General features: G+C 68.7%; 51 protein-coding genes (1 of these 51 running past the window's edge). 22 read left to right on the forward strand and 29 right to left on the reverse strand.

The features are described from left to right. The first annotated feature begins 135 nt into the window (after positions 1–135). Positions 136–501 carry an MmcQ/YjbR family DNA-binding protein gene (locus tag ENSA7_RS22685; protein ID WP_106091420.1) on the forward strand — a complete coding sequence of 122 codons (366 nt, stop codon included), beginning with the start codon at positions 136–138 and terminating at the stop codon, positions 499–501. A 31-nt stretch (positions 502–532) separates the two neighbouring features. Here the strand turns inward: ENSA7_RS22685 and ENSA7_RS22690 are convergent, their stop codons facing one another. Both ENSA7_RS22690 and ENSA7_RS22695 read right to left on the reverse strand, forming a co-directional pair. Continuing rightward, positions 533–1,837: a nucleotide sugar dehydrogenase gene (locus ENSA7_RS22690; protein ID WP_106091479.1), complete on the reverse strand. Its 1,305-nt coding sequence runs from the start codon at positions 1,835–1,837 to the stop codon at positions 533–535. Between the two features lie 5 nt (positions 1,838–1,842). Beyond that, a complete protein-coding gene (locus ENSA7_RS22695; RefSeq protein WP_106091421.1) occupies positions 1,843–3,276 on the reverse strand; it encodes a glycosyltransferase family 2 protein in 1,434 nt (477 codons plus the stop codon). A 225-nt stretch (positions 3,277–3,501) separates the two neighbouring features. On the opposite strand from ENSA7_RS22695, the gene ENSA7_RS22700 reads away from it, so the two are divergent. Genes ENSA7_RS22700 through ENSA7_RS22710 form a run of 3 tightly spaced genes read left to right on the forward strand, consistent with a single transcriptional unit; the run spans position 3,502 to position 6,967 of the window. Continuing rightward, on the forward strand, positions 3,502–4,905 hold the full coding sequence (locus tag ENSA7_RS22700; protein ID WP_146158019.1) for a sigma-54-dependent transcriptional regulator: 1,404 nt from the start codon (positions 3,502–3,504) through the stop codon (positions 4,903–4,905). Then, positions 4,902–6,341 carry a HAMP domain-containing sensor histidine kinase gene (locus ENSA7_RS22705; protein WP_106091423.1) on the forward strand — a complete coding sequence of 480 codons (1,440 nt, stop codon included), beginning with the start codon at positions 4,902–4,904 and terminating at the stop codon, positions 6,339–6,341. The genes ENSA7_RS22700 and ENSA7_RS22705 overlap by 4 nt, the downstream gene beginning before the upstream one ends. Then, complete coding sequence (locus ENSA7_RS22710) at positions 6,338–6,967, forward strand: hypothetical protein (RefSeq protein ID WP_146158020.1); 630 nt, start codon at positions 6,338–6,340, stop codon at positions 6,965–6,967. The genes ENSA7_RS22705 and ENSA7_RS22710 overlap by 4 nt, the downstream gene beginning before the upstream one ends. 135 nt (positions 6,968–7,102) lie before the next feature. Here the strand turns inward: ENSA7_RS22710 and ENSA7_RS22715 are convergent, their stop codons facing one another. Then, entirely contained in the window at positions 7,103–8,410 is a 1,308-nt protein-coding gene (locus ENSA7_RS22715; protein WP_106091425.1) for a DUF4215 domain-containing protein, read from the reverse strand. Positions 8,411–8,619: 209 nt separating this feature from the next. Further along, on the reverse strand, positions 8,620–8,880 hold the full coding sequence (locus ENSA7_RS22720; RefSeq protein ID WP_106091426.1) for a hypothetical protein: 261 nt from the start codon (positions 8,878–8,880) through the stop codon (positions 8,620–8,622). 43 nt (positions 8,881–8,923) lie between these two features. On the opposite strand from ENSA7_RS22720, the gene ENSA7_RS44045 reads away from it, so the two are divergent. The 4 genes from ENSA7_RS44045 (at position 8,924) to ENSA7_RS22735 (ending at position 11,423) form a co-directional block, all read left to right on the forward strand. Beyond that, complete coding sequence (locus ENSA7_RS44045) at positions 8,924–9,067, forward strand: hypothetical protein (protein ID WP_181234012.1); 144 nt, start codon at positions 8,924–8,926, stop codon at positions 9,065–9,067. Positions 9,068–9,124: 57 nt separating this feature from the next. Then, positions 9,125–9,670, forward strand: a complete 546-nt coding sequence (locus tag ENSA7_RS22725) for a hypothetical protein (protein ID WP_146158021.1) — start codon at positions 9,125–9,127, stop codon at positions 9,668–9,670. A 29-nt stretch (positions 9,671–9,699) separates the two neighbouring features. Then, the gene (locus ENSA7_RS22730; RefSeq protein WP_146158022.1) at positions 9,700–10,212 is read left to right on the forward strand and encodes a hypothetical protein; all 513 of its coding nucleotides are present in this window, start codon (positions 9,700–9,702) and stop codon (positions 10,210–10,212) included. 434 nt (positions 10,213–10,646) lie between these two features. Further along, positions 10,647–11,423 (forward strand): hypothetical protein, encoded by a 777-nt coding sequence (locus tag ENSA7_RS22735; RefSeq protein ID WP_146158023.1) that lies wholly within the window; start codon positions 10,647–10,649, stop codon positions 11,421–11,423. Between the two features lie 29 nt (positions 11,424–11,452). On the opposite strand, the gene ENSA7_RS22740 is transcribed toward ENSA7_RS22735, so the two are convergent. From ENSA7_RS22740 to ENSA7_RS22795, 12 genes are all read right to left on the reverse strand, one after another. Next, positions 11,453–12,880, reverse strand: coding sequence for a DUF6986 family protein (locus ENSA7_RS22740; RefSeq protein WP_106091430.1), 1,428 nt, complete (start codon positions 12,878–12,880; stop codon positions 11,453–11,455). 12 nt (positions 12,881–12,892) lie between these two features. Further along, a complete protein-coding gene (gene uraH, locus ENSA7_RS22745) occupies positions 12,893–13,267 on the reverse strand; it encodes a hydroxyisourate hydrolase (protein ID WP_106091431.1) in 375 nt (124 codons plus the stop codon). After that, positions 13,264–13,788 (reverse strand): 2-oxo-4-hydroxy-4-carboxy-5-ureidoimidazoline decarboxylase, encoded by a 525-nt coding sequence (gene uraD, locus ENSA7_RS22750; protein WP_244923874.1) that lies wholly within the window; start codon positions 13,786–13,788, stop codon positions 13,264–13,266. Before uraD ends, uraH begins: the two co-directional genes overlap by 4 nt. Next, on the reverse strand, positions 13,785–14,912 hold the full coding sequence (alc, locus tag ENSA7_RS22755; RefSeq protein ID WP_106091432.1) for an allantoicase: 1,128 nt from the start codon (positions 14,910–14,912) through the stop codon (positions 13,785–13,787). The genes uraD and alc overlap by 4 nt, the downstream gene beginning before the upstream one ends. Beyond that, the gene (gene allB / locus ENSA7_RS22760; RefSeq protein ID WP_106091433.1) at positions 14,909–16,267 is read right to left on the reverse strand and encodes an allantoinase AllB; all 1,359 of its coding nucleotides are present in this window, start codon (positions 16,265–16,267) and stop codon (positions 14,909–14,911) included. Before allB ends, alc begins: the two co-directional genes overlap by 4 nt. Position 16,268: 1 nt before the next feature. Beyond that, a complete protein-coding gene (locus ENSA7_RS22765; RefSeq protein WP_106091434.1) occupies positions 16,269–17,477 on the reverse strand; it encodes a urate hydroxylase PuuD in 1,209 nt (402 codons plus the stop codon). A 137-nt stretch (positions 17,478–17,614) separates the two neighbouring features. Then, the gene (locus ENSA7_RS22770; protein ID WP_106091435.1) at positions 17,615–18,055 is read right to left on the reverse strand and encodes a CoA-binding protein; all 441 of its coding nucleotides are present in this window, start codon (positions 18,053–18,055) and stop codon (positions 17,615–17,617) included. Next, positions 18,052–18,801 carry a hypothetical protein gene (locus ENSA7_RS22775; protein ID WP_106091436.1) on the reverse strand — a complete coding sequence of 250 codons (750 nt, stop codon included), beginning with the start codon at positions 18,799–18,801 and terminating at the stop codon, positions 18,052–18,054. Before ENSA7_RS22775 ends, ENSA7_RS22770 begins: the two co-directional genes overlap by 4 nt. Before the next feature lie 111 nt (positions 18,802–18,912). Next, positions 18,913–19,560: a hypothetical protein gene (locus tag ENSA7_RS22780; RefSeq protein ID WP_146158024.1), complete on the reverse strand. Its 648-nt coding sequence runs from the start codon at positions 19,558–19,560 to the stop codon at positions 18,913–18,915. Positions 19,561–19,659: 99 nt separating this feature from the next. Next, positions 19,660–21,600: a putative glycosyltransferase family protein gene (locus ENSA7_RS22785; RefSeq protein ID WP_106091438.1), complete on the reverse strand. Its 1,941-nt coding sequence runs from the start codon at positions 21,598–21,600 to the stop codon at positions 19,660–19,662. Beyond that, entirely contained in the window at positions 21,597–22,406 is an 810-nt protein-coding gene (locus ENSA7_RS22790; protein WP_106091439.1) for a UbiA family prenyltransferase, read from the reverse strand. The genes ENSA7_RS22785 and ENSA7_RS22790 overlap by 4 nt, the downstream gene beginning before the upstream one ends. Before the next feature lie 74 nt (positions 22,407–22,480). Further along, complete coding sequence (locus ENSA7_RS22795) at positions 22,481–23,635, reverse strand: NAD(P)/FAD-dependent oxidoreductase (RefSeq protein WP_106091440.1); 1,155 nt, start codon at positions 23,633–23,635, stop codon at positions 22,481–22,483. Between the two features lie 79 nt (positions 23,636–23,714). On the opposite strand from ENSA7_RS22795, the gene ENSA7_RS42450 reads away from it, so the two are divergent. Next, a complete protein-coding gene (locus ENSA7_RS42450) occupies positions 23,715–24,575 on the forward strand; it encodes a peroxiredoxin family protein (RefSeq protein ID WP_146158025.1) in 861 nt (286 codons plus the stop codon). Positions 24,576–24,593: 18 nt separating this feature from the next. On the opposite strand, the gene ENSA7_RS22810 is transcribed toward ENSA7_RS42450, so the two are convergent. Beyond that, complete coding sequence (locus ENSA7_RS22810; RefSeq protein ID WP_106091442.1) at positions 24,594–25,928, reverse strand: outer membrane beta-barrel protein; 1,335 nt, start codon at positions 25,926–25,928, stop codon at positions 24,594–24,596. 137 nt (positions 25,929–26,065) lie between these two features. Between ENSA7_RS22810 and ENSA7_RS22815 the strand changes: the two genes are divergently transcribed. From ENSA7_RS22815 to ENSA7_RS22840, 6 genes are all read left to right on the forward strand, one after another. Then, positions 26,066–27,709 (forward strand): glutamate synthase-related protein, encoded by a 1,644-nt coding sequence (locus ENSA7_RS22815; RefSeq protein WP_106091443.1) that lies wholly within the window; start codon positions 26,066–26,068, stop codon positions 27,707–27,709. 25 nt (positions 27,710–27,734) lie between these two features. Further along, on the forward strand, positions 27,735–28,619 hold the full coding sequence (locus ENSA7_RS22820; protein ID WP_106091444.1) for a hypothetical protein: 885 nt from the start codon (positions 27,735–27,737) through the stop codon (positions 28,617–28,619). Positions 28,620–28,813: 194 nt separating this feature from the next. Continuing rightward, positions 28,814–29,794 carry an NAD-dependent epimerase/dehydratase family protein gene (locus ENSA7_RS22825; protein ID WP_106091445.1) on the forward strand — a complete coding sequence of 327 codons (981 nt, stop codon included), beginning with the start codon at positions 28,814–28,816 and terminating at the stop codon, positions 29,792–29,794. 26 nt (positions 29,795–29,820) lie between these two features. Continuing rightward, positions 29,821–30,582, forward strand: a complete 762-nt coding sequence (locus tag ENSA7_RS22830) for a DUF1295 domain-containing protein (protein WP_106091481.1) — start codon at positions 29,821–29,823, stop codon at positions 30,580–30,582. A 60-nt stretch (positions 30,583–30,642) separates the two neighbouring features. After that, on the forward strand, positions 30,643–31,512 hold the full coding sequence (locus ENSA7_RS22835) for a spermidine synthase (RefSeq protein WP_106091446.1): 870 nt from the start codon (positions 30,643–30,645) through the stop codon (positions 31,510–31,512). 203 nt (positions 31,513–31,715) lie between these two features. After that, the gene (locus tag ENSA7_RS22840; RefSeq protein WP_181234013.1) at positions 31,716–33,461 is read left to right on the forward strand and encodes a DEAD/DEAH box helicase; all 1,746 of its coding nucleotides are present in this window, start codon (positions 31,716–31,718) and stop codon (positions 33,459–33,461) included. A 272-nt stretch (positions 33,462–33,733) separates the two neighbouring features. On the opposite strand, the gene ENSA7_RS22845 is transcribed toward ENSA7_RS22840, so the two are convergent. Beyond that, positions 33,734–34,552, reverse strand: a complete 819-nt coding sequence (locus ENSA7_RS22845; RefSeq protein ID WP_106091448.1) for an SDR family NAD(P)-dependent oxidoreductase — start codon at positions 34,550–34,552, stop codon at positions 33,734–33,736. Between the two features lie 566 nt (positions 34,553–35,118). On the opposite strand from ENSA7_RS22845, the gene ENSA7_RS22850 reads away from it, so the two are divergent. After that, positions 35,119–36,492: a metallophosphoesterase gene (locus ENSA7_RS22850; protein ID WP_181234014.1), complete on the forward strand. Its 1,374-nt coding sequence runs from the start codon at positions 35,119–35,121 to the stop codon at positions 36,490–36,492. A gap of 13 nt (positions 36,493–36,505) precedes the next feature. On the opposite strand, the gene ENSA7_RS22855 is transcribed toward ENSA7_RS22850, so the two are convergent. The 4 genes from ENSA7_RS22855 to argF all read right to left on the reverse strand — a co-directional run bounded on the left by ENSA7_RS22855 (position 36,506) and on the right by argF (position 39,594). Then, positions 36,506–37,510 (reverse strand): glycerophosphodiester phosphodiesterase, encoded by a 1,005-nt coding sequence (locus ENSA7_RS22855; RefSeq protein WP_106091450.1) that lies wholly within the window; start codon positions 37,508–37,510, stop codon positions 36,506–36,508. 13 nt (positions 37,511–37,523) lie between these two features. Beyond that, on the reverse strand, positions 37,524–37,940 hold the full coding sequence (locus ENSA7_RS22860) for a helix-turn-helix domain-containing protein (protein WP_244923875.1): 417 nt from the start codon (positions 37,938–37,940) through the stop codon (positions 37,524–37,526). 89 nt (positions 37,941–38,029) lie between these two features. Further along, on the reverse strand, positions 38,030–38,665 hold the full coding sequence (locus tag ENSA7_RS22865; RefSeq protein ID WP_106091452.1) for a hypothetical protein: 636 nt from the start codon (positions 38,663–38,665) through the stop codon (positions 38,030–38,032). After that, complete coding sequence (argF, locus tag ENSA7_RS22870; RefSeq protein ID WP_106091453.1) at positions 38,656–39,594, reverse strand: ornithine carbamoyltransferase; 939 nt, start codon at positions 39,592–39,594, stop codon at positions 38,656–38,658. Before argF ends, ENSA7_RS22865 begins: the two co-directional genes overlap by 10 nt. 59 nt (positions 39,595–39,653) lie before the next feature. Here argF and ENSA7_RS22875 point away from each other — a divergent pair, with 59 nt between their 5' ends. Both ENSA7_RS22875 and ENSA7_RS22880 read left to right on the forward strand, forming a co-directional pair. Continuing rightward, positions 39,654–40,973: an arginine deiminase family protein gene (locus tag ENSA7_RS22875; protein ID WP_106091454.1), complete on the forward strand. Its 1,320-nt coding sequence runs from the start codon at positions 39,654–39,656 to the stop codon at positions 40,971–40,973. Positions 40,974–40,983: 10 nt separating this feature from the next. Then, positions 40,984–41,973, forward strand: coding sequence for a carbamate kinase (locus ENSA7_RS22880; protein WP_244923876.1), 990 nt, complete (start codon positions 40,984–40,986; stop codon positions 41,971–41,973). A 38-nt stretch (positions 41,974–42,011) separates the two neighbouring features. On the opposite strand, the gene ENSA7_RS22885 is transcribed toward ENSA7_RS22880, so the two are convergent. Next, a complete protein-coding gene (locus ENSA7_RS22885; protein ID WP_106091455.1) occupies positions 42,012–43,421 on the reverse strand; it encodes a DsbA family protein in 1,410 nt (469 codons plus the stop codon). Positions 43,422–43,988: 567 nt separating this feature from the next. On the opposite strand from ENSA7_RS22885, the gene ENSA7_RS22890 reads away from it, so the two are divergent. Further along, positions 43,989–44,957, forward strand: coding sequence for a M23 family metallopeptidase (locus ENSA7_RS22890; protein ID WP_181234015.1), 969 nt, complete (start codon positions 43,989–43,991; stop codon positions 44,955–44,957). Between the two features lie 75 nt (positions 44,958–45,032). Here the strand turns inward: ENSA7_RS22890 and arfB are convergent, their stop codons facing one another. The 3 genes from arfB to ENSA7_RS22905 form a co-directional block, all read right to left on the reverse strand. Beyond that, a complete protein-coding gene (gene arfB / locus ENSA7_RS22895; protein WP_106091457.1) occupies positions 45,033–45,458 on the reverse strand; it encodes an alternative ribosome rescue aminoacyl-tRNA hydrolase ArfB in 426 nt (141 codons plus the stop codon). Between the two features lie 40 nt (positions 45,459–45,498). Further along, complete coding sequence (locus ENSA7_RS22900; protein ID WP_106091458.1) at positions 45,499–47,877, reverse strand: serine/threonine-protein kinase; 2,379 nt, start codon at positions 47,875–47,877, stop codon at positions 45,499–45,501. Positions 47,878–47,965: 88 nt separating this feature from the next. Continuing rightward, positions 47,966–50,407, reverse strand: a complete 2,442-nt coding sequence (locus ENSA7_RS22905) for a serine/threonine-protein kinase (protein WP_106091459.1) — start codon at positions 50,405–50,407, stop codon at positions 47,966–47,968. Positions 50,408–50,584: 177 nt separating this feature from the next. Between ENSA7_RS22905 and ENSA7_RS22910 the strand changes: the two genes are divergently transcribed. From ENSA7_RS22910 to ENSA7_RS22920, 3 genes are all read left to right on the forward strand, one after another. After that, the gene (locus ENSA7_RS22910) at positions 50,585–51,820 is read left to right on the forward strand and encodes a NupC/NupG family nucleoside CNT transporter (RefSeq protein ID WP_244923877.1); all 1,236 of its coding nucleotides are present in this window, start codon (positions 50,585–50,587) and stop codon (positions 51,818–51,820) included. 136 nt (positions 51,821–51,956) lie between these two features. Then, on the forward strand, positions 51,957–53,030 hold the full coding sequence (locus tag ENSA7_RS22915; RefSeq protein WP_106091460.1) for an AAA family ATPase: 1,074 nt from the start codon (positions 51,957–51,959) through the stop codon (positions 53,028–53,030). 98 nt (positions 53,031–53,128) lie between these two features. Then, complete coding sequence (locus tag ENSA7_RS22920; RefSeq protein ID WP_244923878.1) at positions 53,129–53,452, forward strand: tellurite resistance TerB family protein; 324 nt, start codon at positions 53,129–53,131, stop codon at positions 53,450–53,452. Positions 53,453–53,463: 11 nt separating this feature from the next. Here the strand turns inward: ENSA7_RS22920 and ENSA7_RS22925 are convergent, their stop codons facing one another. The 3 genes from ENSA7_RS22925 to ENSA7_RS44050 all read right to left on the reverse strand — a co-directional run. Further along, on the reverse strand, positions 53,464–54,810 hold the full coding sequence (locus ENSA7_RS22925) for a hypothetical protein (RefSeq protein ID WP_106091462.1): 1,347 nt from the start codon (positions 54,808–54,810) through the stop codon (positions 53,464–53,466). A gap of 84 nt (positions 54,811–54,894) precedes the next feature. Beyond that, positions 54,895–55,956 carry a hypothetical protein gene (locus tag ENSA7_RS22930; RefSeq protein ID WP_106091463.1) on the reverse strand — a complete coding sequence of 354 codons (1,062 nt, stop codon included), beginning with the start codon at positions 55,954–55,956 and terminating at the stop codon, positions 54,895–54,897. A gap of 64 nt (positions 55,957–56,020) precedes the next feature. Continuing rightward, a protein-coding gene (locus ENSA7_RS44050) for a DUF5685 family protein (protein WP_181234016.1) crosses the window boundary here: on the reverse strand, positions 56,021–57,440 show its 3' portion. The gene runs 200 nt beyond the window's last position; only the last 1,420 of its 1,620 coding nucleotides appear in the window; its start codon lies off the right edge, out of view — the gene reads right to left on this strand; it ends in the stop codon at positions 56,021–56,023.

Below are 57,440 nucleotides of genomic sequence, written 5' to 3' on the forward strand. Positions count from 1 at the left end.
CGCGGTATCTCCGCTTTTTCGACCACCGCAGCCATGGTTTGCGGCGCCAGACTCGACCGAGCGCAGTGAGCCGGCGCGGCCGGGGCCGGCGTTCCCGACGTGGCCCACCGGCGCAAACTCGGGCACGCTCGCGGCGTGGCGCGGGATCCATTGAAGCAGCTGCGAACGATCATCGAGGCGCTCCCGGAGACCTCGGAGAAGCTCTCGCACGGCGCACCCACCTGGTGGGGTGGGAAGAAGACCTTCGCCGTGTTTCACACCGGGAGCTATGACGAGGGCCGCCGCGCGGTGTGGATCAAGGCGCCCGAGGGGGCCCAAGCGGCGCTGATCAGCGCCGACCCGGAGCGCTTTTATCGTCCGAAGTACATGGGCCCGAGCGGGTGGGTGGCGATGCGGCTCGAGGGTGAGGTCGACTGGGCGGAGGTCCGCGTGCTGCTGCTCGATGGTTATCGCATGGTCGCGCCCAAGCGGGCGCTCGCGCAGCTGGATAGTGACTCGTAGTTGCGCGGTGTCTGTGGGGCGCGTGCGCAGGTCACAGTCGCCAGTAGGAGAACCCCGCCTGCTCGGCGGCCGCGCGCGGGTAGATCGCCTGCACGTCGACCAGCGTGGGCGCGGCCCGGCACAGCTCGCGCAGGCTGCTCAGCGCCAACCCCCGGTGCTCGCGATGACCAACCGTGGCCACAATCCCGTCCACGTTGCGAACCTGGGCGAGCGGGGTCAGGCTCAGCCCATACTCGCGCTCGACCTCGAGTGGATCCGCGAGCGGATCACACAGGACCACCTCGACCCCGTGATCGGCCAATTCGCGGGCGACCTCGCGGACCCGGCTATTACGTAGATCCGCCACGTCCGGCTTGAAGGTCACGCCCAGCAACACGACCCGGGCCTGGGCCACGTTCTTGCCCGCGGCGATCAATCGCTTGACGGTGATCTGACCGACAAAGTGCCCCATCGAGTCGTTGACGCGCCGACCGGCCAGGATCACGTCGGGGTGATAGCCCAGCTTCTCGGCCATGTGGGTCAGATAGTAGGGGTCCACGCCAATGCAGTGTCCGCCGACCAACCCCGGGCGATAGTCGGCGAAGTTCCACTTGCTCGCGGCCGCGTCGATCACCGCGTGGGTCTCGATCCCGGCTCGCGCGAAGATCAGCGCGAGCTCGTTCATCAAGGCAATGTTGAGATCACGCTGGGTGTTCTCCAGCACCTTGGCGGCCTCGGCCACGCGAATGCTGGGGGCGCGATAGGTCCCGGCGCGGACGACCTTGCGATACATCGCGTCGACGATCTCCAGGGTCTCGGGGTCCTGCGCGGCGACGACCTTGACCACCGTCTCGAGCGAGTGCTCGAGGTCCCCGGGGTTGATGCGCTCGGGCGAGTAGGCGAGCTTGAAGTCCACCCCCGACACCAACCCAGAGGCCTGCGCGAGCGCGGGGGCGCAGACGTCCTCGGTCGCGCCCGGGTAGACCGTCGACTCGAACACGATCACGCTGCCCGGTCGCATGTGCGCGCCGACCAGCTCGGTCGCGGCCAGCAGCACCGAGAGATCGGGCCGCCGGGTGTCGTCGAGCGGGGTCGGGACCGCGATGATCACGATCTGCGCGGCGCTCAGACGCGTCGGCTCGGTCGTGAACTCGACCTCCGTGCCCGCGAACGCCCGCTCGCTCAGCTCGCAGCTGGGATCGCGGGCCTCGCGATAGGCGGCGATCCGGCGCTCGTCGATGTCGAATCCAATGACCCGACCGTGGCGCCCGAGCGCGAGCGCGAGCGGCAGGCCGACGTACCCAAGGCCGACGACGGCGACGGTTGGTGACTGCGGTTTGTTGGAGGCTTCTCGCATGGGGATCACGACAGCGCGGTGCTCGGCTGGGTCGGGCCAACTTCAGGCGTGGGCGACTTGGGGCGCTGGCGCGTCAGCCAGCCCGACCGGTGCGCCGAGATCAGCGCGAAGGGGGTGATCCACGACAGGCAGACCACCGAGTACAGCGCATACGCAAACGCCCACTGGGCGCCGCGATGTGAGCGTGTGATCGTGAACACCGCTGCAGGCAGCGCGGCCGCGATCAGGGCCGCACCCAGCATCCACACGATCGAAGTGGGCGCCAGCACGATCACGAGCAGTGTGGGGATGAACGCCAGCGTCCCGGCGACCATGGCGAGCAGCGACAGCGACAGGTTCACCCGTGGACCGGCCTGGCCGCCCGCGCGAAACCGCCGGAACGCGAACCCGGCCATCACCAGGCTCTCACGCACGTTGCTGCGGGCCCAGCGGAGCAGCATCCGAGCCAGCTGCGCGGTCGTGGTCGGGACCTCGGTCAGCACGATCGCGTTAGCCTGAAACCGGACGTGGTGCCCGCGGCGCAGCACGTGATTGGTCATCGCTCGGTCCTCGCCGATCGCCGCGGGCGCACCAAGGAAGGTCTGGGTGATCCACTGCTCGCGGAATTGATCGATCAGCACCCGGCGATAAGCCGAGAGCGCACCCGGGCAACACATCACGGCGGCTACCTCGCTCTCGCTCGCGCGCATGAACTCGAACGCGTGGTTGAAGCTGACCTCGAGCATCCGGGCGATCGACCCGGCGTCGCGGTTGAGCACCCGGACGTTGCCGGCGACCGCCCCGACCCGCGGATCGACGACCAGCGGACTGACCAGATTGCGCAGGGTGTCAGACAACACCTCGGAGTCGCTGTCGACGGTCACGACGACGTCGCCGCGGGCGCGCACGAACCCTTCATAGAGTGCGTGGCGCTTGCCGCGATTGACCGGACAGTGGACCAGCTCAATTACATCGCCGAGCTGGGCCGCGGCGCGCTTCATCCATGTCCAGGTGTCGTCGCGGCTGCCGTCGTCGATTGCGATGATCTGGAGCTTCTCACGTGGATAGTCGCTACAGACCAGTGACACGAGCGAGCCGCGGACCTGCGCGCCCTCATTGTAGGCTGGCACCAGCACGGTCACGGTCGGGAGCTCCGCGTCGCTGACACTCGATGCTGGACGATAGCGGGCGACGAGCAACACCCGCCACAGCAGCACGGCGGTGGCCGCGATCGCGGTGACCTGGCCGATCACCAGGAGCAGCGGCCAGGTCTGCGCACCGGCCATCGCTTGCGCACCAAGCCACAACAGCGCCGTCTGACACGCGAGCGCGATCACGAGGATCGGCGCCAACATCCCCACGCGCGCGGTCGCAGTCTTGCCGCAGACACGGCGAATTCGTGGCTCGTGAGCGTCGGTGACAAGGCCAAAGTCGTGAGGGATCGGCGAGCGAGGTGACATTCGCCCCCGCCTGAGCAATGCATGTACCGAGCTGAATGTCCCTGCAATATCAACCAGTTGTTTCGCTTCGGCGGGGGCGGCGGCGCAATTGCCTGCGCTTCAACAGGGCATTCGTCCCGCTCGACGAATTTGTAGCGTCGCCAAAGCGGGGAATTTTTCCCCTGCGTTTTCGCCACGTCTCACCACAGTGGACGAAGTCTCGGGGGCCCGTATGCTCCGCCCGATTTGACGGAGCCACGCATCCCAAGGCGCCTGTGTCGCGTGCTCGTGGTCGACGACGAGCCCGCGATGCGCGAGGTCCTGCAAGCGCGAATCGAGCGTTGGGGCTTTCCCGTGCGCACCGCCGAGTCCGTGCACGCAGCGCGGGTGCTGACGGGGAGCTTCGACCCGCACTTGGTGATCTCGGATCTGGTGCTGCCCGACGCGACCGGGCTCGCGCTGCTCGAGCACTTGCGCGGTGATCGTCGCGACCGGACGATCCTGATGATCACGGCATATGGAACCATCGACATGGCCGTCCAGGCGATCAAGGGTGGCGCCACCGACTTCTTGACCAAGCCGCTCGACTACGTCGCGCTGCATCGCTTCATCACGGACATGGAGGGCCGCCTGCAGGCGAAGCTCTCGAGCGACGCGGACCAGCGCGAGGTGAACGTGGCTGGCATGGCTGGCATGGACGGCATGGTCGGCACCAGCCACGCGCTGCTGCGCATGCAGGCCCGGGTCCGGTCGGCGGCGTCGAGTGACGCGCCCGTGCTGATCGTGGGCGAGAGCGGCTCGGGCAAGGAGCTGGTCGCCCGCAGCCTGCACCAGCTCAGCGGCGCGCGGGCGCCCGGGCCGTTTGTCCCGGTCAACGCAGCGGCGATCCCCGAGGCGCTCGCCGAGGGGGAGCTGTTCGGGGTCGAGCGCGGGGCCTTCACGGGAGCCACGAGCGCGCGCATGGGCCTGTTCGAGCACGCCAACGGCGGCACGCTGTTCCTCGACGAGATCACCGAGATGCCGATCGCCCTGCAAGCCAAGCTGCTGCGCGTGCTCGAGGACGGCAACATCCGGCGGGTCGGCGCGCGCGCCCAGATCCGCTGTGACGTGCGCTTGATCGCGGCGACCAACCGCGATCCCGCGGCCGCCGTCGAGCTCGGCCACATGCGCCAAGATCTGCTGTATCGGCTCGACGTGCTGCGGATCGACGTGCCGCCGCTGCGCGAGCGCAAGGAGGATCTGCCAGCGCTCGCGGCTCACTTCCTCCGGGACTGCGCCGAGCGCTACGCCGCCCCAGCGCCGACGATCGAGCCCGACGCGCTCGCGCTGCTGCACGGCCACGACTGGCCCGGCAACATCCGCGAGCTTCGCAACGTGATCGAGCGGGCGTTTACCCGCGCCGATCAGGGGATGATCCGCGCCGCGCAGCTCGACCTCGACGGCTCGGGGCTCGACCTCGGCGTCGAGGTGCCTCGTGGGATCGTGCTGCCACACGGCGTGACCGCGGCCGAGGCCGAGCGGATCGTGATCCTCGAGACCCTCAAGATCACGGGCAACAACAAGGCCGAGGCGGCGCGGCGGCTGGGGCTCGACGTCAAGACCGTCCGCAACAAGCTCAAGACCTTCGACAGTGAGGGCTCATCCCCATGAGACTCTCGACGCGGTTTGGGATCAGCGTGGCCCTGGCCGTGCTCCCGCTGCTGGGCGTTGTCGCGTTCAGCGTCGATCGCATTCACGAACTCGCGCGCAGCAATGAGCGGCTCACGACCCGGCGATTGGTCGACGCCCGGGTCGGGGCCGAGGTCATCACCCGACTCGAGACCCTCGGCGAGTACCGCCACAAGTACGCGATCAGCCAAGACGTCGGCTATGCCCACAAGATCGAGGAGGTCGCGGCCAGCATTGGCGCCGAGCTCGAGCGGCTCGCGGGCGCCGATCTCTCGGGGTCCGAGCGGCGCGCGCTCGAGCGGCTGCAGGGCGCCTGGTCGAGCTTCGTGGCCCGGGGTCCCACGTCGTCGGCGGCGCTCGAGCCCGAGGCCCTCGTCGAGCTCGCCCGCGACGTGCAACGCAGCGCCCGCGAGCGCGCTGACCTCGAGGCGTCCGTGGCCCTGACCCTGCGCGAGCAGACCGGCGTCACCGCGGTGTGGGTCCCGGCGTCGGCGATCATCCTCAGCTTGGTGTTGATCATCCTGGCGATCCACTCGCTGCGCGCCCGCCTGGATCAGTTCATCGTGGGGACCCGCGCGGTGTCGCAGGGCGAGTTCTCGGTCCAGCTCGACGCCAGCGGCGACGATGAGCTCGGCCTGGCGGCGCGGGCGTTCAATCGGATGGTCAAGAGCCTCGAGCAGCTCGAGCAGATCAAGGCCGACTTCATCGCCAGCGTCTCGCACGAGCTGCGCACGCCGATCGTTGCGATGCTCGAGACCAACCTGCTGCTGCTCGACGAGGTCCCAGGGCCGCTGACGAGCAAGCAGCGAACCATGCTCACGCTCAACACCCAGGCGGCCCAGCGGCTGTCCGCGATGATCTCCGAGCTGCTCGACCTCCACCGGCTGCGGACGGGGATTCGCTATGACTTCAGCGAGCATGATCTCGTCGAGCTCGCGAGCGTGGCCGTGCACGAGCTCGAGGCGTGGGCCAGCGAGCGATCGATCGGGGTTCGCGTGCAGGCTGTCGACGCGTCGATCACCCTGGCGTGCGATCGCGATCGAACGATTCAGGTGATCCAGAACCTGATCGAGAACGGCCTCAAGTACACGCCGTCCGGCGGAGAGATCGAGGTCTGGGTTCGACGCTGCCCGACCGCTGCGCTCCCGGCCGAGCTCGACCCACGCAGCGAGCTGCCCGAGCACGCGCTGCTGAGCGTGGTCGACTCGGGGCCTGGCATTCCGCACGCTGATCGTCGGCGGGTGTTCGAGAAGTTCTTTCGCCGCCAGGGGCGATCGTCGGACGGCGGCGTCGGGCTTGGCCTCGCGCTGTGCCGGGAGATCGTCGAGGCGCACGTCGGCGCGATCGCAGTCGGCGACAGCCCGCTCGGGGGCGCGGCGGTGCACGTGGCCCTGCCGATCGACGGAGGTGTTCGATGAGGGTGGGGGCCGCAGCTTTGTTGGGGCTGGTGCTGATCCTGGTGGCCGGGGCTTGCCATCCGCCGCCTACCCCCGTGCTCGCCCCCGCGGCCGCTGAGCCGACGCTCGAGCAGCTGTACACCGAGGGGCGCCACGGCGAGGTCGTGCTGCTGGCCACGGCGATCATCGACGAACACCCCGGGCGCAGGGAAACCGTGGCCCACGCCCGGTTCTTTCGAGCGATGAGCTGGCTCGCGCAGGATCGTCGGATCGAGCGAGCGCGCGGCGAACTCGAGCTGCGCGCGCTCGAGCTCGACTACGCCGACTGCGTGTGGGGGCAGATCGCCGGAGCCTACGCGAGCAAGCTGTTCCGCGTGGATGCACTGCAATCGGCGCTGCTCGAGCTCACCCTCGAGCTGCGCGAGCTCGAGGGGCAGATCAGCACGCTCGAGCACGAGCTCGCCGAGGTCGAGGCCAACGGCGAGCAGCGCGACGCCAAGCTGGCGGCCGTCGAGCGAGAGCGGGACCAGCTGCGCGCCCAGCTGGACGCCGCGCAGGCGGGCGCGAAGCTGGCCGAGAGCCGGATCGTGGCGCTCGAGGAAGAACTCGCCGCGCTGAAGCAGGTCGACATGCAGCGCGAGCCATGAGTCATGAGCCGCAATACACAGTCCACCTCGCGTGGCCGTGCGCGAGGGCGGGGCATCCATGATCCACCCATGATTAAAATAGCGAGCAGGGACCCGGTCGCCCGGGTCCCGCACAGCTGTGAGAGCGCTCGAGCGCTAACCGTTCGAGCCGCAGTAGCGGTACGAGCAGGACAGGGTGTCGGGCAGGTTGTACAGATAGAAGTCGCCACAGTTGACGACGTCGATCTCCCAGGTCTGCCAGCAGTCGCCGGGTGACCAGTCGAAGCAGACGGTCGCCTGGACGATACCCTGATCGACCGTCGGATGCGGATCGTCGAGCCACCCGGCGGCGTGGGTGCCACACGAATAGTCGCCGGGCGCCGCGGTCGCCATCTGGCTACCGGCCGCGCCGATGTAGCGGTACCAGCCCGGGCCGGCCCAGTCGGGCGCGAGGTTGCCTGCGCCGTTGCGATCGCAGCGCACGGTCACGCCGTTGTCGTTGAAGCTCTCGATTCGCTGGGCCGAGTCGAACTCGTTGTAGGCCTGGAGGCACTGGGGGTTGACCTCGAGCTCACACATCGCGTCGCAGCCGTCCATTGGGTTGTTGTTGCCGTCGTCGCAGGTCTCCTGGCCGTCGTAGACGAAGCCGTCGCCGCACACGGCGTCGGTGCACGAGGTCGGGCAGGCGTCGCTGTCGACGTCGTTGGCGTCGTCGCACTCCTCGACGCCCTCTTGGATGTAGCCGTCGCCGCAGCTGGCCGCCGCGCAGGTGTCGGTGCAGTCGTCGGTGTTCACGTCGTTGGCGTCGTCGCAGGCCTCGACCCCGGCGTGGACGTAGCCGTCGCCGCAGCTCGCGACCTGACAGCCCGCGCAGTCGTCGGTGTTGTCGTCGTTGCCGTCGTCACAGGCCTCGTTGCCTTGGATCATGCCGTCGCCACACGACCCTGCCATGCAGTTGGTGTTGCAGCCGTCGGTGTCGTCGTCGTTGCCGTCGTCGCACATCTCGACGCCCTCGTGGACGATGCCGTCGCCGCAGACCGCGGTCGTGCACGCGTTCGTGCAGTCGTCACCCTCGCTGGGGTTGCCGTCGTCGCACTCTTCGACGCCCTCGTTGATCAAGCCGTCGCCGCACACGTTTTCGAGGCAGGCGGAGGTACACCCGTCGTTGTCGTTGGGGTTGCCGTCGTCACACTGCTCGTCGCCCTCGACGACGCCATCGCCACAGGTGCCGCCAGCGGTGGGGTCGCCGTCGCCGTCGCCGGGGTCGCCGTCGCCGTCGCCCGTGGGATCGCCGTCGCCATCGCCCGTGGGATCGCCGTCGCCGTCGCCCGTGGGATCGCCGTCGCCGTCGCCGGTCTCGGTTGCCTGGGTCGTGAAGGTCGTCGTGGCACCGGGAGCGTCATCGGTGCATGCGAGCAAGAAAATCGAACAAGAGACGAGCGTGAGCGGAAGCTTCTGTGTCATCCGCCCACCCTACGCAACTGAGGTGATCTTGCCGAATGATTTTGTGCGTCCCCGCAGTGCGGCGAGCGATAACCAACATTAGGCAGAGCTGCGATTGGCGACGGTCGATCCGACACCCCTACTGTCGGTCGGAGTTCTAGCAAATCGCGCTATCCGTGGTCGCAAGCCCCCACGGGCTCGCTGCGACCATGGGTATTGCGACGGTGCGGTCAGGTGACCGTCCAGCTCACAGCGGCCGGGTTCTCGCGGGACTTGTCTGGAGCCACCGCCACCCCATGCCGGTCCGGCTCAAGCTGATCAACGCCCCGAATCCCATCAGTGGCGGCAAGCAGGATCTCCTGGTTCACGTCGGACACTCGCTGCCAGGTGCCGAACCAGTCCAACGTGACGACTCCGACCAACCCCGATCTCAACGGTCGCGCGAAGAACGAGTTCGCGAGTCGGTCGCCGAGCCTGTCGACGAAGAGCATGGGGTTTCGGGTGCCGTGATCCGCCAGGAGAAGGCGACGGTCGGTGGCTCGCTCGGCGCCCCCCGAGGTCGAGCAAGCGCTGACGGCCGCGACCGGCGGGTGCGGCTGCTCGAGCCAGACGGAGCCGACCTTGCCTGACCCAGCGCTCGCTTTGCTCGCGCTGCTCGGGCTCGAGCGTGTGCTCTAGGAACGCATTTCGAGCTGCTCGGGTCGCGTCAGCGATCGGAGGATGGCTTGGTCTTGGGTGGACGAATTCATGTACAATGGTTCGGTGCTGACGTCCGAAAAATGGAGCGGAGGCGACACGGCAGGAACAGTGTCGCGGACGCTCGACAGCAGCGTCGGCCAGAGCATCAACGTCAGTTCGACGATCACGTACAATGGCTTGGTGCTGACCTCACAGGGGGGGACCCGCGGCGACACAGCGGGCCGCGGCACGGTCTCCTCAGAGGAGGATGTCTGGGTCGTTCAGGGAGGTTGGAGTGTCCATGGAGACGGAAATGGTGCGTGGACGATGGGGCAGTTTGTCATCGCCGGGACGACGTGCGACATGGCTGCGCCGCAGCCGTATAAATGGCTATTGGGCGAGATTTCGACTTTGCTGCACGAAGAAGGCCATCAGGATCAGGCATTTTGGTTGGGTGGCCTCTATCTTCCCGTGGCGGGGATCCTCTATGGTGCAGCGGCGGCTCATCACGCACTGGATCAGATAGACCCCGAGCCCCGTGGGTTCCTGTTTCCGACCAACACCCTGGACTCTTGGGCCAACTATTGGGCAGGGGGGCACTAGCCGTGCGTTCCACCTCCTGGGTTGTAGCCGTGCTCGCTGCGCTCATGGCGTGCACGAACCAACGATACAAAGACGCGGTGCCCGGTGAGTGCGGGCGGGTCGAAGTGGGGGGGGACACCATCCTGCTCTACGGAATCGAAGTGCTCGACTGTGACGGCTTCCATGAAGCGGTCTCCGATGAACTCGGCAAAGGAACTGTCGCCGTGGGTTCGGGCGACTGTTTCCTAACGGGTGAAGGCACAGATGTACGCTTTACTGCGGGCGGCTGCTCCACGCTCGAGGACCAGGGGTTTGTGGACTGGATGGTGCCAGGTGCCATCAGCGACGACACGATGGTGCCGAATCGAAACGACCGAGGGGAGATCACGGCAAACCTCTTCATCTCGAATGGTTGGCATGCCAGCAATCTGCAGGAGCGGCTGATCCTCGGAGGGGTAGCGCGGGCCTCTTGCACCGTTAGTGTAGATGGTGACACATGTCGTCGCCTTCTCTACTGTGATGGGATCCGGATTGAGCGGTATCCTGACGACGAATCGGACTGAGCGCGGCAAGCCAGCTCGCCATGTGAGGTTCGGGCTGGGACGGGAGATGCCTCCCCGGAATAGACACAGGCTCGCAGGGTGCTCCTCTTGACGTTGTCAGGCCACGGCGCTGTTGGTTAGCATCGCGGACTGGTTTGACTTCGGGATACGAACGGGAAACGCGTGAAACCGCTTCAGCTCGCACCGTGGGTAGGGCTGTTGGTTTGTGTCGAACAGTCGTCACATTGTAGGCTGGACACTGCTATGGATGTCGTGCGCGGTGCGGCATGTCGCGCTGCTCGGTGCCGCACCACTGGCGGTGCTGATTGTTACGAGGGTCAGCCGATGGCCGGCCCAGGGCGGTGGCCTGCCGCTGCCGCCTGGTGGGGGACGCTGACAACCCGACATCGTGCTGCTTGTGTGTCGGGACCGTTGCACTCTACAGTCGGGGCTTCGTGCTGTTGGTCGACCTCAGCCTGACCTTGCGGTCCGCCAGCCTGGCGACCGGGCGCGCCCTCCAAGCTGCAGCGTTCGCGTTTGCGTTCGCGCTCGTGTTCGCCCTCGTAGCTTGCCCGAGCGCCGAGCAATCCCGCGAGCCCGCCCCGCCGAGCTGCTTCGAGGTCGTGCAGTGGCTGGGCCCAGAAATTTGCAACTGGGCGGCCCACGTGACGGTCAGCGGCTGCATCCAGGCCGACTCCGTGGATCTTCGCTACTCGTTCGCGAGCTACATGCCTTGCGGGCCAGACGAGCAAGTGAACGAGCTGCGCTATGGACACGGCGATCTCGACTGGGAGGGACGGCTCGCGGGCGCGTGTCCGAGCGAGCTGCGCCGCCTGCTCGTCCCCGAGCCCTCCGACTCCAATTCGGACCTATTCGTCAGCCTCCTGTCCGACGACGGGACGAAGTTGCAGACGTGGCGCTCGCGGACCGACTGGCGTCTGCTGCTGCGCGAACTCGACTTTGCAGCGAAGGAGCTCAGTGGCTGGGTCGGGGAGCCACTGCCTTCGCCCAGCGCGAGCGCCCACGGCGAGACGCTCACACTGCAACACGAGCCGACGATCTGCTCGGTGACGCTGACCCACGAGCGCGCGGGTGAGCGCACGAGTTGCACGATGCCCTCGTCAGACTTTCGACGGTTGGTCGAGCCCAATGCGGATGCTTGGTGGTACGCCGCGGAGGTCAACGACGCGATGTGGACACGCCTGCGAGACGCCGCCGACTGCTCAGGCTAAACCCGGAGCCGGCCCTCGAAGTCGCGCCGCTAGTCCGTTCGCCGCCCGGCGAGGATCTGCACGAACGATCGCATGCGCAGCTCCTCCTGGGTCAGCCCCGTGACCGCGATCTCCTCCAGCGACACAGCCCCACATCCGAGCGCGCGCAAGAAGTAGTTGAGCAACCCCTGACCGGTCGCCGCGTCGTCGAACACGTCGCCGACCAGCGTGGCCTTGGCGGCCTGCTCGATGAAGTTGCGCAGGCGCTTGGCCGCCGGCTCGAAGCCCTCGAGGAAGAACGCGTAGCAGGCCGCGTAGCGGATCGGCAGCTGCGCTGGGTGCAGATCCCACCCCTGGTAGTAGCCGCGCGTCAGCGAGCGACGCACGTGCCGATGGCACAGTCGCCAGGCCGCGTGCACGGCCGCCCGGTTCTCACGGGTCTGCTCGGAGGTGAGATCACCGCCGCGGTGGAGCGGCACGGGCATGACGTTGGTGGCTCCGTCCGACAAGAACACGCCGGTCTCGGCGAACGCGGCCTTCATGAGATCCAGCGCGAAGTCGCAGGCCGGGTGATCCATGCGCTGGTGCGCGGCCGTGACCCCGTAGCTGGCGGTGAAGTCGTAGGTGCCAAAGTGGGCGGCGACGCAGCGACCCTCGGCGGCGGTCAGCAGCTGCGGGAGCAGCAGCTGGCCGCGCTCGTCGAACAGGCCATGGGCCAGCTCGATCATCAGCTCGAGCTTCAAGCTGCCCGGCGCGAGGCTGTGGCGGCGCTCGAGCAGCTCGAACGCGCGGACCAGGGTCGTGACCTGCTCGGGCACGGAGATCTTGGGCAGCGTGACCACGAAGTTGTCGGGCAGGGCTCCGTTGGCGCGCGCGACCGTGGTGACGAACAGATCGAGGGTCCGCAGCGAGCGGGCCAGCAGCGCGCCCTCGAGCGGCTTGATCCGGATCCCGCAAAACGGCGGGAGCGTGCCGTCGACCATGCCCGCGGCGACCTCCTGCGCGGCGCCGACGGCCGTGGCGTCTTCTTCGTCGTCGGGGCGGTTGCCGTAGCCGTCCTCGAAGTCGAGCCGGAAGTCCTCGACCGGCTCGGTCTCGAGCTTGCCGCGCACGCGATCGTAGACGGCGATCGCCAGCCAGGTGTTGGGGTCGTCGCGGCGCAGGGCGTCGGGATCCGTGATGTACAGCGACTTGGCGGCGGACTCGTCACGGGTCAGCTCGCCGGCGCCGGGCAGGCCCAGCGCGCGCGCGAAGGTGAACGGATCGGGCGCGAAATTATCGAGGCTGCGCAGCGCCAGCTCGCCCAGCTTGGCGGCCGAGTTGCGCGAGAACAGGTGCGCGCCGCCGTAGACCACGTGCACGGGCTGGCGCGTGGGCTGCTCGCCCGGGTGGCGCGCGGCGAAGCGATCGCTGGCGGCCCCGAGCGCGGACAAGGTGGTGGTGAGCTCGCTGGCGAGGTCGCTTTGGTAGTTGATCATGGGCACGGCGTCTCAGCTCCCGCGGTAGGTCGAGTAGCCAAAAGGGTTGAGCAGCAGCGGCACGTGGTAATGGGCGCTGGTCTCGCTGACCAGAAACACGATCTCGGCCCACGGATAGAAAAACTCCGGCGTCTCGACCTGCTCGAAGTACACGGCGGTGTCGAACCGAATCCGATGCACGCCCGCGCTGAGGCTGCCGGGCTTGATCAGGTCAGTGACGCGCCCGTCCGCGTTGGTGGTGCCCTTGCCGAGCAGCTCCCAGGTTGGCTCGCCCGCGTCCAAGTCGACCCCGGAGACGCTGTAGAGGGTGACAGGGACGCCAGCCGCGGGGCACCCGAGGGCGGTGTCCAGCACGTGCGTGGTGATCGGGCTGCGCAGATCGTTCATGGCAGGGTCTCGCGGGTGAGGAGGGCTTGGAGGCGCAGGCGGGTGATCTTGGCCTGCTCGGCGGCGGCGATGCGCAGCTCCGCGTCGGGGCTGTTGCGCAGGCGAGACTCGAGGATCTCGGCCATCTGCGCGGCGCTCTTGCCAGTCGCACAGACAATGAAGATGTGTCCGTAGCAGGCTTCATAGTTCACGTTGCCGGCTCGGAGGCGCTCGAGCTCGGCCTCGGTCGCGCGCTGGGCCCCAGCCTGCTCGCTCGCAGCGGTGGCTGCCGTGCTCGCGAATTTTTCGCGCAGCGCCTGGATGTCAGCGCCGATCCGGGGGTGATGGTCGAAGGCTTCGAGGATGTCGGCGCGCTCCATGCCTGCCCAGACCTGCGCGGCGCGGGCGTAGAGCGCGTCGTCGTCGACGAACGGGCGGCTGGCGAGCATCGCGGTGACCCAGGCCGAGGCGCCACAGCAGCCGGTGAGCGCGGCGCGAGCCTCGGGCTCGGTCATGGCGTCGAGCGTCGCGGCCACGCTCACGAAGCCGCTCCCTCTCCCTCGTCTGGCTGGTCGGGCTTCTCGGGCTGGCCATACGTGCGCAGCCGGGCCACGCCGCCGTCCGGGAAGGTCTCGAGCCGCACGTGAGTGAACGGGCCGCGGGCCTCGAGCTCGCTGATGAACTCGCGGCGATCGGGGCCCAGCGGGTGCTCGGCGAAGATCCGCTGCCAGCGATCCGCGGCGATCGACGAGGGCGGCAGCACCTCGTGCCAGCCACCGTGCGAGCGGTCTTGGCCGAGCAGATCGGCCAGCCGTGCCCCAGGCGCGTGGACTCCCCACAGCGAGCAGCGCTGGGCGTGGTTGCCGTGAAAGTGACCAGTGTCGACCTCGATCAACCGCAGGCTCCCGGGCGCGCCGAGCTCGAGCAGGATCCAGTCGTGACCGGGCCCGCGCTTGCGTCGGGTCTCCCAGCCGCCGCCCATGTACGTCGAGCGACCGGGCGCGATCAGGTTGTTCATCGGCGCGAAGAACATGTCGCTGCAGGCCAGGGCCCGGCCGCCGTTGCGCAGCGCGGCCAGATCCACGTCGCCGCCGGCGAGGTCGGGATGGACAGCTTGGTCGGGCTGGCGATCCCAGCTGGGGATCACCCGGCCCATGGCGCGCAGTCGGGCCACGCCGCCGTCGGGGGTGATCGTCAGGCGCAGGTGGGTGATCGGGCGTGCCTCGGTGATCGTGAACAAGTTGTGGCTGCCGGGCGCCAGGGCGGACTGCTCGAGCACCGGAAACCACTGATCGGCATCAGGTCCAGGCAGGGCGTCGAGTGAGCGGGCGTCGGGGCAGTGGCACGCGTCGACCCGCGCGAGCGGGGCGTGGTTGCCGAGGAAGTGGCTGGTGTCGAGATTGAGCGCGCGCAGCTGCCCGCGCACGCCCAGCTGGATCACGCACCAATCTTCACCGACCGATCGACGCCGCCGGCTCTCCCAGCCGTCCATCCACTTGCCGCGCTCGGTGTAGCGATCGGGTTCGAAGATCGCCGGGGTCGGCGTGAGCAGGTTCGCGGCCTCGGCGAAGAACTCGTTGCTGCAGCCGAGCACGTGGGCGCCGAAGCTGGCGCTGGCGAGATCGACGAGGGCGGGGAAGCTAGGGGCGGGCGGGGCGGTGATCATGAGGTGCGAAGCAGCGGGCGACCGCGGGGGGCCGCGGCGAACGGGGGGATGCGATCTTCAGCGTAGATCAGCTGGCCGCGCAACCATGTGCGGTGGATCCGTCCGCGCACGCGTCGGCCGAGCCACGGCGAGACCTTGTGGCGAAAGTGCAGGTGCTCGGGGCCAACGGTGAATTCGTGATCGGGATCAAACGCGAACAGATCGGCGTCGTGGCCCCGGGCGATCGCGCCCTTGTGACCGGCGAGCCCGGTCATGCGTGCAGGGGCGACGCTCATCCACTCGACGACCGAGCGAAGCTCGACGCCGCGCCGCGCCGCCTCGGCCCACACGCTCGACAGCCCGAGCGAGAGCGAGGCGATGCCGCCCCACGCCTGCGTGAAGCCGCCGGCCTTGAGGTCGGGTGTGCACGGCGAGTGATCGGTGACGACGAGATCGATGACACCCTCGCGCAGCGCGGCCCACAGCCCCTCGCGGTTGTCGGCCTCGCGCACTGGCGGCGCGCACTTGAACAGGGTCGCGTCGTGCGGGACCTCTTCGGCGCACAGGCACAGGTAGTGGGGGCAGGTCTCGACGGTGATCGGCAGGCCCTCGGCCCGAGCCGCGCGCAGCATCGGGATCGCGCTGGCGGCCGAGAGGTGGACGATGTGCACGGCGCAGCCGGTCTCGCGGCACAGCCGGATCAGCAGGGCGATCGCGGCCTCCTCCCACGCGGCCGGGCGGGCGTGCAGCCAGGACTCATAGCGACCGGGATCCAGGCTCGAGCTGTCGGGCGCGGGACCCTCGATCTCGGCGTGGGCCAACAGCGGGATCTTGGCGGTAGCGAGGGCGACCATCGCCTCGCGCAGGGTCGCCTCGTCGCTGGCGGGGAACTCGTCGATCCCCGAGTCACACAGGAACGCCTTGGCGCCCAGGATCCCGCGCGCAGCCAGACCCGGGAGCTCACCCGCGTTGCCCGGGACCACGCCGCCCCAGAACCCCGCGTCGATCCACAGGCAGCCGCGGCAGTCGGCCAGCTTGGCCTCCAGGCCCGCGACCGTGGTGGTCACGGGCAGGCAGTTGAGCGGCATGTCGACGAGGGTCGTGACGCCCCCGGCCGCGGCCGCGGCGGTGGCGGTGTCGAACCCCTCCCAGTGGGTGCGGCCGGGCTGGTTGACGTGGACATGGCAGTCGACCAGACCGGGCAGCAGCGCGAGCTCGCCGAGATCCTCGCGCGGGAGGCCGGTGGGGACGGCCGCGAGCTCGACGACGTCGAGAATTTGATCGCCCTCGATGATGACCCCCGCTGGCCCGACGCCATCGGGGGTCATGACGCGCTCGCTGGTGATGACGTGGCGATCGCTAGGTTGGGTGCTCATGTCAGGGGAGGGGGGCGACCGCGTTGACGTTTGCGCCCTGGGCGATCCAGGCCGCGATGATCTCGCGCTCTTCATCGGTCATCTGGGTTTGATTGGCCAGCGGCATGGTCCGGGCGATCACGACCACGCTGTTGATGCGCGGGGCCAGGCGCGCGATGTGCTTGGGATCGTCGAACATGACCCCCTGCGGGGCGGCCTTGTAGGCGGCGTGGGTCGGCGCCGCGGAGTGACAGGTCACGCAGCGATTCCCGACGATCGTGCGCACCTCTTCAAACGCGACGGGGCGGTAGTCCGCGTAGCTCTTGGGCTTGGTCACGAACGCCAGCGCGAGCATGGCCACGGCCGCGGCCGGCAGCAGCCACACGTTGGAGACCCCGCGCCCGCGCAGGTTGAACCAGTGGCGGGTCCCCCCGCCGATCAGCGACAGCGCCGCGAGGATCACCCAGCTCCACGCGTGGCCGTAGGTGAACGGAAAGTGGTTGCTGATCATGATGAACAGCACCGGGAGCGTCATGTAGTTGTTGTGGAGCGAGCGCTGGCCCGCGTCGTGGTTCCACTTGGGATCGGGCGGTGTGCCAGCGACCATCGCCGCGACGGTCTTGCGCTGGTTGGGGATGATCACGAAGAACACGTTGGCCGCCATCATGGTCCCGAGCATGGCGCCCACGTGAATGTAGGCCGCGCGGCTGCCAAAGGTCGTGAACAGGCCATAGGCGACGCCGGTCATGGCCGCGAAGCCGAGCAGCGCGAACACCCCGGTCATCCGGCCCAGCGGCGAGCGGCAGGCGAGGTCGTAGGCCAGCCAGCCCAGGACCAGCGAGCCCACGCCGATCCCGACCGCGACCGCTGGCGTCAGCTCGCGGACCGCCGCGTCGACCAAAAACTGATCGCTGTCGAGGTAGTAGACCAAGGTCAACAACAGGGCGCCCGTGATCCAGGTCAGGTACGCCTCCCACTTGAACCAGTGCAGGACCTTGGGCAGCTGCTCGGGCGCGACCTTGTACTTGAGCACCCGATAGAAGTGCCCGCCGTGGATCGACCACAGCTCGCCGTCGACCCCGTCGCCGCCGACCCCATCCGGGTGCTCGGGCGCCCTTATGTGGTTGTTGAGCCAGTTGAAGTAAAAAGACGTCCCGATCCAGGCCGCGCCGAAGATCAGGTGGGCCCAGCGGACCACGAGCTCGAGCCAGTCGATGGCGTAGGTTCCCATGCGCGTGGGTGGGATGATTACACGAGTTCAGGCAGCTTTGGGCGCCCCAGGCTGGTCTCAGGCTGTTATCAGCTCGGGCGAGCCTCCTCGCCCGCTTGCATGCGCCATTCGTGAACTGGGTCACCGATGGGCAGCGACTACATCTGACGGTGCTCGGCGAGCGTGCAGCGATCCTGAACGACCTCGATCCCGGCGGCGATCAGCTGCGCGGCGACCTCGTCGTTGCGGATCCCGAGCTGAAACCACACGACTCGAGGTGCCGGCTGCATGCCGAGGAGATCGTCGAGGTGTTGGGGCAGGGCGCGCGGGGCACGAAACACGTCGACGATGTCGATCGGCTCGCCCAGACTCGACCCCAGACCAGACAGGTTGGGCTCGAAGCGCGCACCCCAGCGTGACTCGCCCACGTGCAGAGGGTTGACCGGGATGATCCGGTAGCCGACCGAGTGCAGGTAGTCGGGCACGTAGTAGGCCGGGCGCTCGGGCTCGAGCGAGGCGCCGAGCACCGCGATGGTCTTCGCCTGGGCCAAGATCTCGCGGACGCGCTCGGTGCTGCGAACCTCGCCGACGACGCTCATGTCTGACCCCATCCGCCAGGACCCTGTTGCCCCTGTGGTCCTGGAGGCTGGCCCCAGTGGCCCGGTTGGTTGACCGGCGGCTGCTGAGCTTGGGGATAGTGGTGGTGCTGCGGGGACGGGTGGTGCGGGTGCGGGGCTGCGTACTGGGGTGGCTGAGCCGCGTACTGGGGCGGTGGCGTGTACTGGGGCTGCGACCACGCCTGCTGACCCCACGCGCCTTCGGCTTGCTGCCAGTTGGGCTGAGTCGGCGCGTGGGTTTTTACTCGGGCGTTGCAGTAGGGGCAGGTGAGCTGCTCACCCTCGAACACGATCTGATTGCCCAATGACCCACCGCAGCTCTGGCAGCGCTCGGCGATCTGGCCCCCGCGTGACAGCCGATCGAGCCGCAGGTAGCGACCGCTCGGCCGGTGCATGACGAGCGGGAGCTGATACTTGGCGATGTCGCGGTTGAGCAGGGCCTGGGCCTCCGCGGGGGTCTTGCCGATGTGGGCGCCGAGCTCGTTGATCGAGAACGCGTCGTGCGAGCGGACGAAGCCGACCATCTGCTCCTCCAGGGCGGTGCGCCGCTGGCTGAGCAGACCGTTGCGGAGCAGCAGGCCACCCGGCGCGCCGAACATCACCGCGAGCATCACCAGCCCGGCGACGGCGCTCCCGTTCCCCTCGAACGCGGCGAACGGGATCGCCACCACGAACAGCCCGCCCGGTATGAGCAGCAGCGAACCGAGCACCTTGAGCAGGGTGTGCACGTCCGCAGCTTACCAGCTCGAGAACTAATTTCAGCTCGGGCGAGGCTCCTCACCCGAGCTGATACCTGCAAGCGGGCGAGGAGCCTCGCCCGAGCTGAAAACAAAGCAGCCTCAGCTTTGGGTGACTTCGATCGTGCCAGGCCCGCCGGCCGTGCTGTCGAGGCTGATGTACAGGGTCTGGCCCTCGGCCAGCTCGATGTTCAGGCTCGGCGTGGGCACACAGTCGGCTGGGACATACGGGAAGCAGTCGTAGGTGTCGAATTCGAGCAGCCAGCCGTCGATGCTGGGGGCGACGAGCTCGAAGTCGAAGGTCCCCGCCGACGGCGCGGTGAACTGGTAGACGGCGTCGGGGCCGGAGCCGGACTGCGAGCCGCAGGTTGACGTGAAGGTGTTGCCTGCGTCGGTGAGGTCGATCGGGTTGCTGCCGACGCTCAAGACCGCGGACTCGTTCGACTCGGGGCACACGGGGGGCCCGCCGTAGTCGGCCCCGCCCTCCTCGAAGGTCTCTTGGGTGTCACCGTCGCCGTCGCCGAGGGTCGTGCCGCTCTCGGTCTCGGCGCTGGTCGTCGCGGCGTTGGTCTCGCTGTCGCCCGGGTCGCCCGGCTCCGTGCACCCGAGCAAGCTCAAGCCCGCCGCGAGCGCGACCGTGGAGATCCTCTGCGTGGTCGGGGCGGGCACGGCCGCGAGTGGGACCTCGCAGAACGGGCAGCTGAGCGAGTCGGCGCGGACGTGTCGATGGCAACCTGAACAAGGAATCATTTCCCGATCGTAGCAGGCTTTCATCCGCTCGGGCCAGGCTTCTGGCCCGCTTGCGGGCAGCTTTTTGTACTGGATCGCTCGTGGGGAGGGGAGCGAAAGTCAGTAGTGCCATGAGTATGCGTTCTCGATCACGAAGTCGCGCGGATGCGGGGCGGGGATTCGGATGAACCCGACTCGGTCGTGCTCGACCGGCTCTAGCTCGATCTGACAGTCCGGCTTGCAGCGCAAGGTGGGCATGTAGTGGTAGCGCAGGACCACGTCCTCGTTGGTGGGGGTCCCGGTGACGGCGATCCGGTTGACGCTGGCGTCGACGCGGCCGGGGCCGTCGAGCAGGGCGATCTTCACGTTGACCCGGTACACGATCATGCCATTGACGAAGCCCTCGCGGGTCAGCAGGCGCGGGTGTTTCTCCCACCACGGGTGCAGCTCGGCCTTGGGCACGATCACCCAGCCGACCGCGTAGGTCTGCAAGTAGCGCTCGAACGCGGCGGGGTCATAGGGGGGCGGGCCCGCGCGGCGAAACCAGTTTGCGTCGCTGTGCTCGATGTTGCGGACCCTGAATCCGCCCAAGATCTGCGCGTTCGTGCGGGCCATCAGGTACTCGCCCTGGACCTGATCGGTGACCAGCCAGCGCGACTGTCCGTCGTCGTGTTGGTCGACCCACGCGATCAGCTGCTCCCAGTCGTCCTGCTGATCGTAGCGGTAGCTGGGCGTGTAGGCGTGGCCGAGGGTGTTCATGAGGATCTCGACGCCGTCCTCGACCTTCTGGGTGGGCGTCATCGATGGCGCAAAGAAGTAGGCGGCGTCGCGGACCAACAGCAGGGTCGCGAGCGTGGCCAGGATCAGCATCAGCGCGGGCCCGGGTCGACCGGTCGCGCGGTCACGCCACGGTCGGGCGCTCAGGGTCTGCGCGAGCCACCAGCCGGCCGGGATCGTCAGCGCGAACCCAAGCGGGAGCGCGTGGCGGTACGGCTGGATCTGCGCGGCCGGGGTGTAGCCGCCCAGGTAGGTCAGCGCCGCCATGCTGACGATCAGGACCATGAACGGGAGCCAGCGGCGGTCCGCGAGGCGCCGCCAGCTTCGCAGCGCGAACACGGTCGCGCCGAGGGCCAGCACCCGCACGCTGGTGTGCAGGCCGATCATGCCCTGGGTGCTGGTGTCGTGGAGCAGCCCGAGCAGGTCGTAGACCAGGAACTCGAGGCCGCCCTGCTCGTAGAACGCCGAGTCCAAAATGTAGCGGAAGAACTTCAGCGCGGTCCGAAGCCACCACAGGTTGGCGGCCAGGGTGAGCCCGGCGATGCCCCAGGTGATCGCGTGCTCAGCCCGACTCAGATCCCGCTCGACCCAGGCGGCGCGCAGGTACAGCGCCAGCATCGGGGCCACGAGGATGAAGAAGATGTACGGGTGCATGAGGTGACCGACCGCCATGCACAGGCCGCACGCGAGCGCGAGCGCGGGCCGCCGATCCTCGAGCCACCGGTAGAACAGCGCCAGCGGCAGCAGGGCGAAGTACGACACCTGCACGTAGGTGATCGTGCCGATGAACCACATCCAGTGAGTGAACGAGTCGAACGACCACAGCAGCACGCACAGCGCGGTGCTCGTGAGCGCCGGCCAGCGAGCAAACCCGAACACGCGCGCGGCCGCGTACACGACAACGGGCATGCTCAGGTGCACGGCCAGCACGTAGCCGTTGTAGGCCCGGCCCTGGCCGACGCCGAGCTTGGTCAGCGCGTGGGTCCACAGCTCCCAGCCCTTGACGTCGGCGTCGAACAGCACGCCGTTGGGCGCCCCCGCGAGCAGTTGCACGTCGTAGACCCAGTGCTGGCCGAACTGCGTCAGGCCCTCGAGCACGTGGCGCACCTGGTTGGCGTGGGTCGCGAAGTCGCCGCGCGTGAACGGGTGCTCCGGGAGCGGAAGCGCGGTCGCAAAGAAGTACTTCACCAGCGCCACGTGGACGCCGAGCACGACCAGCGCCGCGAGCAAAAACGGGATGTGCGCGAGGACCCGGAGCTGCGAGCGCGCGGGGGACTCGCTCACTGGCCGCCCCCGAAGTACACGAACGCGGCCTCGGCCAGGAACGCCAGCCCGAGGCTGAGCCGGACCTGATTCCAGTAGCGATCGACCTGGTCGAGCCGCAGGGGGATCAGCGCGGCGACCAGCGGCAGCGGGGCGATCCACCAGCTGAAGCACGCGCCCGCGTAGAGCCCGGCGACCACCATCAGCGCGCGGGCCAGCGCGTGGGCGCGCGGGCGACCCAGGACCACCGCCGTGGTCCGCACGCCCGCGGTCTTGTCGGCGTCGTGATCCCGCATGACCTGGATCGACTCGAACACGCCCGAGAACAGGCCGAGCTGACCGAGCAGCAGCCAGCCCTCGGGGTGGCCCGGCGCGAGGCCGACCAGCGGCATCGCCACGCCCCACGCGATCATGGCGGCGACATCCAAAAACGGCACGCGCTTGAGCCCGGCCGAGTAGGCCCAGCACACCCCGCCGCCAGCCACGAGCGCGAGCAGCAGCCCGCCGCCCCACCACAGCGCCATCGCCACGAGCACGGCCAGCAACCCGAGCTGGGCGGCCAAGCCCGCGCCCAGGTGCCCGGCCAGGTACGCGTTCTTGGTCTGATCCTTGGCGGCCGAGGCCAGGTCGTCGTCGAGGTCGTACCAGTCGTTGTTGAGGTACACGAGCAGGTTGAGCACGAACGCGAACACCCCTCGAATCACAACCTCGGGCCAGCTCAGGTGACAGGCCACCGCGATCGCCAGCGCGCCCGCGATGTTGGCCATCTCGAGCCGGCGCAGGCGGAAGCTCGCCACGTCGATCAGGATCTTGAGGACGGGCGGCATCGAGGAGCTCGGATGGTCACACACTCCCGCGCCCCTGAGAACACCGCCGCAGCCGCCGCAAGGGCGAGCTCGGATCACGACGTGCGCTTGGTGATCTCGAGCGCGTCGCCCCCGTAGCCCCACGCCAGCGCCCGCTTGATCAGCGGCCGCCGATACGCGCGAGTCGAGACCAGCACGCGCATGGCTTCTTGCACGCCCAGCCGCAGCTGCGAGGGCCACACGATCGCCCGCTCGCACGCGCGCTGATAGCCGCGGACCGCCTGCGGATCCAGGCCCCGGTGAGCCAGTGCCGCGACCGCGCAGCGACCCGCGAGCGCCCCGGTGTGCAGGGCCTGCCAGATGCCCTCGCCCGACAGCGGATCGATGAAGCTGCCCGCGTCGCCGCACGCGAGCACGCCCGGTCCAGCTGGTGGCGGGGTGACGCGCGACGCCAGCGGCAGCGACCACACCCGCGGCTTGCCGTGCAGCCGCGCGCTGGCGAGCCGCGCGGGGTGCCGGGCGACGAAGCGCTCGAGCAGGGTCGCGAGCTTGGTGTGACCGCGCTCGAAGTGATCGGCGCGCTGGTACACGCCGACGTTGGCGAGCCCGTCCACGGCCGGGAACACCCAGCCGTATCCGCAGGGCAGGTCGTCCTCGAAGTAGTGGGCCGAGACGTGGTCGTCGGGGCCAGGCTCGAGCTCGTAGTAACCGGTGATCGCCACGCCAAGCCCGCGGCCACGTTGGTAGCGGCGCCCGAGGGCCGCCCACGCGAGCGAGCCTGGGCCGTCGGCGGCGATCGTGATCGGGGCCCGCCACTGCTGGGTATCGCTGGCGGCACCGACGATCTGGCCGCCCTCGACCAGCAGCCGGCGGATCTTCACGCCCTGTCGCAGCTGCGCGCTGGAGGCCTCGAGCGCGCGGCGCAGCAGATCATCGAGGTGCAGGCGCGGCACGATGTAGCCCGGCTCGTGGCCAAAGCTGCGGCTCACTCGGGTCCCGTCGGGCAACAACGCCGCGGCGGCCCGGACGATCGCGTGCGGGACCGTGTGCAGGGCATGGCTGACCCCGACGAGCTCGTCGACGACCCGCGCGCCGCGGTTGGAGATCGCGTCCCCGCAGGTCTTCGCGCGGGGAAACTGCGCTCGATCGAGCACCAGCACCCGCGCGCCCGCCCGCGTCGCGGTGATCGCCGCGGCGCACCCCGCAGGACCCGCGCCGATCACCAGCACGTCGATGGGCTCGTGCGCCACGGCGCCTCATAGCATCGAGCCGGCCAGGCTGACGAGAGAGTCGGTGAAGTCCGGGCGCAGCTGGTAGACTGCGGCGGTCATGCAGGGTTTGGCTTCGAACGATCGCTTGGGTGTGTTGCGCGGACTCGTGGGGCTGTCGCTGTGTGTCGGTCTGGTCGCGGGCCCGCTCGCGTGCACGACCGACGAAGTGGCGATGACGGCCAGCGGCGATGGTGACGGCGATGGTGACGGGACCCCCACAACCGGTGGTCCGGGCGATGGTGACCCGGGCGATGGAGATGGAGATCCCGGAGACGGCGACCCCGGCGACGGAGACGGCGAGCCCGGCGACGGAGACGGAGACGGCGACGAGGAGGTCTGCGTCGGCGTCACACCGCTGGCCAACGAGCCCCCGGGTGATGGGGACGGCGACGGTGATGGAGATGGGGACGGGGATGGGGATGGGGATGGCGACGGCGACACCGGAGAGCCGCCGTGTGACAATTGCGCCCCGCACTGGCGCCTCTACGACTTTCAGCCGCAGAGCTGCGGGTTCACCCAGTACTACGGCCTCGACTCGTTCGAGGATCGCGTGACCTTGGTGGCGCTGCTCGCTGGTTGGTGCTCCTACTGCCAAGCCCAGGCCGTCAAGATGGAGCAGATGCGGCTCGAGCTGAAGGCCGAGGGCTACGACGCGCAGCTCGTCGCGATCAACTTGATCAGCGCCGACAACGAGGAGGACCAGCAGAATCTGATCGATCGCTGCGCGTTCCCGCTGTTCCAGGACACCGCCGAGGCGGGCGCGGTCACGGCCCACGGCGGCGGCAAGGATGACATGTACATCTACGCGGCCGACGGCACCCTCGCGCTCGAGCTGCCCGTCAACGGTGAGCTGAGCACCAACCTGTCCACGGCCGAGGGCTACGACAACGTCAAGCAAGCGATCATCGGGGCGTTCTGAGCCCCCGCTCGCCCGGCGTCAAAACCACACGTCCCACCAGCCGGTCAGCGCCAAGAACACGGTGTGCTGATCGGTGGCCAGGCCGGGGTCGTCGTCGCTGCCGAGCTCGTGCTGGTAAAAGAAGCCCTCGGTCGCGGTCGAGTGATCAAACCGATACTCGGCGCGCAGCATCAGGTGATCGTAGAGCGACAGGCTCGCGGTGCCCGTGCCGCTGATCAGCCACTGGTCGACCCCGAAGAAGCGCCCGTCGCGATCGAGGGAGGCCTCGGGTCGCACGGCCAGATCGAGCTTCGCGTGCTTGGACTCGAACACGGTCCCGCGCGCAAACACGGCCCCACCGGTGTACAGCGACTGTAGCTCGTTCGCGCGCCCGGCCCGGTCGACGCCCAGATCCCAGACAGCGGCGATCGAGAAGTGGTCGTCGAAGTCGTAGATCGCCCAGGTGTCCGAGTAGACCAGCCAGTCCTTGGCCGCGAGGCTGGTGCCCTCGGGCCCAAAGTAGACGTGGGTTGCGAGGGTCACGGCGGTCGTTCCTGACCGGGGTGAGCTGACCGGGGTCGGGTCGCGGCTCCAGCTCAGACCGACCAGGCCGCTCGGCGCCGAGTTCAGATCGGCGTAGCTCTGGAACCCATTGACGACCCACCCCGACAGCTCGAACCCGCTCGGCAGCGGCTGCACGATCTTCGCGCCCGCGAGGTAGTAGGGGACCAGGTTGCTCTCCCAGGTGGTCGTGTAGTTCCAGTTGTTGCGGGTCCAGAACGAGCCGATGCCCATCGGCCCTTCGAACACGCCGGCCGCGAACACGGTCTTGGCCTTCGGGACCTCGACCCCGACGTTGCCGAGCGCGATGTGCTTGAACACCTCGGCGCCCGCGAACTTGCCGTCGTCGCCGCCCGGGATCGGCTCGCCCGAGGTCAGGGCGTCGACGGCCGCGCCCGCGTGAAAGCCCAGCTCGAAGATCCACGGCTCACCCGCGCGGGCGCGGTGGCGAATGAACGCGCCGACGTTGTTGACCGCGAGCTCGTTGGTTCGCGGGTTGGTGTACATGCCGCGGTAGACATGGTTGTCGGGGGAGTTGGAGTTGAAGCCCCACGCCACGTCGACGAACAGCTCAGCCTGCCAGCCGCGCTTGGGCTTGGCGTCGTCGGAGCTGGGTTCAGCGGGTGCGGGGTCGGGCGAGGTGTTGGGATCGGCGCGCTCACTCGACGCCGCGGCAGGGCTGTCGTCGTCCGTGCCCGCGTCCGCGTCCGCGTTGGCGACCGGCGCGATCTCGACGCGCTCGCTCGGCGCCTGAGCGTCACCCACCGCGGGCGGTGAGCTCAGCAAACATGCGATCAGCGGCGCGGTCGGCATTGGCGATAGTTAGCACGAGCACGCCCACAACGGCTGCGCAGACATGGTATCAACGCACTGCGCGCGATCCCCACTAGCCCCGTAACCACAGCCCACATCGGGCGTAGAATCGCGGGCCCGCGCCGCTCCCCCAGGCCATGCCCGACTCCCACGCAAACCTTTCGGAACCCGTCGTCGTCGCCAAGTGGAGTGAGCTCGCGGATCGCCAGCCCGCCCACGCGCTGGTGGCCGACATCGACCTCGTCGTCGTTCGCTACGACGATCAGGTCTCGGTGCTCTACGGCCGCTGCCTGCACCGCGGCGCGCTCCTGTCCGATGGCCACGTCGACGGCCCCAACCTGATCTGCGGCGTCCATGACTGGGACTACCGGCTCGACACGGGCGTCAGCGCCTACGCCAACAACGAGGTCCTCCACAAGTTCAGCGCGAGGATCGATCTTCAGGCCGACACCGTCAGCGTCGATCGCCGCGAGGTCGCCCAGTTTGCCGAGCGGCACCCCCAGCCATTCGATCGCACGGCCTACCAGGGCAACTACGCCGACACCCACCCGGCCGCCGAAGAGCCGTTCAACCAGCGGATCCGCGCGCTGGCCCGCGACGGCCTGAGCAAGACCGGCCACCACGGCCCGACCTCGGCCATGGGCGTGCCGCTGACCGAGCTGCCGCGCTGGACCAGCATCCAGATCCTCACGGCCCAGCTGGCCCGCAAGCCGCTGCTGGACGACATCCCGGTCGGCGCCGAGGTCATCATTGGCCCGACCGCCAAGAAACCACTGCGCCTCGAGATCCCGCTGTTCGTCAGTGACATGAGCTTCGGGGCGCTCAGCGAGGAGGCCAAGATCGCGCTCGCCCGTGGCGCCGAGCTCGCGGGCACGGGCATCTGCTCGGGCGAAGGCGGGATGCTCCCGGACGAGCAGCAGGCCAACTCGCGCTACTTCTACGAGCTGGCCTCGGCCCGGTTTGGCTGGAGCCTGGACAAGGTCGCGCGCTGTCAGGCGTTTCACTTCAAGGGCGGGCAGGGGGCCAAGACTGGCACTGGCGGCCACCTGCCCGGCACCAAGGTCATCGGCAAGATCGCCGAAGTCCGCGGGCTGCCGGCGGGCCAGCCCGCGATCAGCCCGGCCACGTTCCCGGACCTGCACACGGTCGCGGACTTTCGTCGGGTCGCCGACGAAGTGCGCGACGTCAGCGGGGGCATCCCGATCGGCTTCAAATTGTCGGCCCAGCACATCGAGGCGGACATCGACTTCGCGCTCGAGATCGGCTGCGAGTACCTGATCCTCGACGGCCGCGGCGGCGGGACCGGGGCCGCGCCGGAGCTGTTCAAGGACAACATCTCGGTGCCCACGATCCCGGCGCTCGCGCGCGCGCGACGGCACCTGGATCAGCGGCGCTCGGGCGCGGGCGAGGTCACGCTGGTGATCACCGGCGGGCTGCGGACCGAGGGCGACTTCTGCAAGGCGCTGGCGCTGGGGGCCGACGCGATCGCGCTGTCCAACGCGGCGCTGCAAGCGATCGGCTGCCTGGGCATGCGGGCTTGTCACACCAACAACTGTCCGGTCGGGATCGCCACCCAAAAGCCGCACCTGCGCGCGCGTCTCGAGATCGACAGGTCTGCGCAGCAGCTCGCTCGCTTCTTCACCGCCACCGTCGAGCTCATGAAGATCATGGCGCGGGCCTGCGGTCACTCACACCTGCGCGAGTTCTCGATCAACGATCTCACGACCTGGGATCGCGAGATGGCGGCGCTGAGCGGGGTCGCCTACGGCGGCGTAGGGTAGAGTCACCGCCGCAGCGCTCACGATCATGGCCGACAGCTTCGACTTCCCTGACACCGTCGCCAATTGGCAGCCACTCACGCGGCCGCGCGCGAGTGAGCTCGAGGACACCCGCAAGCAGCTGCACTGGGCAGCCCAGCTGGTCGCGGCGATCGGCACCACCCTGTGTGACCCTCGCGGCGACTACTCGCACACCAACCTCGAGTGGTCGGCGGCCCACGAGGGGCTGCTCAGCAAGCCCAGCGACACGAGTCCGTCCGTGCAGGCGCTGCTGCGGTTTCCGGATGTGACCATCGAGCTGTTGTGCGAGGGCCAGTCGGTCGCCGCGATCCCGCTCGAGGGCCGCCGCTTCAGCGAGGCCCTGGACCTGCTCACCGCGGCCGTCGCCAACCAGATCGATCGGCCAGGGCTCACGCTCGCGCGGCCACGCCACGACCTGCCCGCGCATCGCGTCGATCCCGAAGGTGAAGCCGCGCCCTTCGGTGGCTGGCAGCCGCACGCGCTCGTCGAGCTGACCCGGTGGTTCACCAACGGCGACCGGGCGCTGCGAGAGCTCCGCCGCCACGACGCCCGAGCCACGGAGGTCCGCTGCTGGCCGCACCACTTCGACATCGCCACGCTGTTGGTGGTCGAGCGCGAGCATGCCGACGACCCCGACAGCGAGGTCACCCGCAGCCTCGGCGTGGGCATGACCCCGGGCGACGGCAGCTACGCCGACGCGTACTGGTACGTCACGCCCTGGCCGTACCCGGCCTCGCCCGAGCTGCCGCCGCTCGAGGGTGGCGGGATCTGGCACAAAGATGGCTGGATCGGCGCGGTGCTGACCTCGACCGCCCTGCGCAACCCCCAGGCCGAGCGCTACATCCAGTTTCTACGCTCCGCGTTGGCCGCCTGCGAAGGTCTGCTGAGCTGAGCTGGTTTCAGCTCGGGCGAGCTGTTTTCAGCTCGGGCGAGCTGTTTTCAGCTCGGGCGAGCTGTTTTCAGCTCGGGCGAGGCTCCTCGCCCGCTTGCAGGCGCCATTCCGAGACTGGCTCAGCGTGGGCAGCGATCTGATCGGGTGACGGAGTGCACGCTCGGGCCGACCGGGTGGGGATATAACCCGGCCGAATGACGGTCGTGGTCACTGGCGCGTCGGGCCACCTCGGCGCCAACTTGGTCCGCGCGCTGCTCGAGCGCGGGGAGTCCGTTCGGGTGTTGGTCCACCGCAGCGCGGCGGCGCTCGACGGCCTCGAAGGTCAGCTCGAGCGGGTCGAGGGCAGCGTGTGCGAGCCCGACAGCCTCGGGCCTGCGTTCGAGGGCGCGCGCCGGGTCTATCACCTCGCTGGCGTGATCTCGATCGACGGCGATCCCGACGGGCGGGTCCATCGGGTCAACGTCGAGGGCACGCGCAACGTCGCCCGGGCGTGCCTCGAGCGCGGGGTCGGCCGTCTGGTCCAGGTCAGCTCGGTCCACGCCTACGACATGGATCCGCGCGACGAGGTGCTCGACGAGGATCGCCGACAGGTCGCCGACTCGCCGGCTCACAGCGCCTACGATCGCAGCAAGGCGCTCGGCGAGCGGATCGTCCACGAGCAGATCGAGGCCGGCCTCGACGCCGTGATCGTCAACCCCACCGGGATCATGGGACCGGTCGACTTCGGCCCTTCGCGGCTCGGCCAGCTGCTCGTGGATCTGAGCGGCGGCAAGCTGCCCGCGCTGCTCGACGGCGGCTTCGACTTCGTCGACGTGCGCGACGTCGCGGCCGGGGTGATCGCCGCCGGCGAGCGAGGCCGCCGCGCCCACAACTACATCCTGGGCAACGCCTGGTACTCGCTGCACGCGCTGGCCAAGCTGGTCGAGCGGGCGGGGGGCTCGCGGGCGCCGCGACTGGTGAGCCCGGTCTGGGCGGCTCGTCTCGGGGTTCCCTTCGTCCGCCTGGCCTCGCGCGTCAGCGGCCGTGAGCCGGCCGTCACGGGCGAGTCGCTGGACGTCCTGGTCTCGAATCGCTCGATCTCCAGCGCCAAGGCGCGAGCGGAGCTTGGCTACGCGCCCCGGCCGTTGATCGAGACCGTGACCGACTCGCTGAGTTGGTTTGCGCGCCGCTGCTGATCCGATCGTGTTATCGATCGGCCGCCATGGTCGACAGCCCCGAGATCCATCGCGCCCTGACTTGGGCGATGATCGCCCTGGCGATCGTCACCTTCATCGCGGTCTCGCGGATCACCGCGCCCTACGGCCGCCACGAGCAAGCCAACTGGGGCCCACGCATGCCCGCGAAGCTCGGCTGGATCGTGATGGAGTCGCCCGCGGTGCTGCTGTTCGCGTGGATCTACTTTCAGGGTGAGCACCGGTTCGAGCTGGTGCCCCTGGTGCTGCTGGGCATGTGGCAGTTTCATTATGTCCAGCGGACCTTCGTGTACCCGTTTCGCATGCGCAGCGAGGGCAAGACCATGCCCGTGCTGGTCTGCGCGCTGGCGTTCGGGTTTCAGCTGCTCAACGTCTACGTCAACGCCCGCTGGATCTCCGCGTTCGGCAGCTACGACGCGAGCTGGCTCAGCGACCCGCGCCTGTGGATCGGCGCGGCGCTGTTCCTGGGCGGCTGGCTGATCAACGTGAAGGCTGACGCGATCCTGATCGCGCTGCGCAAGCCGGGCGAGCAGGGCTACAAGATCCCGCGCGGGTGGCTGTACGAGTACATCTCGTGTCCCAACTACCTGGGTGAGATGCTCGAGTGGGCGGGCTGGGCGGTCGCGACGTGGTCGCTCCCGGGCCTGGCGTTCGCGATGTTCACGATCGCCAACATCGGACCGCGGGCGCTGGTCAACCACCGCTGGTACCGTCAGACCTTCCCGGACTACCCCGAGCAACGCAAAGCCGTGATCCCCTACGTGCTCTGAGCGCCAGGTGCGCGTTCGCGCCCCAGGGCTGCACCGAGTATAGGCAGCCGCGCGAGCGTGATGAGCGAAGCGACCAACGACAACGGGCCCTGCGCCCCGAACGAGCGGGTCCTGTACCGCGAGCGCTCGGCCTTCCAGGACATCTTGCTGGCCCAGGAGCCGAGCGGGCACATCAACCTCACGCTCGACGATGTCTGGCAATTTCGCTCGCAGGACGAGCACGTGTTTCACGAGGTGCTCGCCGACACGCCGATTTTAATGGCGGCGTCGCCGGCCAAGGTGCTGATCCTCGGCGGCGGCGACGGCCTGGCCCTGCGCAACGTCCTGCGATATCCGGCCGTCCGTCAGGTCACGCTGTGTGAGCTCGATCCGTGCGTGTTGCACATGACCCGCACGATCCCGGCCATGGTCGAGCTGAGCGAGAACAGCCTGGCCGACCCGCGCGCGCAGATCATCGCCGCCGACGCGCTGAGCTTCGTCGAGACCGTGGACGCCCGCTACGACGTCGTGATCTGTGACTTTCCGGCCCAGACCAGCCCCGAGCTGTCGCGTCTGTTCGCGCCCGAGTTCTTCCGCACGCTCGAGGCGATCACCCATGAACACAGCGTGGTGTCGATTCAGGTCAGCCAGGACCCTGCCGGGTTCTGGCCGATCTGCGCCGCCGTCGAGGCCTCGTTCGAGTGGTTGCACCCCATGCTAGCCAACCTCGACGCTGCGGACGCAGCGGGAGCCGGAGACCCACCGAGCGGCGACGACGACAATTGGGCAGACTTCGTGGTCGCCAGCCACACGCCCCAGGTCGTCCGCAGCGAGCCCGCCGAGGGCGTGCGATTCCTGACCGGCCCCCGAATTCCCCGCCTGCGCATCAGGAATCGCGCGGGCGACCACTTCGAGACCGACGAATACGGGCAGCTGCCCGATTACCGATAGACGCTCGCGCCCCCCACGCAAGCGCGGCTGCGGTCGGGATGGCGGCTCCGCGTCGATTCGCGGTTTCTCCGCCAGACGCTCGCGCGGACCGACATGCGCGCCCGGTCCATTTGCGTTCGTCCGCGAACGCAGCTAGTAGACGCCCATTCGTCATGATTGAGGATGAGTCATTCACGGGTGTACCGCCTGCACTCCGCGCTGCGATGGAGCTCAAGGGCTTCACGACCCTGACCGCCGTCCAGCGAGCGGTCGTGGATCAAGAGGCGGTCGGCAAGAACCTGCGGATCTCGTCTCAGACCGGATCGGGCAAGACCGTGGCGATCGGGATCGCCCTGCACAGCGAGCTGGCCGACACCGAGCGCGCGCCGGGCAACAGCCCCAGCGCGATCTTGATCACGCCGACCCGCGAGCTCGCCAACCAGGTCCGTGACGAGCTCTCGTGGCTCTACGCCAACCTCAGCGGCATGCATGTCACGGTCGTCACGGGCGGCACCGACATCGGCCGCGAGCGGCGAGCGCTCGAGCGGCGCCCACGACTGGTCGTCGGCACGCCCGGCCGGATGCTCGATCACCTGCGCAGCGGGGCGCTCGACTGCAGCGCCGTCAAGCACGTGGTGCTCGACGAGGCTGATCAGATGTTCGACATGGGCTTTCGCGACGAGCTCGAGTCGATCATCGAGCAGCTCCCCGCCGAGCGCCTCAGCCACCTGGTCTCGGCCACCTTCCCTCGCCAGGTCCGCACCTTCGCCGACAATTTTCAGGGCGAGTACCTGCACATTCAGGGCACCAAGCTCGGCGCGGCCAACGAAGACATTCAGCACGTCGCGTTTCGGGTCCGCCCCCACGATCGCTACGCGGCCCTGATCAACGAGCTGATCTTGACCCAAGACGAGCGCTGCCTGGTGTTCGTTCGCCGTCGCGCCGACGCGGCCGAGCTGGCGGAGAACCTCGCGGCCGACGGGTTCTCGGCGCTGCCGCTCAGCGGTGACCTGCCCCAGGCTCAGCGCACCCGCACCCTCAACGCGTTCCGCAACGGCCTGGTCAAGACCCTCGTCGCGACCGACGTCGCCTCGCGGGGGATCGACGTCGCGGACATCTCGATGGTCGTGCACTACGACCTGCCCGAAGATCCATCGGCGTACACCCACCGCAGCGGTCGCACCGGGCGGGCCGGGCAGCAGGGCAGGAGCCTGCTGCTGGTGGCCCCGCAGGCCGAGGGTCGGATCCGGCGGCTGTGGTCGCTGGCCAAGATCGAGGGCAGCTGGGTCGCGCCCATGACCCCGGCCAAGGTCCGCAAGACCTTGCGCAAGAAGCTCCGCAAGCAGCTACACGACCAGCTCGCCGCCGACGAGTCACCCAGCGAAGAGCAGCTCGAGTACGCCCAGACCCTGCTCGCGCGCTTCTCCCCGGAGCTCCTGGTCTCGCGCCTGCTCGAGATCGCCGACCCGCCGCTCCCGCGCGAGCCGATGGAGGTCGGTGTCGTCGAGCCGCGGGGCCCTCGCTCGGGCTCCGACGCCCGCTCGGACGCCGGTCCCCGCTCGCGCGGCGGGTCGGGTGCCGGCCCGCGCTCGGGTCCCCGCGCGGCCTACGACGGGCCCTACCAGCGCTACTCGATCAACTGGGGCCACCGCGCTGGCGCGACCCCGGCCCGGCTGCTCGCGCATATCTGCCGACGCGGGGACATCTCCAGCCAGGCGATCGGCGCGCTCCGGATCGAAGTTCGCAGCAGCACCTTCGAGGTCGCGCAGAGCGTCGCCACCCAGTTCGAGTCGCGCGCCCGCGTGCCGGACTCACGTGATCCCAACCTCCACATCGAGGCAATGGGGGACAGCGGCGGCGACGGGGCTCGGCTCGAGCGAGGCAGCGGCGATGGCAAGCGCCCCGCGTTTCGCCCGCGTAGCAACAACCCGCGGAACAACCCGCGGAACAAGGGCCCCCGCAACAGCTAGCTAAATTTTTTCCGCCCGTCGTGCGGCCCATGGACACGCGAAAATGTGTTCAAAGCCCCCTCCCAGGGGGCCACACATGCGGTAGCAAACAGCCAGCCCGAAGGGAGCGAGCGAAGCGAGTGACCGCGCAGTGCGAAGCCGCCTGTGGGGGTCATATACAGCCCCCTCCCAGGGGGCCACACATGCGGTCGCAAACAGCCAGCCCGATGGGAGCGAGCGAAGCGAGTGACCGCGAAGTGTGAAGCCGCCTGTGGGGGTCATATACGAGCCGCTCAGCCGCCGCTGCGATCTCGGCGCAGCCGGGCCTTCTGCGCCGCGCCCTTGGCCTTCAGCCTGGGCTTGAGCATGCGCCGCAAGCCAGGCACCAGATACGCCAAGGTCGCGAGCTTGCCGCCCGAGACCGGAAACTCGCGCTCGACCCGGTGATCGCTCGCGCACGCGACGATCATCTCGGCCACGTCGTCGGCGCTGCAGATCTCCTGCGAGAGCACGATGTCATCGACCTCGTCGAGCTCGTCCATGATGAACCCGGTGTCGATCGGCCCGGGGCTGACGACCGACACGCTGACGTTGGTGCCGCGCAGCTCCTCGGCCATCGCGTAGCTGAACGCCCGCAGGCCGAACTTGGTGGCCGAGTAGGTGGCCGCGCCGTCGAGGGGGACCTTGCCGGCGAGGCTGGCCACGTTGACGATGAACCCGCCCTTGGCCTGCAGGTGGGGCAGGACCATGGCCGAGAGCGCGATCGGGGCCCGCAGGTTGACGTCGACCATCAGCGAGAGCTCGCTGGCTTCGCGCGTGGCGACCGGCCCGCGAAAGTGGGCGCCCGCGTTGTTGACGAGGCCCTGGATGCCACCAAAGCGCTCGACGGTGGCGCGGATTAGGGCGACCAGCGCGTCATTATCGGCCACGTCGGCGGCCACGGTCAGCACGCGATCGCTGTCACCGAGTTCCGCGGCGGCCTGCTCGAGCGGCTCGGGACGGCGCGCGACCATGACCACATTGGCGCCCTCGCGGTGAAAATACTTGGCCGTAGCTCGGCCGACGCCGAGCGAGGCTCCGGTGATGATGATCGTGCGGGAGCGAAAGCGCATGGGCCCATGTATGCCGCAGACGAGGGCGCGAGAGAAGCGACAGGACCGCGATTTCCCGTGATTCCACCCATTTGAGCAGGTGTGCTGGTCCAACGGCCACGCCGTGGGCTCGGCCACGGGTTTGACGCGCTCGTGGCCGAGGGGAGCGGGTCAGCGTCGCGTGACCAGCCATGAAGTATGTTGATTCGTCGCTTTGCGATCTAAAGATCGATGTGGGACAGCTGGTGTCGCCAATGCTGGCACACAGAGTCAATGTGTTGGCTTTCGGGGCGATCGCGAACGTTGAACTGTCGATGAAGTGACCATGGTTAATGATGGGACAATGCTCGAATCGGTCATTGATTTAATCATTTGTGCATGGCAGACCTGAATGAGGGAACCGCGGCATGTGTATCACGTGCTGGGTGCGGTTCGCTTGGCGGATACTTGCGATCTGCGCAATATGACAATGTGACACCGAGGTCCAATGTTCACATTCAGATATGTCACGCAATCCACGCAGTTCCAGTCTCGTGCTCCCATTCGTTCTCGTTGGTCTCATCTCGTGTGATGATGATGTCGACGACTTGACGCGTGCGTCTCCCGCAGTCTCCGCCGTCGGGTCTGGCCCCGCTGACGGCCCTACGGCGACCCCAGAGGGCCTGCGGGTCGCGTTCATTGGCGACCAGGGAGACAGCAGCGACACGCTCGAGGTGCTCGATCTCGTCAAGGAGGAGGGGGCGGACTTCCTGGTGATCGCCGGGGACTTCGACTATGACGACAGCCCCTCGACCTGGGACAACAACAACGTCGACCGGCTCGGCGCGGACTACCCGATCTTCGCGGTCATCGGTAATCACGATAGTTCCAAGTGGTCGGGCAATAGTGGCTATCAGGCCAAGCTGATCGAGCGCATGCAGAACGCGATCGACGATGGGGCAACCTGCGAAGGCGAGCCCGGCCGCAACAGCGCGTGCACCTACAAAGGCCTATTCATGGCCATGTCCGGGGTTGGGGTCAAGGACGACAAAGGCGAGAGCGCGGATTACCTTCGCGAGCAGCTCGCCGCCAACGACGCGATCTGGTCGGTCTGCGTGTGGCACAGGAACATGACCGACATGCAGACCGGCTCCAAGTCCAACGACACCGGCTGGGGCGTGTACCAGGCCTGTCAGGACGAGGCCGGGATCATCATCACCGGTCACGAGCACAGCTACGCGCGGACCCTGACCCTGACCGAGGTCGGCAACGAGGAAGCGGCCCACGGCGCGACGGATGACCCAGGGCTCATGCTGGTCGGCCAGGGCAGCACCTTCGTCACCGTCACCGGTGTCGGCGGTCGGGGACTTCGTGACTTCGACGAGGGCAAGCACGACGACGACACCTGGTGGGCGTCGATCTACACCTCCAACGTGTACGTGAAGAACGAGGAGAACATGGGCGACTTCACCCCCGAGTCTGGCGGCGTGTTGTTCATCGACTTCAACGTCGACGGGGATCCCTACAAGGCCCACGGGTACTTCAAGACGATCGCGGGCGAGATCGTCGACGAGTACGACATCATCCGCGAGGGCGGCAGCGGTGGTGGTGACGGGGATGGGGACGGCGGTGACAGCGGCAGCGGAGATGGGGACGGCGGTGGCGAGAGCGCTGGCACGAGTGACGGCGGCACGACCGGCGGTGGCGACGGCGGCACGACCACCAGCGGCGAGGGTGGCGGGACCACCAGCGCGGGCCAGGAGGGTGGTCAGGAGGGTGGTCAGGAGGCTGGGGACGACGGGACCGGGGGCAGCGGCGAGAGCTCCACGGGAGATTGGGGCGGCTTTCCGTTTGGAGACGAGGACGCCGGCTGCAGCTGCCGGACCACGCCGAGCCGCCCGCTGCCGGGCGCGCTGGGTCTGCTGGCCCTGCTGTGTCTGGGTCGGGGCGTGGGTCGGGGGCGGCGTCGCGCGGCTCGTTGAGCAGCGTCCAGCGTCAGCGCCCAAGCAACTCGAGCAGCACGTCAGGGAAGTCGGTGATGATGCCGTCGACGCCCAGGTCGATCAGCGTCTGCATGCGCTCGGGCTCGTTCACGGTCCACGGGATCGCGAGCATGCCCAGCGCGTGCACCTTGGCGAGCAGCTCGGCGCTGAGCAGCTCGTGGGTCGGCGACCAGATCTGGGCGTAGTCCCGAGCCGCGGTGATCGCCGCGAGGTCGCCCTGCTTGTCGAGGATCGCCGCGCGGAACTCGAGCTGATCGTCGTAGTGTTCCCGGGCGTGACGCAGGGCCGACCACTCGAAGCTCTGCAAGGTCAGCCGCCCGGCGAGGCAGCCCCCGCACTCGCGTTGGTACGCCATGATCGCGGTGACGTAGACGTCGGCGTCAGCTGGCGTCGGGCGCTTGAGCTCGAGGTTGAGCTGGACCGTGGGATCGAGCGCGAGCAACAGCTCGAGCGGGGGCGGGGCCTGGATCCCCTCGAGCTCGGGGTGACAGTCCCACTGCGCGACCTCGCTCGCGCGCAGCTGCGAGATCAACGACGTATGAATGACCGGCTGACCCGTCCACGCGCAGCCGGTCTCGCGCAGGTCGTCGTCGTGGCCCATGACCACCTGGTTGTCGACGGTGATCTGCATGTCGGCCTCGATCGTGTCGACCCCCAGGGCCAGCGCGGAGCGGTACGAGGGCATCGTGTTGCCGGGCGGGACGTTGCCGCGGTCGCCTCGGTGACCCTGGACGTCGAGCGGTCGCGCGGCAGCGGCAGGTGGCGGCGAGGCTGGCGGCGAGGCCGGTGGTGTGGCGGCGGCCGTCGGCTCGTGCCCGGGACCGGCCCGACACCCTGCGACGGTGACAGGGACGGCGACCGCGACGGCGAGGGAGACCGCGAGGATCAGCTGAAAGTTCGACATCGAGTGACCAAGCGCGCTCATGGTGGATGGGGAGATCGAGTCGCCGACGTGCATCCCCGCGCGATGGTAGCCGCTGCGCTCGGTCGAGGTCACGCCGCGTGTGGCCTCACTCGATCTCGAGCGTGACCTCGTGCGGCCCAGCCCAGTGCTCGTCGAGCCGGCCGAGCTGCAGCGCGGTCCGAAGCAGCGCCTCGCGGCTGCCGACCCCGACTTTCGCGAACACGTTGTGCACGTGCCACTTCACCGTCGCCCGCGTGATGTCGAGGCGCTGGGCCAAGAGCCGATTGTCGAGCCCATCGAGCACGCCCGCGAGCACCTCGGACTCGCGGCTGGTGAGGTGGTGGCGGTGCGTGAGCCGATCCACGGCCCACTCGAGCCGCGCGCTGCCGTGGCCTTCGTCGAGCTGGCGGATCACCTCGAACCCAAGCGCCTCGAGCACGGCGCTGATGCGGCTCGCGTCGTCGTCGGTGACGACGTGGATGTGGACTTCGGGCTTGCGGGGTGCTGGCGTGGCTGCGTTCACGATCCCACGTTGGAGCGGGCGCGCCTGACCGTAAGGGACGCGAGCGCCACCGCGGCGTCGCGTGACGAACCGTTACGGTGGCCGCTGGCTCAGCGGGCGAACTCGACGGTGGCGAACCAGCGCTCGATCTCGGCCTCGTGGGCGGCCCACAGCTCGGGGGCGCCCTCGGCCGAGATCGCGACCAGCCGATCGCCGATCACCGCCAGCCGCTCGCGCTTGCGGATCGAACCCAGGCGGTCGTGCTCGGCGACGAGCTCCGCCTCCCAACCCGGGGCGCCGGCCACGGTCGCGGCGTGGTCGCTCAGGTACTCGACGCGAGCGAAGAACGCCTCGTTCTCGGCCCGGTACAGCGACATCAACACGGTCTGCGCGTCGGTCCGCTGCTGGGGCGGCTGGCGGCTGGTCTTGGCCGAGAGAAACAGGAACTCGCGCGGATCCTCGCGGCGGCAGCGAAGCGCGACGGCGGACGCCTGGTCCTCGCCGTGTTGCTCCTCGAGGCACTCCCAGCCCGGCTGCTCGGGGATCGCGACCGAGGCGCGGCCCTGCGCGGCGACCAGCCGGCCGGGCGCTGGCTGCAGCGGCTCGAACGCCTTGGCGGGCGCGGGCGCGGGCGCGGACTCGACCGGCGCTGGCTGGCGCTCACAGCCGGCCATGACCAGGTTGCCCGGCATGACCACCATGACCAGCACGGCGAGCCTGGCCAGCGCGGGCGCGCTCAGCTCCAAGGGCGGGCCCCGAGCAGCAGCATCAAGAGCGCCTTTTGGGCGTGCAGGCGGTTCTCGGCCTGGTCGAACACGACCGACTGCGGCCCATCCATGACCTCGTCGGTGACCTCCTCGCCGCGGTGCGCGGGCAGACAGTGCATGAAGATCGCCTGCTTGCCGGCCCGGGTCATGAGCGCCTCGTCGACCTCGAAGTCGGCGAGCAGCTGCAGCAGGCGGGCGGCCTCGTCCTCTTCGCCCATGCTCACCCAGGTGTCCGAGTAGATCACGTCGGCGCCGACGACCGCGGCATGGGGGTCGTGCGAGAGCTCGATCTTGGTCCCGGCCGCGGCCGCGTCGGCGCGGGCCTGGTCGAGCACGAACGCGTTGGGCGGCAGCGACCGCGGACAGCAGCAGACCACGTCCATGCCCGCGCGCGGGCCAGCCAGCATCAGCGAGTGCGCGACGTTGTTGCCCGCGCCGACCCAGACCAGGCGCTTGCCCTTGGTGGTGCCGTGGTGCTCGCGGATCGTCTGCAGGTCCGCGAGCGCCTGACACGGGTGATACATGTCCGTCAGCGCATTGATGATCGGGATCGAGCCGTGCTCGGCCAGGCCGTCGACGTGGTCCTGGCCGAAGGTGCGGATCACGATGGCGTGGACGTAGCGCGAGAGCACCTTGGCGGTGTCGTGGATGGTCTCGCCGCGGCCCATCTGCATGCCCGAGCCGCCGCTGGTGCTGAGCGCGAGCGACTGCGCGCCGAGCTGCGAGATGCCGACCTCGAACGAAATGCGGGTGCGGGTCGACTGCTTGGCGAAGATCATGGCGATCGATTTGCCGGACAGCGCGGTCGCGCAGCTGCTGGGGTCGGCCTTGATCTCGACGGCGAGATCGACGACGCGCATGGTGTCTGCGGGGCTGAGATCGAGGAGGCTTCGGAGGTGACGAGTCATGGGCGGTGGATTCTAACCTGGGCTTGACAGCGCGGTCGCCACCAACGCAACGTGAATCGATGCGCACACCGGTTCAACTCAGCGACGAGATCAGCCCGCTGCGCAAGGTCGTCGTTCACCAGCCCGGCGACGAGATCGTGCGGATGACCCACTGGGACCTCGAGCGCCTGCTGTTCGATGACCTGTTGTCACCGGCCGAGACCGCCCGCGAGCACCAGCTGATGACGCAGATCCTCAGCGATGCCGGGGCCGAGGTCGTGGAGATCACGACCTTGCTGGCCGACGCGCTGACCCGGGCGCCGATCGCCGCGCTCGAGCAGCTCGTCCATCGGATCTGCGATCTGGCCGGGGTCGGCGAGCTCAGCCCCAAGCTGGCGCGCTGGCCGAGCGACGCGCTGGCCCGCGGCCTGGTGTGCGGGATCCACTGGGCCGACGTGCCCGAGGTCCCGCCCAGCTTGGCCCGGATCCGCGCGGGGATCTTCGACTCGCGCGACATGGCGCTCAGCCCTCTGCCCAACCTGATGTTCATGCGCGACCCCTGCATTGCGATCTATGATCGGCTGGTCGTCTCGCGGATGGCGACCGCGGCCCGGGCCCGCGAGGCGCTGCTGGCCGCGTTCGCGCTCGAGTGGTCCGAGCACGGCATCGCGGGCGAGCTGTCGTTCGCCGACACCCACACGATGCCCGAGTCACACAGCGGGCTCGAGGGCGGCGACGTGCTGGTGCTCTCGCCGGAGGTCATCATGATCGGCTGCTCGGAGCGCAGCCAGCCCCAGACCATCGAGTTCCTGGCCCGCGACGTGCTGTTCCCGAGCTTCCCCAAGCTCGAGCGCGTGTACGTGGTCATGCTCCCGCAGCAGCGCTCGATGATGCACCTCGACACCGTGCTCACGCAGGTCGACGTCGGGCTGTTCCTGGGTCACGCGCCGCTGCTGCGTCGCTCGCTGGCTGCTGGCGGGGCCGGGGTCGTGTGTCTGGCACCCGGCCGCACGCCGCAGCTGCGCGAGCAGCAGAGCGTGCTCGACGTGCTGCGCGAGTCGTTTGGCGCCGACACCAAGCTGGTGCCCTGCGGCGGCGAAGATCCGCTCCATCAAGAGCGCGAGCAGTGGACCGACGGCGCCAACGCGATCTGTCTCGCGCCCGGCAAGATCATCTTGTACAGCCGCAACGTCCGCACGATCGAGGCGCTCGCAGAGCTCGGGTTCGAGCACGCGCGGGTCAGCGTCGTGCAGGAGCCCGAGCACCGGGCCGAGCTAGTTCACGCGGGCATGGCCGCCGAGCGCACGGTGTTTGGATTCTCGGGCAGCGAGCTGTCCCGCGGGCGGGGTGGGGGACGCTGCTTGACCATGCCGCTGCGCCGCGAGGTCCGATCCTGCTAGCATTGGCCCGGTGGACGACAATCAGGCTTCGCGAGCGGTCCCTGCCTCCCCAACTCCAACGGTCGTGGTCGCGATGGGCGGTCACGCGTTCATGCTGCCGGGCGAGCGGGGTACCCACGAGCAGGCCACCCAGAACGCGCGGGCGATCTGCAGCGCGCTGATGGTGTTCGTCGAGGCCGGCTACAACGTGGTGCTGACCCACGGCAACGGGCCGCAGGTCGGCGATCTGCTCGATCAGGTCGAGCGGACCCGCGACCACATCCCCACGCGCCCGCTCGACGTGCTGGTCGCCGAGACCGAGGGCAGCCTGGGTTATCTGCTGCAGCGAGCCATGCTCAACGAGCTGCGCCAGCGCGACGTCCGGCGCTATGTGGTCACCGTGATCACGCAGGTGTTGGTCGACCAGCACGACCCCGCGTTCTCGAACCCGACCAAGCCGGTCGGTCCGTCGATGACGGAGGCCGTCGCCAAGCAGCGCGAGGCCGAGGACGGCTGGGCGGTCAAGCTCGACGGCAAGCGAGGCTGGCGACGCGTGGTCGCGTCGCCGCGGCCCAAGAAGGTGATCCAGCGCCACATGATCCGCGAGGCGGCGTACCGGGGCCACATCGTGATCGCGGCCGGCGGCGGGGGGATCCCGGTCACCAAGGACGCGGCGTCAAATGACTACGTCGGGATCGAGGCCGTGATCGACAAGGACCTGACCTCGAGCGTGCTCGCAACCGACGTGCGCGCGGACCTGCTGGTGATCCTCACCGCCGTCGACGGCGTGTACATCAATTGGGGAACGGACCACGAGACCCGGCTGGGAGCGGTGACCATGGCCGAGTGCCGTCGCTACATCGACGAGGGCCACTTTCCCGCGGGGTCGATGGGGCCCAAGGTCGAGGCGATCTATGGGTTCTTGCAGCGCGGGGGCCGACGCGGGTTGATCACCGACGCGCACAGCCTCGTCGACGCGCTCGACGGTCGGGCGGGCACCCACTTCGTCGGCCGGATCTGACCCGATTCTGACCTGCTTCTGACCTGCTTCTGACCCGGTCAGGGCGTCAGCTCTTGCTGGATGAGCTGCTCGAACGCCGCGATCGGCTGGGCACCCGTGAGCACCCAGCCATTGATGAAGAACGTGGGCGTGCCCTTGGCGTCGAGGTCTTGCTCGCAAAATTGCGCTTGCTCGTCGATCCGCTTGTCCGTCTTGGGATCCGCGATGTCGCGACGAAACCGCTTCATGTCGAGCCCGAGCTGCTTGGCCATGTCCTCGATCTCGGCCTCGCTGCGCTGGCGTTGGTTGGCGTAGAGCGCGTCGAACAAGGGCCAGAACTGGCCCTGGTTCTCGGCCGCGACCGACGCTCGGTGCGCTGCGCGGGCGTTGGTGTGAAACGCCAGCGGGTGGTGGCGAAAGTACACCGCGAGGTCGCCCGGGTGGTCCTTGAGCAGCTGCTCGAGCGTGGCCGTGCTGCGCTGACAGAACGGGCAGTCGAAGTCGCCGCACATGAGGATCTGAACCTTGGGCTTGCTGGCGCCGCGCTCGGGCAGGCCGCTGAGCTTGGTTGCAAACCGCTTGGCCGGGGCTGGCGTGGGCGTGGGTGTAGGCGTGTTGTGGCGATCGTCGGTTCGCTCGCTCGCGCTGGCGGCGAGGATCCGCGCCCAGACGTCGTTGGGGGTCGCGCCCGCGCTCAGCAGTCGCTCGGCGACGAGCAGCTCCTCGCGGATGATCGCGTCGATGTCCTCGCGCGACTGGGCCCCACGAAACGGGCGGCCGTTGACGAAGAAGCTGGGCGTCGAGCGGACCGCGAAGGACTGGCCGAACGCGATGTCGGCCTCGACCCGGCCGGTGTACCAGTTGCCCTCGACCTGGCTGAGCAGCAGCTGGACGTCGACCCCCGAGGCCGCGGCCTGTTGCTCGACCGACGCGGGCGACAGCGAGCGGCTGTTGGCGAACAGCCACTCGTGCATGAGCGCGAACTGACCTTGCTGGTGGGCCGCGAGCGCGACCGTCGACGCGAACTTGGCGTCCCTGTGCATGTCGAGCGGGAACTGGCGCCAGACCACGCGCAGCTGCTGGGGGTAGCGCTGCAGCAGCTCGAGCATCACGCCGTTGAGCCGCTGGGAATAGGGGCACTGATAGTCATAGAACATGACGATCGTGACCAACGGCGAGCTCGCGCCCGACCACGGGTGCTCGGCGTCGTAGTCGACCCGATAGCGCTCACCCTCGACCAGGTGCGCGAGGCTGGGGTCGACGAGTTGCCAGTCGAGGATCGGGCCGGTCGGGGCGATCGGTGGGGCCTCTACGATGACGGCGGGGCCTGGCTCGAAGCCGCTTGGCTCGGCGGTGCGGGGTTCGGGAGGGGTGATCTCGGCGCTGGGCTGGCGGCACGCGAGCAGCCATGCGCACAGCAGGGTCAGGAGGCCCAGGGCGGCTTGGGTCCGAGCGGCGGTCGGGCGCATGGGGGGTACTATACGCGATCGGTTGTGCTCGAAACTCTCAGTCCGATCCGGGGTTGGGGAGTCGTACGCGGCGGGTGTTGTGATTTTTGGGGGGCGCGCACGACCCGTGAGGGTCCCCCCGGGCACGGAGGGCTCAAGGCGAAACTTGGTCGTTGGTATGGATTGGTGGAGTCAATGTCGGGCTGGTGGCTTCGGTGGAGTACTCGCAACGCCCTCTTACTGTGCCCGGGCGGACCCTCACGGGTCTTCTGTGCGCGCTTCGTGTTCGAAGGGCGGCTACGATCTTGGGATCGAGTGGGAGCTCTGTGGCCGGGAACTCGGGTTGGCGTGGGTCTCGAGCTGAGCTCGGTTTGCCGCGGATCAGTTGGACCGCGGCTGCGGCGACCTTCCATCTGCCCAGGCTGGTTGGCTGGCGCTGGGGCAGCGAGCGTCGATTCAAATAGTTTGCCAAGGGTTGCACCCTTCGCAGGGCACCGCGGCTCTCAACTGCGTCGGCGCCAGACCATGGGCGCCGCGGATGAACCACACCACATGCTCTCCAACTCATGCGCTCCCAAATTTCCACTCATGCTCTCGCTCCGGACCTCCGCGTATCGGTCGATCCTGTCGATCGGGACATGTGCATTGTTACTCTCGGCCTGCGACGACGCAGACGACGCTGCGATTGACAGCTTCGGCGATGCGTCGGATCTCGACGACTCTGATGAGGAAGGCGACGCGCCGCCCGACCTGGGTAACGACGAAGACGGCGTCGACCTCGTGTTGGGCAACGATGATCTGTCCGGATCTGCGCTGGTCCAACCGCCGCTGGCGTCGCTGACTCAGTCCGAGCTCAGCCAGCTGCTGCTTGGTGGTAACTACACCGTGACCAACCCCTATGCCCCCAATGGCGTCCACGCAGGGATCGACTTCGGCGGCACTGGGGACGGCGTGACCACGGTCAGGTCGCCGGTCAACGGGACGGTCATTGCGAACACCACTGCCTGCGGAAAGGTTGCGATCTTCGACGGCACCAACACCATCATCTTGGCACATATGAGCAACCTGACCGCCCCGGCGGTCGGTGCCTCGGTCTCGATCGGTGCCTCGCTTGGCAAGGCTAGCAAGGTCGTCGGTGGTGGCTGCACCGCGACCGGAGCTCACCTCCATATCGAGATCCGCACGGGACAAAACACCAGCATGGCGGCCCCGGCGAACAACAACACCAACACCACCCGCGATCCCCTGACCTACGGCTACAGTGCGTTTCCGGCGGTCTCGCTGCTCAGTCCCAGCGCCAACGCGGCGGTCAACATCAACCCGGTCTCGTTCTCGTGGAGCGCGATCCAGGGCGCAAACACCTATCGACTGCAGATCAGCCAGACCAACGCGTTCACCTCTGAGACCTGCACCAACGGCTGCGTCTACAACACCGCCGCCTCGACCAGCTCACGGTCGGTGGCGCTGAACGCAGGCACATACTACTGGCGGGTCCGCGCGGGCAACTCGGGCCAGGGCGGCCTGTGGAGCACGGTTCGCAGCGTGACCAGGCTCTAACGTTCACGGGTCGTGCGCGCCCCCCAACATCACGACACTCCCCGCGCACGACACCCTCTAGAGCGCCCGCGAGCACTAGTCATCCCCCCCAACCCGCCGCCCCGCCTTCTTCTGACTCACCCGCCGCTTGTCATCCAATCGCCGCCGCTTCGCCGCCTTGCTCGGCCGCGTGGGCCGACGCGCCTTCGGCCGATCGAGAGCAGTGCGGACCAACCCGGCCAAGCGCTCGCGCGCGAGCTCGAGGTTGCGATCTTGACTGCGCGCGCTCGAGGCCGAGATCAACAGGTTCCCGTCGCTGTCGAGCCTTCTCCCGGCCAGGCTCGTGAGCCGCTCGCGGGCCCACTCCGGCAGCACCGACGAGCTCGCCAGTCCCCAGCGGAGCAGCACCTTGGTGGCGACCTTGTTGACGTTCTGCCCGCCGGGGCCGCCGCTTGCGACGGCGGTCCACGACAGCTCGCGGGCGGGGATCGTCACGTTCCGGGTGACAGTCAAGTCTTCCATGGCGCGCAGTGTAGCGGCGTTGGTGATCAGCGCCAGCGCGTCAGCGCCACCAGATCGCGTCGGCGCGCGCGCGGGCGGTGGTCTTGATCTGGCGGTACAGCAGCTTGGATCGCAGGGGCTCGAGCATCACGCAGTGCTCGAGCCAGTCGACGTCGGCGAGCGGCCCGTCACCCGCGAGCTCCAGCCAGCGCAGGCCCAGCTGGGCGTGCGCTCGCCGCAGCGAGGCCTCGCAGGCGATCTGCAGGATCGCCGTGCGAAACCGCGGGTTGGGCACCAGGGGCAGGGCTCGCTCGACCCGCGCGACGATCTCGTCCTCGCCGAGCTCGTCGAGCCACAGGATCGCGGCGAACTCGTAGATCGGCGAGCTCGGCGAGATCAGCTCGGCCAGCGCCGCGGCCGGGCGCTCGAGCCGGCTGGGCTCGCCGAGCCAGGCGGCGGCGCGCAGCTGCAAGAGCACGACGGGCACGTCCGTCGGGCGCGGCTCGATCGCGTAGTAGCGCCCGACGGTGGCGTCGTAGGCTTCGACGTCGCCGCGCAGCACGTGGTAGCGGGCGATCGCGGGCAGGCAGAAGGCCAGGCTCGGCTCGAGCTCGAACGCCAGCTCGAGGTGCGCGAGGCCCTGTTGCGGACGCCCGCCTTCGACCTGGAGCTGGCCGAGATACGCGAGCGCGGGCGCGTAAGTGGGGGCGATCGTCAGCGCGAACGAGAGCGAGTGCGCGGCGCCGCGGTAGTCGCCCGTCGCGGTGTGCCAGCGCGCGACCGCGAGGTGGGTCTCGGCCAGCTCCGGGGCCCAGCCGAGCGCGACCTCGAGCGCCTGCTCGGCCATGGCCTGATAGTCGGGATCGCCTTCGGCGCGGGGCAAAAACCACCCATGCATGCACGCGTTCGCGTGGGCGGCCAGCGCAGGCTTGAAGCTGGGCGCCAGCGCCAGGCAGCGCTGCAGGTGATCGATCGCGCCGTCGGGCTCCTTGAACTTCCACAGGCGCGCGAGCTGGCGGGCCCGCAGGTAGTGCTCGACGGCCTCGGGGGTGGCGTCGCCGCGGTGGACCGAGTGCTCGACCTCGAGTCGCAGGGCCTCGGCGATCCGCTTGCCGAGCTTGTCCTGCAGCTCGAACACGTCGCCGATCGAGCCCTCGAAGCGCTCGCTCCAGCGCTGAAAACCGGTCGCGCCGTCGAGCAGCCGGGCCGAGATGCGGACCCGCTCGCCGACGACCTGGACGGTGCCGTCGACCAGCGCGTCGACGCCCAGCTCACGGCCGATCTCGCGGGGGTCTCGATCGCGGCGATCGGCGTAGCGGGCCGTGGCGCCGCCGCCCGAGACCCGCAGGCCGTTGGTCTGGGCCAGCAGGTCAATGAGCTCGTCGCCGAGCGCCTCGCCAACGTAGGCAGTGTCAGCCGGTCCACGATGCAAGAAGGGCAGCACCGCGAGCGCGAGCTGGCGAACCAGGACCGGGGTCTTGTCGCGGTCGATCGCCGGCCCACTCGCGAGCTCGGCCTGCAGATCGGCGTGGATCTGGGCGAGCGCCGCGGCCACGCGCGCGGCGTTGGGTCGCTCGTTCGGCTCGAGCGACAGCATGAGCGCGAGCAGATGCGCGATCCCGGGGTCGAGGTCGTGGGTGCTCGACAGATCCGGCGGCGACTCGTGGAGCCGCGCGAGCGCGGTCTGCATCAGGTTGACGGCCGCCCCCGGCTGGGTCCCCGTGCGCAGGAACGGCAGCTCGCCGGTCAGCAGCTCGTGCAACATGAGCCCGAGCGCGTACACGTCGGTCGCCGAGCTGACCGGCTCACCCGCGAGCTGCTCGGGCGCCATGTAGGCCGGCGTGCCCACGGTGCCGTCGGTGTTGAGGGTCGCGTCGGATCCATGCAGACCGCGGGCGATGCCAAAGTCCGTGATGATCACCCGACCGCCGACCCGACCGGTGTCGAGGCTGACGCGCTCGACGAGCACGTTGCTGGGCTTGAGATCGCGGTGCACGACCTGGGCGGCGTGGGCGGCCGCGAGGCCCTCGGCGATCTGGGCCGTGATGTCGAGCACCGTCGCGAGGTCGAGTCGATGCCCGCGCGTGAGCGTGTCGAGGCCCTGGCCGTCGACGTACTCCATGGTCAAGAACCGCCGACCGTCCTGCTCGCCGAGATCGTAGGTGCGGGCGGCGTTGCGGTGGGTCACCCGCCGCGCGAGCCGGACCTCTCGACGGAACCGCTCGATGCCGTCGGGGGTCTCGCTGGTGGTCTCCAGCAGCTTGAGCGCGACGACCTCGTCGAGCTCGAGATCGCGGACGCGATACACCGCTCCCATGCCGCCGCGGCCCAGCAGCGCCTCGAGCAGGTAGCGCCCGGCGAAGCGCTGACCGATCACGATCGCCGACGGCAAATGATCGGTGCGATCGGTAGGTTGGTCGTCGGCCAGGGTGTCGGCCACATGCTCACGCTACCAGACGGATCGCCGGGCGGGGACGACGGGGACACGAATCCAGTCGCGCGAAAACGGCCGTGGTCCGACGGACAGCTCAGCGACTGGTGTGGGTCGTGCTCACGCTCGGTGCCGCCCACACGGCCTCGGCTCGTCCGCGCACGATCGTCCGCACGACCTCGAACTCCGGTCGCCGACGCAGCGGTGCGAACAGCGGGCAGTGCTCGAGCCAGTCGAAGTCGACGAGCACGCCCCCCGCCGCGACCTGGATGTACTCCATGGCCAGATCCTCGAGCCCGTGAAACATCGCGGCCTCGGCCCCGAGCTGGCGCACCAGCGAGTTGAAGCGAGGGTTGCGGCTGACCTCGAACACTTTCCCGAACGACTGGCGGAGGTCGTCGGCGCTGGGCTGCGAGGCCGTCATGATCTGGGCGAAGGACACCAGCGAGTAGGTCTCGGGGATGCTGTCACCGAGGCGCGCGCGGGCCTCGACGATCTGATCGACGTTGCCGTACCACCCCGCGACGCGGATCTGGAGGGTGACCACGGGCAGATCGTTGTCGCGGCCGGTCGCGGCGAAGAACCGCGCGAGCTGGTCGCGGTAGCCGTCGAGGTCGCCGTGCAGCGCTCGGTGGCGGGCGATGTCCGGCACCGAGCGGACTAACCCCGGGTCGAGCTGCAGCGCGAGCTCGAGGTGATCGACGCCCTGCTCCGGGCGCCCGGCCTCGATCTGCAGGCGGCCGAGGTACTCGTGAGCGGCGGCGTAGGTCGGGGCGATCCGCAGGGCCTGGCGCAGCGACTCGGCGGCCGACTTGTACTGACCGTGCTGGACCGCGTGGATCCCCGCGGCGAGGTGGGTCTCGGCCAGCTCGGGGGCCCCGGTCACGGCGATCTCGACGGCCTCGCGGGCCAGTGTCTCCCAGTCGGGCTCGTCGGGCTTCCAGCTGGGCAGGAACCACGCTCGCAGACAGCCGATCGCGTAGCCGGCCATGGCCGGCTTGAAGGCCGGGGCGAGCTGGCGGCACTGCTCATACTGGACCAGCGCCCCCGTCGGGCCCTTCCAGTCCCAGCTCCGGGCCAGCTGGCGCGCGCGCAGGTAAAATTCGATCGCCTCGAGCGGGGCGTCGCCGCGGTGGGCGATGTCCTCGAGCTCGAGTCGCAGGGCCTCGGCGATCCGCTTGCCCATCTTGTCTTGCAGCTCGAACACGTCCTCGAGCGCGCCGTCGTAGCGCTCGCTCCACAGCTGAAAGCCGCTGTCGACGGCGAGGAGTCGGGCCGAGATGCGGACCCGCTTGCCCGCGAGCTGCACGGTCCCGTCGACGACCACGTCGACGCCGAGCTCGCCGCCGATCAAGCGGGGGTCCCGATCGCCGGCGTCGGCGAACCGAGCCGTGGCGCCGCTGCCCGAGACCCGCAGCCCTCGCATGGTCGAGAGCACGTCGATGAGCTCGTCGCTGAGGGCCTCGGCGACATAGCGCTCGGCCTCGGGTCCGCGAAACCGAAACGGCAGCACCGCGAGCGCGCGTCCGCCCGGCGACGGGGTGCCGAGCGCGGATGGGGTCGGGCTCGGTCGGCTGCCCGGCATCGGGGACGTCACGGCGATCGACAGCGCGAGGTTGCCGTCGCGGGAGCTGTTGGTCCTCGCTGGCATGCCCAGGGTGCCGGTGTCGGGGCCAACCTCGCTGCAGACCCGGTCGAGCAGCTCGGCCAGCGCGCTCGCCGACGGGACGCGCTCGCTGGCCTCCCGCGCGAGGCAGCGGTTCAGCACCGAGACGATCGGCGCCGGGATGTGGGGATCGGCGGCGAAGTCGGGCAGCGGTTGGTGGAGGCGGGCGAGCGCCACGGCCATCGGCGAGCCGCCCGCGAACGGCAGCCGCCCGGTCAGCATCTCGTGGAGGATCAGCCCGAGCGCGTAGATGTCCGCCCGCTCGCCGACGCGCTCGCCCGAGACTTGCTCGGGCGCCATGTACGCTGGCGTGCCCAGCAGCCCGCCGGTCTGCAGCGTGGCGTCGGTGCCCTGCATCGCCCGCGCGATCCCAAAGTCGGTGAGCACGATCCGCCCGCTTCGCTCGACCAACACGTTGGCGGGCTTGAGGTCGCGGTGGATGACGCCAGCCTCGTGGGCGGCGGCCAGGCCCTCGGCCATCTGCTGGGCAAACTCGACAGCCCGCCCGCAGCTGAGCCGCTGCCGACCCAGGAAGGTCCGCAGGCTCTCGCCGTCGACGTACTCCATGGTCAGGAACCGCCACGACTGGTGCTCGCCGAGATCGTAGGTGCGCGCGGCGTTGCGGTGGGTGACACGTCGGGCCAGGCGGACCTCCCGGCGGAACCGCTCGATCGCCTCGGGGCTGGCGATCGTGGCGTCGAGCAGCTTGAGGGCCACGACCTCCGCGACCTCGCGGTCGTGGACGCGAAACACCGAGCCCATGCCACCCCGCCCGAGCAGCTGCTGGATCTCGTAGCGTTCGGCGAACACGTCGCCGATGTTGACGCCCGAGCGCACCACGGAGGTGGCCTCGTCGCCTTCGGTCTGGGCCATGGACCGAACCTATCAGATGCGCGCGCGCGCCTGCCAAAACGGGTGTCGTTTGGTCGTTGGTACAGCGACTCTCGGCCGACACACGCCGGATTCGCGTAGTTTGCGCTGGCAGAAACCTGTCGCTCGCCCGTAACAGTCGGACCACACCCCGAGCCAATCCCGTAGCATGGCCGGGCCTTGGGACTCTCGCGCATCGTCTCGATCTTCGGCGCCCTGACCATGCTCGCGATCGCCTACGCGCTCTCGAGTGATCGCAAGCGGGTCAGCCTGCGCGTGGTCTTGTGGGGGGTCGGCCTGCAGTGGGCCTTCGCCGCGCTGTTGCTGTGGGTCCCCGCCGGCAAGGTCGGGCTCGAGGCGCTGGCCGGGTTCGTGACCGGCGTGCTCGAGCACTCCTACGCCGGCTCGGAATTCTTGTTTGGATCGCTGGGCGCGAAGGGTGGGGGCGAGAGCGGGTTTGGGGTCGTGTTCGCGTTTCAGATCCTGCCGACGATCGTGTTCGTCGCGGCCTTGTTCGCGGTGCTCTACCACCTCGGGGTCATGCAGCTGATCGTCGGGGTGCTCGCCAAGGTGATGGTTGCGACCATGGGCACCAGCGGCGCCGAGTCGCTGTCGGTCGGGGCCGCGGTGTTCATGGGCCAGACCGAGGCGCCCCTGACGATCCGCCCGTTCCTCGAGCGGCTGACCAAGAGCGAGCTGTTCCTGGTCATGGTCAGCGGCATGGCCACGGTCTCCGGGGCGATCCTGGCCGCCTACGTGATGATCGGCAACGTCGAGATGAAGTTCCTGCTCGCGGCCGTGGCGATGACCGCCCCGGCCTGCGTGGTCACGGCCAAGCTCATGATCCCGGAGGACGACAAGCCGGTGACGCTGGGCCAGGCCAACTTCGATCTGCCCAAAGAGGAAGACTCGAACGTGCTGCTGGCGGCGGCCAACGGGACCACCGACGGGCTCAAGCTCGCGGTCAACGTGGGCGCGATGTTGATCGCCTTCATCGCGTTGGTCTCGCTGATCAACGCCGGGTTTGGGCTGATCGAGATCGCCGGCGAGCCGCTGACCCTCGAGCGCATGCTGGGCTGGATCATGGCCCCGGTCGCGTTCTTGATGGGCGTGCCCTGGTCCGAGTGCATCACCGTGGGTGGGGTCCTGGGCACCCGCACGGTCGTCAACGAGATCGTCGCGTTCATCCAGCTGTCCGAGGTCATGGGGACGATCAGCCCGCGCTCGCATCAGATCGCAACCTTCGCGGTCTGCGGGTTTGCCAACGTGTCGAGCATCGGCATTCAGATCGGCGGGCTGGGGGCGCTGGCGCCCAGTCGCCGGGGGGACATCGCCAACCTCGGGGTTCGGGCGCTGATCGCTGCGACCCTGGCCAACTTCATGACGGCCTGTGTGGCCGGCGCGCTGTTGGCGTGACTCTCGGTCGACGGGTGAGGCTGGGTGTCACGCCGTCCTCCCCGGTGGTCGGGCCTGGGCGACGGGTCCAACCCATGCCCTCCCGCGCCTGGACGCGACGGCGCGAACCGGCGACACTTCGTGCAGGGAGCTCAGCTTGATCAAGCGCCTCGAGATCGAGAACTACGGCTGCATCCGCCACGCCGAGGTCAAGCCGACGCCGCTGCACGCCTTTGTTGGGGCCAGCGATGTCGGCAAGTCGACAGTGCTCAAGGCCGTCGACACCTTGTCTCGCTTCATGCGAGTCGAAGACCATCGCGACGAGGCGCCGCCGCTGATCCCACTGAAGGCCCGCAACACGATCACGCTGACCGTGGAGTTTGCGGGCAGCCTGGGCTTCAACGTCGGCTTTGCGCCGCGCTCGCAGACGCTCGAGACCTACGTGCGCGAGTCGATGCAAGGTGAGTGGCTGGGCTACCGCCACGTCACGCCCGACTTTCGCTGGGCGTCCGACGAGCCGCCCGCCGCGGTCGAGTTCGCCAACCAGATCCGCGAGCAGCTGCGCTGCCGCTTCGTGCACCTGCAAAACGCCGCGCTGCATCGCGACAGCCCGCTGATCACCGAGTACATGCCCGTCATGCTCGAGGAAGAGGGCCACGGGCTGGCTGGGGTCTACGATCGGATCATGGCACGCGGTGACGATGCCTTCGATCTGATCACGCAGCGGCTCCGCGGCCTGTTTCCGTGGGTCGGCGGCATCGAGGTCACGACGGTCTCGCAGGTGACCAAGAACCTGTTCGTGCGCAGCCTCGACGGCCAGCGGATCCCCGCCAAGCACGTCGGCGTGGGGTTGCTGCGGATGCTGGCGTGGGAGTCGCTGCGCTACTCGGAGCGGCCCCAGGTGCTGCTGGTCGAGGAGCCCGAGGCCGGGCTCAGCCCCGCGCTGATCAGCCTGGTCATGCAGATCCTGCGTGAGCTCACGGTCGATCCCGAGCAGCCCGTGCAGGTGTTGATCGCCACGCGCAGCCCGCTGGTGGTCGCCGAGCTCAGCCCCCACGAGGTCACGCTGGTGACCCGCACGGCCAGCGAGGGGACCCGGGTGTCGGCGCTGGCCGATCACCCCGACTACCTGGCGGCCGCCCAGCGGCTACCCCGGGGACTGCGCGGGCTCGACCTCGCCGACGGGGTGATGAGCGCGCCCAGCCACAAGACCGTCCGCACACGTGTGTGAGTCGGTGTGAGCTGAAAACAGCCCCTCGACCCCCTCGGGTGGCTTCGCGCCGCAAACTCTGACCACCGAGCCGTGCGGATTTCGGGTAGGGTCCGCCCATGCCTGCTTCGCTCCCCCGCGAGGATCGCCTGCGCCTGATGAAGTTCGTTTGCTCCTTCGCCTGGGCCGACCTCGAGGTCCAGGATGCGGAGCGCGACTTTGTCGGAGCGATGATCGAGACCCTGAAGCTCGAGGATGATCGCAAACTGATCGAAGGTTGGCTGCGCCACCCGCCGCCACCCGAGGAGGTCGACCCGACCGACGTGCCGCGTGAGCACCGGGAGATGTTCCTCGACGCCGTCAGGCGGCTGGTCGCCGCGGATGATCGGATCGATCCGCAAGAGGCGGAGACGCTCGCCCTGTTCGAGCAGCTGCTGGTCTAGCGCCAGCTGGTCTAGCGCCAGGTGCTGGGGCCCAGCGCGAGCGTCCAGGTCTGGCCGCGCTCGTCGACGTAGCGGACCTCGAACGGGTCGAGCTGCCATGTGGCTTGGACCTGCGAGATGGTGATCGCCGTCGCGTTGCTGGCCAGGTAGTGGTCGTGAACATTGGCGGCGCTGCCCGAGAACAGGAAGAACGCGTCGCCGGGCTGAATCACGTGGGCCTCGAGCTGGCCCTCGGCGTCGTAGATCGGCGTGGTCTGGGCGCTCTCGTACAGCGAGACCCGGGCGGAGTCGACGAGCATCGAGACGCCGTTGCCGTTGTCGACGCTGAAGCTGCCCGTGAACAAGGTGATGTCCTGGACCACGAGGGTAGCGCCGCTGGTCGCGTCTCGCCACAGCTCGGCCCGCGAGCAGCCCTTGGCGACGCACTCGGGGCTGAAGCTGACGGTCGCCGTGACCTGGCCGCCGAGCGCGACTGGGCCGACGAGGGAGCCGGCGACGCCGCTGTCGAGGTCGACGCCGTGGGTGACACCGCCGCTCGGAGGGACGGCGTCCTCGAAGATCTCGTCGTTGTTGTCGAGCGCGCTGAAGCAGCTCAGCCAGTCTGCCGGGTCGCTGGGCTGGATGATGCCCGAGACGAGCGTGCCTTCGTCGATGCTGATCACGAAGTTGTCGAAGTCGGGCCACTGGGCGCTGTTGGGGATGGACCAGGAGGACGCGATCTCGCCGGCCTTCGAGATCGTGTCGTTTGTGCGGAGTTCTTCGAAACATGATTTGTAGTTGGTCGCTATCCACTGCTGAAGCTTGGCGCCCTGACCAGCGTACGCGCCGAAGCTGCCGTCCTCGACCAGCTTCTCGAGTCGCTTGGCCATGGAGATGCAGACCTGCTGCACGATGTCGAACTCGCAGTATTGGAAGTAGGTGTTTTTGTAGCTTGGATCGTACTCGCCGCAGCAGGCCATGACGCCCGGTGACTCGTAGGAGTCGCTCGAGGGGCCAAACACGTGGTGCTCGTGGCATCGGTCCCCGAGCAGGTCTTCGCAGTCGTTGTCGAGAGGGGCGTCGAACGCGATCGAGGCGTACAGGTGTCCCTCGCACTGGAACCGCCAGCCGTGCTCGTCGAGATTTGGGACCGGGTTGTGACGGCAATGGCCGCTTGGGAGCTCGGCTGGATCGTCGTCTCCTGTCTCGCCACCACCTCCTGTGTCGTCACCGGTCTCGGGGGTCTCGAGGTCACAGTCCTCGAGCCCGGGGATTTCCGTGCATACCTCGCTGTTCGGGTCCTTCGTCTCGAAATTGCACGCTGCTGCGGCAACCGACGTCAGAGTGAACACGACTCGAGCTTTGACTTCGAGGCCCATCAAACGATTTTAAGTGCACGAACCCGGCTGACTACCTCGCGGTGGGTAATTGCGCGCGCTGATCCAGCGAAATGGGTGCGGACGTCAGAAATCCAACTCGAACTCGAGTGTCATGTGCCGGGCGACATCCGGTGCTCCCCAGAGTTTGACGAAGTAATCGCCGGCTTCGAGCTGAGCAATCCACACTCCCCCCCACACTGGGTCGGGACCGAAGTGCGCCACGCTTGGGGCATCCGTACACTTCGCGCACTCGGTCATCTCAAACCCAAGATCTTGCACAAACTCCCCTGAGTCGTCCTCCAGTGTAACGACGTAGATCCCCGCCTCTGCCACGCGAACCGCGTCCAGCGTCCAGATCCGGTTGTTCAGTGGTCCGATCGTGCGGGTGTCGGTGCAATCCAGTGTCACGTCGAGTTTGACCGTCTCCGCGCCGAGCACGACAGAGGGGGAGTGACCGCACTCATATATTTTACCGCGATACTGCGAATACCTGCACTCGAGTGCCTCCCAGGCCTCGAAGTCAATGAACAGCTGGTCGAGCGAACTATCGAACGCCGTCGACATCGCGTCCGCCAGCTGCTCGGCGGTCGGGGCGGGGCCCGACAGTTTGCAGCTCTCGAGCACCGCCTCGAGTCCACGCGTCTCCACGAGGTAGGCCGCAAAGGCGCCAGCGATCGGGTAGTCGGCCCATCCGATCTGGCCTGCCTGTTGCGCCTCGAGCAGCGCACGAATGTCACCGGATGTGGGCGTCCTGCTGCCACCGTAGTATTCGGCGAGGCCCTCGCTGAGCACAGAGGGACAGGGGGAGGCCTGGATGTTTGCGACGTGAACGACCTCATGCTCGAGGGGCATGGAGTAGGAGAATGCGCCGTTGAGGCCTGCGCAGCCCAGGGCATGCTTGGGGCAAGGTTCTACCTCAATGTACCGGTCTGGCGTGTACCAGTGATACACGCCAAGGTGCGTCGACAGCCCGAACTCTTCAGAGAGCGCTCCCGCATACGCGTCGAGGTAGGGGAGGGTACCGGCGCAGGTGTCACCAGGGTTGGTGTCGTAGCCCCAGACGTCGATCCATTCTCCGTGCCGCTCGAAACTATGCAGTGGGGCGGGTGCCTCCTCGATGCACGCGGTGCCGCCAAGCAGACTCACGAGGAGCAGTGATGCGTGCGCGCGAAGCACCCGGGAACGCTAGCACGACGACACGACGCATTCATCAGCAGCCGCCGCCGCCGCAGCCATTCCCACAATTGCCGCAGCCACCACCGCAATTGCCACAACCACTGCATCCGTTGCCACAATTGCCGCATCCGTTACACGCGTTGCCACAATCGCCGCAGCCCGAGCACGCGCCGCCGCAGCTCGAGCATGTGTTGCCGCAGCCGTTGCCGCAGCCGTCGCAGCCCTCGTTGCACTGACCGCAGCCGGCACCGAGGCTCGAGCAGGTCTGGCCGCAGTCCTGGCCGCACCCGCTGCACAAACCCGTACAGCCCTCGAAGCAGCGACCGCAGGATCCCAGCGAGTCGCCGCAGCCGGAGCAGGCGTCCCCGAACCCGCCGCACAGCGACTGGATCAGCTCACCGAGGCAGCTGCAGCCAGCACCGCCAGCTTCGCCAGCTGACTCGGGGCCGGTGGTGGCGTCGGGGAGGTCGGGTGGAATGTCGCCGAACTCGCTGGGCAGATCGGGCGGATCGCCGGTCTCGGTCTCGGTGTCGCCCGTGTCAGTGCCCGTGTCAGTGCCCGTGTCCCCCGTGTCGGTGCCGCCAGTGGTCGCGGCCAAGACGAGGCGCGACCAGGTCGTGGTGAATGTGGCGATCAGCAACCCAACAATCGCCTGGGCGAAACGAACGAAGCCGCTCGCCGCGGTCGCGCGATCGAGCAGCTGGCGGCGCTGACCCGCCTCGCTCAGCATCCGCTCGGCGCCAGCGGCCGCGAGCTGAGCCCGGGCGCCGAGCTGGGTGACGAGGATGTTGACGAGCACCGGTTTGTGGCGGCGCAGCGGCAGGGCATTCAGCGCCGCGGCGACGTCGGTGCGAGCGCGCTCGAGCCCGCGCGCGGCGTCGCGGATCCGGGCGCGGTCGAGCTGCGGACGGCCGCGATAGTCATGAACCAGGCAGGGGTTGAAGTCGCCCGCGCGCTGATCCTGCTCGAGGTCCTCGAGCGCGTCGATCAGGTAGATCATCGTCCCAACCCCGCGGCCGAGCTTGGCCAGCAGTCGACGTGGATCGAGATCGCAGCGGACCAGCGCGGCCGAGCGGGGCGCGGGCTCGGCCGTGCACTCGGCGACCGAGCCGGGCAGCGCGACGATCCGCTCGAACACCAGCTCGAGCGCGGCCGCGGTCGGCTCGGCGGCCTGCTCGGGATCGGTCATGCCGACCCGCTCGGTGGCGGCCTGGCGATGCTCCACGCCGATCAGATCGCCGAGATCCGAGCCGAGCTCAGCCAGGGTCTCGCGCGCGCGGGCGGTCGGTTTGTCGAGCAGCGGCCGCGCGATCCGGGCGAAGCCGCGACCGTCGATCGCTCGATCGGCCAGCCACTGATCCGCGAGCAGCAGCTGGACGGCGCCCGCGTAGCGCATCGCAACCGAGTCAGGGCTGACGGTCGGCCGATGCACGACGGGGACCATCGGGCAGCGC

Source organism: Enhygromyxa salina (genome assembly GCF_002994635.1).
Classification (GTDB): Bacteria; Myxococcota_A; Polyangia; order Nannocystales; family Nannocystaceae; genus Plesiocystis; species Plesiocystis salina_B.

What these genes read in the sequence shown, in the direction of transcription:
- ENSA7_RS22690 (WP_106091479.1), bottom strand. Translation starts at nt 1,837, where the DNA reads ATGCGAGAAGCCTCCAACAAACCGCAGTCACCAACCGTCGCCGTCGTC.
- ENSA7_RS22695 (WP_106091421.1), bottom strand. Translation starts at nt 3,276, where the DNA reads ATGTCACCTCGCTCGCCGATCCCTCACGACTTTGGCCTTGTCACCGAC.
- ENSA7_RS22705 (WP_106091423.1), top strand. Translation starts at nt 4,902, where the DNA reads ATGAGACTCTCGACGCGGTTTGGGATCAGCGTGGCCCTGGCCGTGCTC.
- ENSA7_RS22710 (WP_146158020.1), top strand. Translation starts at nt 6,338, where the DNA reads ATGAGGGTGGGGGCCGCAGCTTTGTTGGGGCTGGTGCTGATCCTGGTG.
- ENSA7_RS22715 (WP_106091425.1), bottom strand. Translation starts at nt 8,410, where the DNA reads ATGACACAGAAGCTTCCGCTCACGCTCGTCTCTTGTTCGATTTTCTTG.
- ENSA7_RS22720 (WP_106091426.1), bottom strand. Translation starts at nt 8,880, where the DNA reads ATGCTCTTCGTCGACAGGCTCGGCGACCGACTCGCGAACTCGTTCTTC.
- ENSA7_RS22740 (WP_106091430.1), bottom strand. Translation starts at nt 12,880, where the DNA reads ATGATCAACTACCAAAGCGACCTCGCCAGCGAGCTCACCACCACCTTG.
- uraH (WP_106091431.1), bottom strand. Translation starts at nt 13,267, where the DNA reads ATGAACGATCTGCGCAGCCCGATCACCACGCACGTGCTGGACACCGCC.
- alc (WP_106091432.1), bottom strand. Translation starts at nt 14,912, where the DNA reads ATGATCACCGCCCCGCCCGCCCCTAGCTTCCCCGCCCTCGTCGATCTC.
- allB (WP_106091433.1), bottom strand. Translation starts at nt 16,267, where the DNA reads ATGAGCACCCAACCTAGCGATCGCCACGTCATCACCAGCGAGCGCGTC.
- ENSA7_RS22765 (WP_106091434.1), bottom strand. Translation starts at nt 17,477, where the DNA reads ATGGGAACCTACGCCATCGACTGGCTCGAGCTCGTGGTCCGCTGGGCC.
- ENSA7_RS22770 (WP_106091435.1), bottom strand. Translation starts at nt 18,055, where the DNA reads ATGAGCGTCGTCGGCGAGGTTCGCAGCACCGAGCGCGTCCGCGAGATC.
- ENSA7_RS22780 (WP_146158024.1), bottom strand. Translation starts at nt 19,560, where the DNA reads ATGATTCCTTGTTCAGGTTGCCATCGACACGTCCGCGCCGACTCGCTC.
- ENSA7_RS22790 (WP_106091439.1), bottom strand. Translation starts at nt 22,406, where the DNA reads ATGCCGCCCGTCCTCAAGATCCTGATCGACGTGGCGAGCTTCCGCCTG.
- ENSA7_RS42450 (WP_146158025.1), top strand. Translation starts at nt 23,715, where the DNA reads ATGCAGGGTTTGGCTTCGAACGATCGCTTGGGTGTGTTGCGCGGACTC.
- ENSA7_RS22810 (WP_106091442.1), bottom strand. Translation starts at nt 25,928, where the DNA reads ATGCCGACCGCGCCGCTGATCGCATGTTTGCTGAGCTCACCGCCCGCG.
- ENSA7_RS22815 (WP_106091443.1), top strand. Translation starts at nt 26,066, where the DNA reads ATGCCCGACTCCCACGCAAACCTTTCGGAACCCGTCGTCGTCGCCAAG.
- ENSA7_RS22820 (WP_106091444.1), top strand. Translation starts at nt 27,735, where the DNA reads ATGGCCGACAGCTTCGACTTCCCTGACACCGTCGCCAATTGGCAGCCA.
- ENSA7_RS22825 (WP_106091445.1), top strand. Translation starts at nt 28,814, where the DNA reads ATGACGGTCGTGGTCACTGGCGCGTCGGGCCACCTCGGCGCCAACTTG.
- ENSA7_RS22830 (WP_106091481.1), top strand. Translation starts at nt 29,821, where the DNA reads ATGGTCGACAGCCCCGAGATCCATCGCGCCCTGACTTGGGCGATGATC.
- ENSA7_RS22835 (WP_106091446.1), top strand. Translation starts at nt 30,643, where the DNA reads ATGAGCGAAGCGACCAACGACAACGGGCCCTGCGCCCCGAACGAGCGG.
- ENSA7_RS22840 (WP_181234013.1), top strand. Translation starts at nt 31,716, where the DNA reads ATGGAGCTCAAGGGCTTCACGACCCTGACCGCCGTCCAGCGAGCGGTC.
- ENSA7_RS22845 (WP_106091448.1), bottom strand. Translation starts at nt 34,552, where the DNA reads ATGCGCTTTCGCTCCCGCACGATCATCATCACCGGAGCCTCGCTCGGC.
- argF (WP_106091453.1), bottom strand. Translation starts at nt 39,594, where the DNA reads ATGACTCGTCACCTCCGAAGCCTCCTCGATCTCAGCCCCGCAGACACC.
- ENSA7_RS22875 (WP_106091454.1), top strand. Translation starts at nt 39,654, where the DNA reads ATGCGCACACCGGTTCAACTCAGCGACGAGATCAGCCCGCTGCGCAAG.
- ENSA7_RS22885 (WP_106091455.1), bottom strand. Translation starts at nt 43,421, where the DNA reads ATGCGCCCGACCGCCGCTCGGACCCAAGCCGCCCTGGGCCTCCTGACC.
- ENSA7_RS22890 (WP_181234015.1), top strand. Translation starts at nt 43,989, where the DNA reads ATGCTCTCGCTCCGGACCTCCGCGTATCGGTCGATCCTGTCGATCGGG.
- arfB (WP_106091457.1), bottom strand. Translation starts at nt 45,458, where the DNA reads ATGGAAGACTTGACTGTCACCCGGAACGTGACGATCCCCGCCCGCGAG.
- ENSA7_RS22905 (WP_106091459.1), bottom strand. Translation starts at nt 50,407, where the DNA reads ATGGCCCAGACCGAAGGCGACGAGGCCACCTCCGTGGTGCGCTCGGGC.
- ENSA7_RS22920 (WP_244923878.1), top strand. Translation starts at nt 53,129, where the DNA reads ATGCCTGCTTCGCTCCCCCGCGAGGATCGCCTGCGCCTGATGAAGTTC.
- ENSA7_RS22925 (WP_106091462.1), bottom strand. Translation starts at nt 54,810, where the DNA reads ATGGGCCTCGAAGTCAAAGCTCGAGTCGTGTTCACTCTGACGTCGGTT.